This window comes from Paenibacillus amylolyticus (genome assembly GCF_001570725.1).
In the GTDB taxonomy this organism is placed as follows: Bacteria; Bacillota; Bacilli; order Paenibacillales; family Paenibacillaceae; genus Paenibacillus; species Paenibacillus amylolyticus_A.
In genome coordinates this window covers 1094195-1151865 of sequence record NZ_BCNV01000001.1, presented here as the reverse complement: position 1 = coordinate 1151865, position 57671 = coordinate 1094195, and the positions used below count along the sequence as shown (strand labels likewise).

General features: G+C 46.4%; 52 protein-coding genes (1 of these 52 cut by a window edge). 5 read left to right on the top strand and 47 right to left on the bottom strand.

Annotation, left to right across the window (positions count from 1 at the left end; genetic code table 11):
• The 5 genes from topA to PAHA3_RS05290 all read right to left on the bottom strand — a co-directional run.
• On the bottom strand, nt 1-1559 hold the 5' portion of the coding sequence (gene topA / locus PAHA3_RS05310) for a type I DNA topoisomerase (protein ID WP_062833784.1). 541 nt of this gene lie to the left of the window's left edge; 1559 of the gene's 2100 nt are visible here — the first part of the coding sequence; its start codon is at nt 1557-1559; its stop codon lies beyond the left edge, outside the window.
• A 117-nt stretch (nt 1560-1676) separates the two neighbouring features.
• The gene (dprA, locus tag PAHA3_RS05305) at nt 1677-2807 is read right to left on the bottom strand and encodes a DNA-processing protein DprA (protein ID WP_062833783.1); all 1131 of its coding nucleotides are present in this window, start codon (nt 2805-2807) and stop codon (nt 1677-1679) included.
• A 244-nt stretch (nt 2808-3051) separates the two neighbouring features.
• Nucleotides 3052-3981, bottom strand: a complete 930-nt coding sequence (sucD, locus tag PAHA3_RS05300; protein ID WP_036609382.1) for a succinate--CoA ligase subunit alpha — start codon at nt 3979-3981, stop codon at nt 3052-3054.
• Between the two features lie 63 nt (nt 3982-4044).
• Nucleotides 4045-5205, bottom strand: coding sequence for an ADP-forming succinate--CoA ligase subunit beta (gene sucC, locus PAHA3_RS05295; protein WP_062833782.1), 1161 nt, complete (start codon nt 5203-5205; stop codon nt 4045-4047).
• A 243-nt stretch (nt 5206-5448) separates the two neighbouring features.
• Nucleotides 5449-5904: a MarR family winged helix-turn-helix transcriptional regulator gene (locus PAHA3_RS05290; RefSeq protein ID WP_062833781.1), complete on the bottom strand. Its 456-nt coding sequence runs from the start codon at nt 5902-5904 to the stop codon at nt 5449-5451.
• 480 nt (nt 5905-6384) lie between these two features.
• Here PAHA3_RS05290 and PAHA3_RS05285 point away from each other — a divergent pair, with 480 nt between their 5' ends.
• Nucleotides 6385-7995: a YifB family Mg chelatase-like AAA ATPase gene (locus PAHA3_RS05285; RefSeq protein WP_062833780.1), complete on the top strand. Its 1611-nt coding sequence runs from the start codon at nt 6385-6387 to the stop codon at nt 7993-7995.
• A gap of 231 nt (nt 7996-8226) precedes the next feature.
• Here the strand turns inward: PAHA3_RS05285 and PAHA3_RS05280 are convergent, their stop codons facing one another.
• The 10 genes from PAHA3_RS05280 to rplS all read right to left on the bottom strand — a co-directional run bounded on the left by PAHA3_RS05280 (nt 8227) and on the right by rplS (nt 16964).
• Nucleotides 8227-8778, bottom strand: a complete 552-nt coding sequence (locus PAHA3_RS05280) for a nitroreductase family protein (protein ID WP_062833779.1) — start codon at nt 8776-8778, stop codon at nt 8227-8229.
• A 283-nt stretch (nt 8779-9061) separates the two neighbouring features.
• Nucleotides 9062-10198, bottom strand: a complete 1137-nt coding sequence (locus PAHA3_RS05275) for a carboxypeptidase-like regulatory domain-containing protein (RefSeq protein WP_167350846.1) — start codon at nt 10196-10198, stop codon at nt 9062-9064.
• 118 nt (nt 10199-10316) lie between these two features.
• Entirely contained in the window at nt 10317-10478 is a 162-nt protein-coding gene (locus PAHA3_RS30115; RefSeq protein ID WP_139331839.1) for a paeninodin family lasso peptide, read from the bottom strand.
• Nucleotides 10479-10797: 319 nt separating this feature from the next.
• Entirely contained in the window at nt 10798-11196 is a 399-nt protein-coding gene (locus PAHA3_RS05270; protein ID WP_062833777.1) for a YraN family protein, read from the bottom strand.
• Nucleotides 11190-11501: an EscU/YscU/HrcU family type III secretion system export apparatus switch protein gene (locus PAHA3_RS05265; protein ID WP_062833776.1), complete on the bottom strand. Its 312-nt coding sequence runs from the start codon at nt 11499-11501 to the stop codon at nt 11190-11192. Before PAHA3_RS05265 ends, PAHA3_RS05270 begins: the two co-directional genes overlap by 7 nt.
• The gene (locus PAHA3_RS05260; protein WP_062833775.1) at nt 11498-13555 is read right to left on the bottom strand and encodes a hypothetical protein; all 2058 of its coding nucleotides are present in this window, start codon (nt 13553-13555) and stop codon (nt 11498-11500) included. The genes PAHA3_RS05265 and PAHA3_RS05260 overlap by 4 nt, the downstream gene beginning before the upstream one ends.
• Before the next feature lie 30 nt (nt 13556-13585).
• On the bottom strand, nt 13586-14287 hold the full coding sequence (locus PAHA3_RS05255; RefSeq protein ID WP_153028177.1) for a ribonuclease HII: 702 nt from the start codon (nt 14285-14287) through the stop codon (nt 13586-13588).
• Nucleotides 14288-14750: 463 nt separating this feature from the next.
• Nucleotides 14751-15614, bottom strand: coding sequence for a ribosome biogenesis GTPase YlqF (ylqF, locus tag PAHA3_RS05250; RefSeq protein WP_062833774.1), 864 nt, complete (start codon nt 15612-15614; stop codon nt 14751-14753).
• Nucleotides 15615-15644: 30 nt separating this feature from the next.
• A complete protein-coding gene (gene lepB, locus PAHA3_RS05245) occupies nt 15645-16265 on the bottom strand; it encodes a signal peptidase I (protein ID WP_062833773.1) in 621 nt (206 codons plus the stop codon).
• A gap of 357 nt (nt 16266-16622) precedes the next feature.
• Entirely contained in the window at nt 16623-16964 is a 342-nt protein-coding gene (gene rplS, locus PAHA3_RS05240) for a 50S ribosomal protein L19 (protein ID WP_024630190.1), read from the bottom strand.
• A gap of 347 nt (nt 16965-17311) precedes the next feature.
• Between rplS and PAHA3_RS05235 the strand changes: the two genes are divergently transcribed.
• Nucleotides 17312-18277, top strand: coding sequence for a polysaccharide deacetylase family protein (locus PAHA3_RS05235; protein WP_062833772.1), 966 nt, complete (start codon nt 17312-17314; stop codon nt 18275-18277).
• 9 nt (nt 18278-18286) lie between these two features.
• Here the strand turns inward: PAHA3_RS05235 and PAHA3_RS05230 are convergent, their stop codons facing one another.
• The 21 genes from PAHA3_RS05230 to PAHA3_RS05130 all read right to left on the bottom strand — a co-directional run bounded on the left by PAHA3_RS05230 (nt 18287) and on the right by PAHA3_RS05130 (nt 38462).
• Nucleotides 18287-19528, bottom strand: coding sequence for a hypothetical protein (locus PAHA3_RS05230; RefSeq protein ID WP_062833771.1), 1242 nt, complete (start codon nt 19526-19528; stop codon nt 18287-18289).
• 156 nt (nt 19529-19684) lie between these two features.
• The gene (locus tag PAHA3_RS05225; RefSeq protein ID WP_062833770.1) at nt 19685-20059 is read right to left on the bottom strand and encodes a VOC family protein; all 375 of its coding nucleotides are present in this window, start codon (nt 20057-20059) and stop codon (nt 19685-19687) included.
• A gap of 185 nt (nt 20060-20244) precedes the next feature.
• Nucleotides 20245-21012, bottom strand: coding sequence for a tRNA (guanosine(37)-N1)-methyltransferase TrmD (gene trmD, locus PAHA3_RS05220; protein WP_062833769.1), 768 nt, complete (start codon nt 21010-21012; stop codon nt 20245-20247).
• A 1-nt stretch (nt 21013) separates the two neighbouring features.
• A complete protein-coding gene (gene rimM, locus PAHA3_RS05215) occupies nt 21014-21526 on the bottom strand; it encodes a ribosome maturation factor RimM (RefSeq protein WP_062833768.1) in 513 nt (170 codons plus the stop codon).
• 301 nt (nt 21527-21827) lie between these two features.
• On the bottom strand, nt 21828-22058 hold the full coding sequence (locus PAHA3_RS05210) for a KH domain-containing protein (RefSeq protein WP_017689218.1): 231 nt from the start codon (nt 22056-22058) through the stop codon (nt 21828-21830).
• 23 nt (nt 22059-22081) lie between these two features.
• On the bottom strand, nt 22082-22354 hold the full coding sequence (gene rpsP, locus PAHA3_RS05205) for a 30S ribosomal protein S16 (RefSeq protein ID WP_017689219.1): 273 nt from the start codon (nt 22352-22354) through the stop codon (nt 22082-22084).
• A 52-nt stretch (nt 22355-22406) separates the two neighbouring features.
• On the bottom strand, nt 22407-23783 hold the full coding sequence (gene ffh, locus PAHA3_RS05200; protein ID WP_062833767.1) for a signal recognition particle protein: 1377 nt from the start codon (nt 23781-23783) through the stop codon (nt 22407-22409).
• A gap of 63 nt (nt 23784-23846) precedes the next feature.
• Entirely contained in the window at nt 23847-24197 is a 351-nt protein-coding gene (gene ylxM, locus PAHA3_RS05195) for a YlxM family DNA-binding protein (protein WP_017689221.1), read from the bottom strand.
• 261 nt (nt 24198-24458) lie between these two features.
• Nucleotides 24459-25106, bottom strand: coding sequence for a PAQR family membrane homeostasis protein TrhA (trhA, locus tag PAHA3_RS05190; RefSeq protein ID WP_062833766.1), 648 nt, complete (start codon nt 25104-25106; stop codon nt 24459-24461).
• 142 nt (nt 25107-25248) lie between these two features.
• Complete coding sequence (ftsY, locus tag PAHA3_RS05185) at nt 25249-26262, bottom strand: signal recognition particle-docking protein FtsY (RefSeq protein WP_062833765.1); 1014 nt, start codon at nt 26260-26262, stop codon at nt 25249-25251.
• A gap of 108 nt (nt 26263-26370) precedes the next feature.
• Nucleotides 26371-29940, bottom strand: a complete 3570-nt coding sequence (gene smc, locus PAHA3_RS05180) for a chromosome segregation protein SMC (protein WP_062833764.1) — start codon at nt 29938-29940, stop codon at nt 26371-26373.
• 411 nt (nt 29941-30351) lie between these two features.
• Nucleotides 30352-31056, bottom strand: coding sequence for a ribonuclease III (gene rnc, locus PAHA3_RS05175; RefSeq protein WP_036670338.1), 705 nt, complete (start codon nt 31054-31056; stop codon nt 30352-30354).
• 13 nt (nt 31057-31069) lie between these two features.
• Nucleotides 31070-32308 (bottom strand): beta-ketoacyl-ACP synthase II, encoded by a 1239-nt coding sequence (gene fabF, locus PAHA3_RS05170; RefSeq protein WP_062833763.1) that lies wholly within the window; start codon nt 32306-32308, stop codon nt 31070-31072.
• Nucleotides 32309-32488: 180 nt separating this feature from the next.
• Nucleotides 32489-32722: an acyl carrier protein gene (gene acpP / locus PAHA3_RS05165; protein WP_024630176.1), complete on the bottom strand. Its 234-nt coding sequence runs from the start codon at nt 32720-32722 to the stop codon at nt 32489-32491.
• 152 nt (nt 32723-32874) lie between these two features.
• Nucleotides 32875-33624 carry a 3-oxoacyl-[acyl-carrier-protein] reductase gene (gene fabG, locus PAHA3_RS05160; RefSeq protein ID WP_017689228.1) on the bottom strand — a complete coding sequence of 250 codons (750 nt, stop codon included), beginning with the start codon at nt 33622-33624 and terminating at the stop codon, nt 32875-32877.
• Nucleotides 33625-33835: 211 nt separating this feature from the next.
• Nucleotides 33836-34777: an ACP S-malonyltransferase gene (fabD, locus tag PAHA3_RS05155; protein ID WP_062833762.1), complete on the bottom strand. Its 942-nt coding sequence runs from the start codon at nt 34775-34777 to the stop codon at nt 33836-33838.
• 25 nt (nt 34778-34802) lie between these two features.
• Entirely contained in the window at nt 34803-35792 is a 990-nt protein-coding gene (locus PAHA3_RS05150) for a beta-ketoacyl-ACP synthase III (RefSeq protein WP_062833761.1), read from the bottom strand.
• Between the two features lie 8 nt (nt 35793-35800).
• Nucleotides 35801-36796, bottom strand: a complete 996-nt coding sequence (gene plsX, locus PAHA3_RS05145) for a phosphate acyltransferase PlsX (protein ID WP_017689231.1) — start codon at nt 36794-36796, stop codon at nt 35801-35803.
• Nucleotides 36793-37341 (bottom strand): transcription factor FapR, encoded by a 549-nt coding sequence (fapR, locus tag PAHA3_RS05140; RefSeq protein ID WP_062833760.1) that lies wholly within the window; start codon nt 37339-37341, stop codon nt 36793-36795. The genes plsX and fapR overlap by 4 nt, the downstream gene beginning before the upstream one ends.
• Before the next feature lie 373 nt (nt 37342-37714).
• The gene (gene rpmF, locus PAHA3_RS05135; RefSeq protein WP_017689233.1) at nt 37715-37888 is read right to left on the bottom strand and encodes a 50S ribosomal protein L32; all 174 of its coding nucleotides are present in this window, start codon (nt 37886-37888) and stop codon (nt 37715-37717) included.
• A gap of 67 nt (nt 37889-37955) precedes the next feature.
• A complete protein-coding gene (locus tag PAHA3_RS05130; RefSeq protein WP_062833759.1) occupies nt 37956-38462 on the bottom strand; it encodes a YceD family protein in 507 nt (168 codons plus the stop codon).
• Nucleotides 38463-38925: 463 nt separating this feature from the next.
• Here PAHA3_RS05130 and hmpA point away from each other — a divergent pair, with 463 nt between their 5' ends.
• Both hmpA and PAHA3_RS05120 read left to right on the top strand, forming a co-directional pair.
• On the top strand, nt 38926-40161 hold the full coding sequence (gene hmpA / locus PAHA3_RS05125) for an NO-inducible flavohemoprotein (protein ID WP_062833758.1): 1236 nt from the start codon (nt 38926-38928) through the stop codon (nt 40159-40161).
• 287 nt (nt 40162-40448) lie between these two features.
• Nucleotides 40449-41681 (top strand): nucleotidyltransferase, encoded by a 1233-nt coding sequence (locus PAHA3_RS05120; protein WP_062833757.1) that lies wholly within the window; start codon nt 40449-40451, stop codon nt 41679-41681.
• Nucleotides 41682-42030: 349 nt separating this feature from the next.
• On the opposite strand, the gene PAHA3_RS05115 is transcribed toward PAHA3_RS05120, so the two are convergent.
• Nucleotides 42031-43071, bottom strand: coding sequence for a SepM family pheromone-processing serine protease (locus PAHA3_RS05115; protein WP_062833756.1), 1041 nt, complete (start codon nt 43069-43071; stop codon nt 42031-42033).
• A gap of 321 nt (nt 43072-43392) precedes the next feature.
• On the opposite strand from PAHA3_RS05115, the gene PAHA3_RS05110 reads away from it, so the two are divergent.
• Entirely contained in the window at nt 43393-44730 is a 1338-nt protein-coding gene (locus tag PAHA3_RS05110) for a nucleoside recognition domain-containing protein (protein WP_062833755.1), read from the top strand.
• Here the strand turns inward: PAHA3_RS05110 and coaD are convergent.
• From coaD to PAHA3_RS05055, 10 genes are all read right to left on the bottom strand, one after another.
• Entirely contained in the window at nt 44708-45214 is a 507-nt protein-coding gene (gene coaD / locus PAHA3_RS05105; protein ID WP_085981453.1) for a pantetheine-phosphate adenylyltransferase, read from the bottom strand. The genes PAHA3_RS05110 and coaD overlap by 23 nt on opposite strands.
• Nucleotide 45215: 1 nt before the next feature.
• The gene (gene rsmD, locus PAHA3_RS05100; protein WP_036609474.1) at nt 45216-45824 is read right to left on the bottom strand and encodes a 16S rRNA (guanine(966)-N(2))-methyltransferase RsmD; all 609 of its coding nucleotides are present in this window, start codon (nt 45822-45824) and stop codon (nt 45216-45218) included.
• A gap of 300 nt (nt 45825-46124) precedes the next feature.
• A complete protein-coding gene (locus tag PAHA3_RS05095) occupies nt 46125-46559 on the bottom strand; it encodes a hypothetical protein (RefSeq protein WP_062833754.1) in 435 nt (144 codons plus the stop codon).
• Nucleotides 46560-47032: 473 nt separating this feature from the next.
• Entirely contained in the window at nt 47033-47338 is a 306-nt protein-coding gene (locus PAHA3_RS05085; RefSeq protein WP_062833752.1) for a hypothetical protein, read from the bottom strand.
• 153 nt (nt 47339-47491) lie between these two features.
• Nucleotides 47492-50539, bottom strand: coding sequence for a glycoside hydrolase family 2 TIM barrel-domain containing protein (locus PAHA3_RS05080; protein ID WP_062833751.1), 3048 nt, complete (start codon nt 50537-50539; stop codon nt 47492-47494).
• Nucleotides 50540-50697: 158 nt separating this feature from the next.
• Entirely contained in the window at nt 50698-51528 is an 831-nt protein-coding gene (locus PAHA3_RS05075) for a carbohydrate ABC transporter permease (RefSeq protein WP_062833750.1), read from the bottom strand.
• Nucleotides 51521-52411, bottom strand: coding sequence for a carbohydrate ABC transporter permease (locus PAHA3_RS05070; protein WP_062835980.1), 891 nt, complete (start codon nt 52409-52411; stop codon nt 51521-51523). Before PAHA3_RS05070 ends, PAHA3_RS05075 begins: the two co-directional genes overlap by 8 nt.
• 141 nt (nt 52412-52552) lie before the next feature.
• Nucleotides 52553-53836, bottom strand: a complete 1284-nt coding sequence (locus PAHA3_RS05065; RefSeq protein ID WP_235599472.1) for an extracellular solute-binding protein — start codon at nt 53834-53836, stop codon at nt 52553-52555.
• Nucleotides 53837-54186: 350 nt separating this feature from the next.
• The gene (locus PAHA3_RS05060) at nt 54187-55956 is read right to left on the bottom strand and encodes a cache domain-containing sensor histidine kinase (protein ID WP_062833749.1); all 1770 of its coding nucleotides are present in this window, start codon (nt 55954-55956) and stop codon (nt 54187-54189) included.
• Nucleotides 55957-55974: 18 nt separating this feature from the next.
• Complete coding sequence (locus PAHA3_RS05055) at nt 55975-57522, bottom strand: response regulator transcription factor (RefSeq protein WP_062833748.1); 1548 nt, start codon at nt 57520-57522, stop codon at nt 55975-55977.
• Nucleotides 57523-57671 lie beyond the last annotated feature (149 nt).

The window sequence follows — 57671 nt, the reverse complement described above, 5'->3', positions numbered from 1 at the left end:
TCCGGGAAAAACTCTTCCATCTGTTCGATGACCAGTTCGCCAAGCTCCGTTGGCATGAATTTCTTTTCTTCTATTGCAACATATCCGCGCTTCTGAATGGTCTCCAGTGTTGGCGCATATGTACTCGGACGCCCTATTCCCAATTCCTCAAGCGTCTTAACCAACCTGGCCTCCGTATATCGTGGTGGTGGTTGTGTAAAATGCTGTTTTGGCTCAATCTCCTGCTTCTCAAGCACATCTCCACTTTTCAACGGAGGCAGCAGACGATCCTCTTCGGTTGTACCATCGTCATTTCCTTCAACATACACCTTCATGAAACCTTGGAATCGCACCTTCGAACCTGCTGCACGGAAAATCGTATCCCCCGCAGCAATATCTACAGAGAGTGTATCCAGGATAGCCGAAGACATCTGGCTCGCTACAAAACGTTCCCAAACCAGTTTATACAACCGGAACTGATCACGACTCATAAATGACTTGATTGAATCGGGATCACGCAGAATGGAAGTTGGACGAATCGCTTCATGCGCATCCTGAGCATTAGCTGCTTTTTTGGAATAATTTCGTGGTGTTTCTGGTGCAAATGGCTCCCCATACTTACCAACGATATATTCTTTGGCTTCTTCTTGTGCAGATGCCGCAATCCGTGTGGAGTCCGTACGCATATACGTGATGAGACCTACTGTGCCTTCTTTTCCAAGGTCTACACCTTCATATAGTTGTTGGGCGACCGACATCGTCTTGGAAGCTCTGAAATTCAATTTACGCGCCGCTTCCTGTTGCAAAGAACTCGTGGTAAACGGGGCGGAAGGGTTCCGACTCCGTTCCTTCTCTTTGACTTCCTTGATCGTAAAGTCTGCACCTTCGATCTGTTTCAGGATGGCTTGCACTTCCGCTTCACTGCCCAGCTCTGTTTTGGCCCCGTTCAGTTTATGAAACTTGGCTTCAAACGGATTGCCGTCTGCTGTCAGTTTGGCGGTAATGCTCCAATATTCTTCCGGCTCAAAATCATCAATTTCATTTTCACGATCTAAAATGATTTTAACAGCCACGGACTGAACCCGGCCTGCGGACAAACCTTTTTTAACTTTTTTCCATAATAATGGACTAATTTTATATCCAACGAGCCGGTCCAGAATACGTCTTGCCTGCTGCGCGTTAACCAAATCCATATTGATTTTACGTGGCGTTTTGAACGCATCTTTGACCGCCTGTTTTGTAATTTCATTAAATACAACCCGGCAATCTGCCGTATCGTCCAGTTCAAGGGCATGGGCCAAATGCCATGCAATAGCCTCGCCTTCGCGATCCGGGTCAGCTGCGAGATACACTTTTTTCACTTTCTTTCGTGCATCCTTCAGTTCTTTCAAAATTGAACCTTTGCCGCGGATCGTAATATATTTCGGATTAAAATCATTCTCCACCTCAACGCCGATCTGACTCTTTGGCAAATCGCGAACATGTCCCATCGAAGCTTTCACGATGAACTTGCTGCCTAAATATTTGCCTATCGTCTTCGCCTTTGAGGGCGACTCCACGATTACGAGTGCATCCGCCATAGGTTCATCCTCCTCTCAGTCATGAAACTGTCATGTAACTGTTTCTGTAAGCTTATGCATAGGTTAATAACTTCAGCTAATTATATATTTCCACACGCTACATAGGTTGTAGCATCGTCATACCCTCGCATATTTGGTGCCTGGTAATTGGCTAATCTGCTTTTTTATGATTAAAGATAACAGAACTGAATGCAAATGTCCAAAATCCCAACCTAGCTGTTCAACCAGTTGATCCAACGATTGCTCCTCCTGTTCTAACAGATAAATCACACGTTGTTCATCTGGAGAGAGCTTAACCTCAGCGAATATTCCTTGCCCGGAAGGCTCAGGTGTTTCTGCCGAACGTCCTCTATTGTAAGGAAGTTGTTCTGCATTTGGCAAGTCCAAACGATACTCTTCCAAAACATCTGCTGCACATGTGACCAATTTGGCCCCTTGACGAATAAGATTGTGAGCGCCCCGACTCTTTGGCGATGTGATGGGTCCAGGAACTGCAAATACATCCCTACCTGCTTCAAGAGCAGCATCTGCTGTGATGAGTGAACCACTGCGAATGTCAGCCTCAACGACCAATGTCCCCAGCGTCAGACCGGCAATGATTCGATTCCGTTCCGGAAATAATCCTTGACGCGCTCTCGTACCTGGTGGATATTCCGACAAAAGCAGCCCCGTCTCCGCGATTCGCTCGGCAAGACTTGTATTTTCGGGTGGATATATATTATCAATTCCGGTTCCGAATACGGCAATCGTTTTTCCTTTAGCACGTAATACGGCCTCATGACATACGCTATCAATACCGCGGGCAAGCCCGCTTACGATCGTTAGTCCTGCATTGCATAATTGTTCTGCCAGCTTCTCACCAACTTTGCGGCCATACACGGTTGGCATACGAGTTCCGACCATCGCAATGGATGGGTTGTGTAGCAAACTTATATCCCCTCGACCATACATTACCCAGGGAGGCTGAACGGTTTCCTTCATTAATATAGGATAATTCTGATCCAGATAAGTAATAACCTCTATCCCTTTATTGTAAACGCGTTCTCTTTTACGCTCAATCCAGTCGATATTCAATTGACTAGCCAAACGGGCAGCCTGATCTTTGCGCAAGCCTGCACTAGTCCAGTCACCTTCCTCATAATCCAAAAGATCGGACCATTGATGTTGTCCCAGCATCAGTTTTGAGATTGTTTTCTTGCCAATACCCTCCATCTCATGCAACCCAAACAAGATCCATCGTTCTTCCATACCACAAACCTCCCGAAGCGGGAAGAGAATCTTCCCTCATATTGTGTGTTATGTGATCACGGAATGCAAGCGTTTACGCAGATGAGGAGTAACTTCTCTCCCTTTTCCCGTAAAAAAACGCAAAAAAGCAACCCTTCGCCCTGTTTAAGGACAAAAGGTTGCTTACCTTTTCCGTATCCATAATAGTCGGTCTAGCAGAAATAAATCATTTCCGAGCCGTTTCTTCTATTATAACGAAAAAGAATTAATGTGTCGTGCACAAATTCAAAATACCGCGTTCCTCAAGTACACTCACCAAAGTTGAGCCCATCTCAGCAGGCGTTGGTGCTACTTTGATACCGCAAGATTCCAGCTTCGCAATCTTCTCTTTGGCTGTACCTTTACCACCAGAGATAATAGCGCCAGCATGACCCATCCGTTTGCCTGGAGGCGCTGTTACGCCACCGATAAAGCCAACAACCGGTTTGGTCATGTTTTCACGTACCCAATCTGCCGCATCCTCTTCAGCTGTACCACCAATCTCACCAATCATGATGACCGCATGAGTCTGTGGATCTTCATTGAACCGTTTCAGGATATCAATGAACTCAGAGCCTTTTACAGGGTCTCCCCCGATTCCTACAGCAGAAGATTGTCCGATGCCACGCGTCGTCAGTTGATGAACGGCTTCATACGTGAGTGTTCCGCTACGGGAAACAACGCCAACGTGGCCTGCCATGTGGATATAACCAGGCATGATACCGATTTTACATTCGCCCGGTGTAATAACACCTGGACAGTTCGGTCCGATCAGGACGGTATTTTTACCTTCCATGAAGCGGTCAACTTTGATCATGTCAAGAACCGGAATACCTTCTGTAATACAGATCACAAGGTCCAGCTCTGCGTCAACAGCTTCCATAATGGAATCTGCCGCAAATGCCGGAGGAACGTAAATGACGCTCGCTGTTGCGCCTGTAGCTTCCTTCGCTTCCTGCACAGTGTTGAACACCGGCAGACTGGCTACTGTACCGTCTTCCAGCGTGATATCCACATTCGTTCCGCCTTTACCCGGTGTAACTCCGCCTACCATCTGGGTTCCGTAGTCCAATGCGCCCTTCGTGTGGAACATTCCCGTTGAACCCGTAATGCCTTGCGTAATGACTTTTGTATTTTTATCGATCAAAATACTCACGTTGCTTCACATCCTTACGGTTATTTTTCAATTCCCGGACAGCTCCGGTACTAAGGAATGAACTTATTTTACGAGGGCAACAATTTTCTGTGCACCATCGGCCATGGAATCGGCAGGAACAATATTCAGGCCAGATTCGCCCAGAATACGTTTGCCAAGCTCCACGTTAGTTCCTTCAAGACGAACAACCAGCGGTTTGGTCAGGCCAAGTTGCTTCGCCGCTTCAACAACACCATTGGCGATAACATCACAGCGCATGATGCCACCGAAGATGTTAACAAAGATTCCAGCTACTTTGGCATCGGACAAAATGATCTTAAATGCTTCAGTCACCTTCTCCGTTGTTGCACCGCCCCCAACGTCAAGGAAGTTGGCGGGGTCTCCACCGTAGTATTTAATAATGTCCATCGTCGCCATCGCAAGTCCCGCACCATTGACCATACAGCCGATGTTGCCATCAAGTGCTATGTAGCTGAGGTCGTATTTGGAAGCTTCGATTTCTTTTTCATCCTCTTCATCCAGGTCACGCAGTTCCAAAATATCTTTGTGACGGAACAGGGCGTTGGAGTCAAAGTTTAATTTCGCATCCAGCGCGATAACGTTTCCATCTCCGGTAACAACGAGAGGATTGATCTCGGCAATAGAGCAATCTTTTTCGACAAAAGCTGTGTACAACGCGAGCATGAACTTAACGGCTTTGTTCACCAGTTCATTCGGAATCTGGATGCTGTAAGCCAGTTTACGCGCCTGGAACACTTGCAATCCAATAGCTGGATCAATGATTTCTTTGAAAATTTTCTCAGGTGTAGCTTCAGCTACTTCTTCAATCTCAGTACCGCCTTCTTCGGAAGCCATCATAACTACACGGCCTGTGGCACGGTCCACAACAACACCCACATAATACTCTTTGCGGATATCGCATCCTTCTTCAATCAAAAGACGTTTTACTTCTTTACCTTCTGGTCCAGTCTGGTGTGTCACCAATACTTTACCCAGAATTTCGGAAGCATAGGCACGAACTTCATCCGTGCTCTTCGCCACTTTTACACCGCCGGCTTTACCCCGGCCACCTGCGTGAATTTGCGCTTTAACAACAGTCACCGGACTGCCCAATGCCTCTGCGGCCGCAACCGCTTCATCGACTGTATAAGCAACCTTTCCGTTTGGAACGGTGACTCCATACTGTTTCAGTACTTCTTTTCCTTGATATTCATGGATATTCATTCTCGAATCCTCCTATCAACGTGACTGCAACAAGGCGGGTTGGTAGACTAACAAAAGACAAATGTTGACTATTTTCACTTAAACCCAATTCATTGTAACACGTTTTTAAAACGCTTTCCTTAAAAAAGTAATGCTTAATAGACAGTATTTTGATATGAGTATGATCCCATATTGTGAATGTTTGGGTATATATGGAAAAAACCCCGGCTAAAAGCCAAGGTTTCCTCGATACAAAGTTACATTTTATTTTTTGGTTGCGTTCATGTTGGTTTCGTGGACTTTTTCCAGTAATCCTTTGAACTGACCCAGCAAAGCTTCAAACTCCGTGCTGTTCAAACACGCGTCTCCCTGAATGGATGCAGGTATGGACAATGCCTTATTTCGAAGCTCACGGCCGGAGCCGGTTAGTGTAATTAATACTTTTCGTTCATCCTGAGCCGAGCGTTCGCGATTAATAAGTCCTGCCGACTGCAAACGTTTGAGAAGTGGTGTCAACGTTCCCGAGTCGAGATATAGCGCCTCCCCGATCTCCTTAACCGTACATTCCTCACGTTCCCACAATACCATCAACACCAAGTACTGGGAATACGTTACGCCGAGCACCTCCAGATAAGGCTGGTACATCTTCGTAATCTCACGTGAACAAGCATATATGGCAAAGCATAATTGGTTATCCAGCTTCAAACTGTCCGTCTGCATATGTCTTTCTCACCTGCCTATTGTGCATTCTATTCCTTATTACAAAGGAACTATAAATCTATCTTATCACAAATTAGAAAAAAAACAGAATAATTGAGCACAAATGATTTTACCTTTCAATTTAATTATGTTAAATTAGATTGTGTAAAATATAAATATGGATAGATGACCCACAGTCCATACTCATGATTTAACAACAATGATAGAAGAGCCCCTCGAACAGATTCACCCTTTCTAGAGCCGAATTTGATAACTATAATGCACGTTCATACTTAAAGCATTTTCACCAATGCTATCTAAAAATTTCTATCCAGAAACAAAATCCAGGGATCAGGAATGATGACTACAGCGATGATAATGACAGGTTGACTCCATGATTCCTTTTATATAAAATGCTTAGTAGAAGCTGAGGAAGCACCTTAATTCGTAGACTGGCCCGTGTTATGCGGAGTCAAGAATCGAGTGAGGTGTTTCTTTGTTATGTACGGAAAATTGCACAGTGCGTGTTTGTACGGAATTGATGGCGTTCTGATCGAGGTGGAAACCGATTTATCCAATGGTCTGCCACAGACGTCCATCATCGGGTTACCAGATTCAGCCATTCGTGAGGCCGTTGAACGTGTTCGTGCAGCAATTAAAAACTGTGGATATCAGTATCCGTTACAGCGGATTACAATCAATCTGGCCCCCGCTGATCTGCGCAAGGAAGGATCTTCCTTTGATCTTGCCATTGCTATTGGTTTACTTATGACAAGCGGTCAGCTAGTACTCCCTCCACAGGAACGGACATTAGTGGTTGGCGAACTGGCATTGGACGGTTCGATCAGGTCCGTGCCCGGCATTTTATCCATGGTGGATCTGGCCAAACGACAGGGCTTTACGTCCGTGCTCCTCCCTTTGGATAACGTGGAGGAAGCGTCGTTGATTCGAGGTATTCAAGTGTTTGGCATTCGCCATTTGCAAGATATCACCCCGGAAAACTTAGATCAATCTGCGAGTTCGGTTGGAGTGCCAATTAAAGCCAATGCTGGACCGGTCGTGTTAAAAAATTATTCTCACCTCGCTACTCCTATAACAGATAAGACTCAAAGGGTGGCCGACAGAAGGCCTAGACAAACGTCATTATACGCAGATGACTATAGCGATGTTCTGGGGCAGCATCATGTAAAACGCGCGCTTATGATTGCTGCAGCAGGCATGCATAACATATTGCTCGTTGGACCGCCAGGCACGGGCAAAACGATGTTAATCAAACGTCTGCCTTCCATCCTTCCTCCGTTGTCAGAAGATGAAGCATTGGAAGTCACCAAAGTATTAAGTGCCGCAGGCAAGTTGAAAGAAACGCCTCAAGGCCTGATTGCAGACAGACCTTTTCGCTCCCCACATCACACGATATCCACCTCCGGCCTGATTGGAGGCGGTGGTATCCCGAAACCGGGTGAAGTGAGCCTAGCCCACCGGGGTATATTGTTTCTGGATGAATTACCTGAATTCCAGCGCCAAGTGCTGGAGGTACTAAGGCAGCCGTTAGAGGATCGCACAGTAACGATTAGCCGGGCGCGTGCAGCATTCACATTTCCCGCCCAGTTTATGCTCGCATGTTCCATGAACCCCTGTCCCTGCGGATATTTGTCCGCTCATTCGGAGGAGCAGCGCTGTATATGCAGTCCGGCTCGTGTCGCCGCGTACCGAGCCAAAATTTCAGGACCATTGCTGGATCGTATCGATCTTCAGGTCGAGGTTCCTCCACCAGGCGAGTGGCGTAAATCAGCTGCTTCCCCTTCCTCTGAAGAAATGCAGGCAAAAGTGATCCACGCTCATCAAATTCAGGCTACACGTTATGCACAAAGTTCGGTTCGTTGGAATAGTCAGCTTTCGGGTACGCTTTTGCGACGAACGATCCATCTCCCCCAAGAAGCAGAGCAACTGTTAGAGCAAACGCTGCAAACGTTGAACTTGAGCATGCGTGCACATGATCGCATTATCAAGATGGCACAGACGATTGCCGATCTGGACCATGATGGTGAAATTATGACGGCTCATGTGGCTGAAGCCATACAGTATCGTCAACTCGATCTTAATTTATTTTGAGAAGCGTATGGAGGAAAGAACAGAACGTTTTACCCAAAAACAGTGAAATGGGCATGAACCTGTAGACAACGGAGGAAGATCGAGAAGGATTTCTTATGCAGGGCTACAATGCGGATATACCAACATGACAAAAAACGTACAAGCCCTATTTTTTCATGAAGAAAGGGACTTGTACGTTAATTTTCTAGAACTGATAGGGACTTGGCTGTAGCTACGTATTACAATAGTTCATTATTCAAAAAGAGTCAGTTTGTCCTTGGCTGGTGTACGTTCTTTGGCAGAAGGAATAACATCAGGATATCCCATATAGATCATACCTATAATCTTCTCACCCGCCTCTATGCCAAGAGGTTTGCGGAATTTGGGAGCGTACAGGAATGGCTTGGTCACCCAGAACGTACCAATGTCTTCACTCCAGGCTGCAAGCATAAAGTTCTGAACTAACGCACTGACCGCAGCGAAGTCTTCATCCCAAATATTCTGTCTTGGATCTTCCTCCAGTACAACAAGCATAACGGCTGGGACTTGCGTAATATTGGCTGAGAATTTGTTGTCTTCTCCCATTTCTGCATCGATGGCCTCAGCCAGCTTTTTGCGCCCATTTCCGGTAAACAACAAAAATCTCCAAGGTTCACGCAATTTATGATTAGGAGCCCAAACTGCCGTATCCAGCAACTCTATGATTTGCTGTGTAGGGACAGCTTCTTTCTTAAACTTTTTCACCGTGCGACGGTTTTGAATCGCATTTCTGACTTCATTTGTTGTTTTGGTAGCTTTACTCATCGGCCGTACCTCCCTGTTTATAATTATGATCTGTAACCGTAACGATGGTTTACGGTCTGGTACAATTCGTTTATGACAAATCAAAAGATTAAAACGCCAGATTACATTCTTGATTATACACCCTTCTGTTCATGAGATTCAAAGGGATGGCAGAGGTCATTACCGTAAGGTCATTAGGAACAGAAAAGACGACTGTTGAATCTTGATTCACCACGAGGGATCATCAAGTCAGAGCCGTCTTTTATTCTCATGTTATACATTCACATATCATATCAACGAGTAATCAATCGTAACTCTCCCCTTCAAACGTGCCATTCCCTTCAAATGTGCCATTAACAAAATCCATTTTGTTGTACTTCTCCTGGTTACCTGCAACATCTGTACTATAGTACTCTACCACCTTGACATCAGGGGCATAAAACTTGACGGGTCCTTCATAGTTCTTCCATTCTCCCCCATTGATTCGATATTGCGTTGTTTTTACGCCCGAACCTTTGACTTCGTCTGTTGCCTGTAGTCTGAATGTAAATCCTTTGATGTATAGCTTCCCATTAACTGTATCTGTTATAGGAACTAATCTGTATTTGGTTACAGGCGGCGTAATGTCTGCATCTTTCTTAAGTACGATATTAAACGTATTATGATCTCCTTGTACGAGGGTAACACTTTGGCTCGATTTTAAGTATCCGGTTGCCTCTCCCGTTATTGTTCTGATTCCTGTTGGCACGCGCTTAATAAAATAATTGCCTTTAGTATCTGTTGTTGCCGAACCTCCGGCATTAACTTTAGCCCCACTTATCGGATTACCCGCTTCATCAACAACCTTTCCTCGTACGTGTGCTGCTTCAGTCAAAACAACATCCAATCTTAAGGTTCCCCCCTCACGTACACCCAAGCGATCCTGTTCATATAACATATAATCATCGGCATCTACCCATATTGCAGTGTTCGGATTATAGGCGTAATCAATTCCTGTAACCGCATATCGACCTTGCTGATCAGTTTTCACTATACGATCCAAGACACTTGTTACTTTTATGCGCGCATCTGGAACAGGTCTGCCTGCCTGATCTTTGACTGTTCCCACAATCGTGGAAGGTTCATAAATACGAAAATCTAACTGTATTTGTTCTCCACCGGACAATCCGTAGGAGCCATAGTGTCTGTACGTCACATAACCCTCTGCTTCAACTACAAAAGTAATGTCCGTATTGTCTTCAACGGACTCTATAATACGATACCGTCCATTCCCATCCGTCTTCACGCTTTTCTCTGACGTATCCCCACGATAATTAAGCCAATACTTGACAGTAGCGTCCTTGACAGGTAATCCCTGACGATCAATCACTTTTCCTGATACACTTGCCTGGCTAGACGGATCGGCTGCATAAGAAACTCCGGAATACATGATTCCAAACAAAATGAAACATAAAGATAGTGTACTTAGTCGAATTATCCGTTTGATACTTTTATGCATTATCTCACTACACCTCACTATTTATTTTTATGGATCAAACATTCCTCTTTAGCCTCTTTAATTAACTGACCATAAGTTCAAGCTTCCAGAATTCTCCGTCCCAAACATATTGCCAAATCCCCTGTCCACCGTTCATGGTCTCACTGATATCCAGCACTTCCATCCGAGGGCACTCCCATACTTGTTTTACTGTGTTGTTCGAAGTATTCTGAAGCTCTTTCATACATCCCACCAACCTCTCTTTAAATTTCAACTTTCTTATTTTATTACAAATGATACATTTTGTATCTATAAATTTCTGAAATACAATGTTTTTATCATCCTGCTCTATCCTCTGTTTTGTGATTTCATAGTTAAATCAAAAAAAGCCGCAGCTCCTGTATGAAGAGGAACTACGGCTTTAGCATAATAACTAATTTCAAAACTAAAACAAATGCAATTATAACACATAATTAAACTTGTACTTTGAAATAACCTATGGATCCACATTAAAATGATACATTACGTATCTTTAATTACGACAACGACTTTGAGTGTAATGCTCAAAAAGCATTAATAATATGATTCACAGAGACCGTCTCTCCTGCTCGGTCAAGCATTACCGCAATTACATCAAAGCGGATCTGATGGTCTATCTCTCCTGTCATTTGCAAATAAACGGATGCGGTTGAACGCACCTGCTGCATTTTACGCATATCGACCGATTCCTGAGGTGTACCATACTGAGCGGCTCCACTTCTGCTTCTTACTTCTACAAAGACAATCAGGCCCTCACTGGAAGCAATGATATCAATCTCACCGCTACGGCAACGCCAGTTCTGTCTAATGATTCGATAGTCGTTCTCTCGCAACCAGTGACAAGCAGCTTCTTCGCCTAATCGTCCCTTCTGCTGTCGTGTAAGCCTCAGTTCCGACTCCTTGCCTGATCTATGTTCTACCATGACTCGTCTTCCTCACGTCCTGAAGCCAGTCGATCTGCACGATAGACATACGTTAGAACCTCTGCTACCAATTGATATAATTCTGCCGGAATTTGTTCATCCAGATCCAATTTGGAGAGCACTTCCACGAGTGCTGCATCCTCCTGAACAGCCACCCCGTTTTCCTTGGCTTTGTCCAGAATGGCTTCTGCCACTTTGCCGCGGCCCTTGGCTACAACAACGGGCGCTTCGCTCTCTCCAGGAACATATTTTAGGGCAACCGCTTTTTTGGAGAGCAGATCCGGTTGCGGCGACTCATCCTTCATACTTTCAAGTCCACCCCTTTGTAACGTTCAGGACTATAGTCCGAGGCCGTCATTTTCCGCTCCGCGCCCGGCTCCTGGCCCGCAGGCCACGGTTCCGTCTTGAAAGTTAGCAATTGATAGCCCAGCTTATCCAATGCCTGATGGATTACGTCTCGTCCACTCTCCAGGAGTGGTCCCATCCCTTCGCGATCATTCAATACACGCAGACTGACAATATTGTTAACCACATGTACATCTACCAGTGTAGGCCCAAGACTTTTCATATCCAGATCGAACCATAGACGACAGTTGGACGCATCCAATTCTCCGCGAGGTCCACGACGAGATTGAATTTGAACGGAAGCTGTTTCTTCCCCATCTGGTCCGGTAATCGGAATAAACCAATGCATCTGTGCAAATGTAGCGCTGCGATCTGTCGTCAGCAATAACTGCTGACCTGTCAGATATTGCACCGCTTGTCCGGCGGCATCCTTGAGCGCCGCCGGTGCACCGTCGCTGCTGGCAAGCTGCAGCAGCAGACCCTTCAGCGTGTCCGCATTTGCCGGACTCGCCGCATCCCCCACGCGCGGCTGCGCTGCCGCGCCGTGAACGGCCTGCTGCTCGTGCTCCGCACCGAGCAGCTTCAGCACGCGCCCCACCCACGGGTCCCCCCCGTGGGTGACAGGCGCGGGCACTGCCGCAGCTCCCGCAGGTGCTGCGGCACCACCGCCAGCCGGCGGCGCATCAGCGCCGGCTGGCAACGGCTGCGGCACGCCTCCGGCAGCCGCAGCCGCCTGGCCGCCCTGCGATGCAGGGGCGGCCCGTGCTGCCGCACCAGGCTGTGCCGGTGCGGCAGTGGACGCGCTGCGCAGGGCGTCCAGCAGCGCCAGCAGCTTGGGCGCCAGCTGCGCTGCCGTAGGCGCTGCTGGCGCCGCCTGGCCTGCTGCGGACGGAGTCCCCGCAGCAGCAGGCGTTTCAGCGCGGCCGTCAGTCCGACCGGCCGCGCCTGCTTCAGACTGGCCTGCATTTACACGGCCAGCCACAGATTCTGCTGCCGCCCCTGGTATACCCGGGCGGCTCCCAGCTTGGCCCGCGTCAGCCCCGCGCGGGCCCTCTCCAGGTATTCCGGTTCCAGACGGAATACCTCCGCCTCCTTTGCCAGCCGTTTCAATATTGCCGGCAATTGCCTTCGTCGCGGCTTCAGCATTTCCTGCTCCTCCGCCGGTCTGCAGGTTTCCTTTCACCGCATTAGCTGCATCCTCTGCCCCGCCATCCGTCATAGATATAGCTCCTGCCAATGCCGCTTGTCCTTGTTGCGTCGACAAAACAGGAGTTCCTGTTCCAGCTACCTGACGGCCATTACCTGATGTAGCCAACCCTTCTTCCATCTGCGCTGCATTCGGCAATACAGGCACACCAGCCACAACAGTTGGTTTCATGGCAGCCGATTGTTCTCCAGGCAATGCCGGTTTACCTGTTGTTTGAGTCAACATCGTTTCCAACTGATCAGCCAACCCGCTTAACAACTGATGCAGAGGGGGGCCAAACACCGTCTGATGTAATCCTTTTACCGTTTCCGCCGTAACCGGGAGACCACGCTGAAAAGCAATTCCCGTCGCCTGCACCCATTCTTCCACAGGTACCTGTGCAGGTTTGGCTGTCATCATATTTTGGACCATAGCCACATTATCCTTCGTTAGCGGCAATCCGCTACGCTGCATGGCAAGTAACAGTTCCCGATTTCCTTTCGTATCCGGCAGTCCTACATCCTTAAGCAGGTTGTTCAGCGAAGCTTGTGGCAGCTCAGCAAGTGTTCCCGCCATAGGTTTCATTACCGTTATGCCATTTTCACCTGGAGGCTGTACTTGAAGCAACGTGGTCTCACCCGGACGGAGTGGAGTCTCCAACTTGGCGCGCACCTGCACACCTTGAATCTGCAGAACCGCTTCTCCCCCATCATCGGATACACTAACGACGGAGCCACGAACCACCTGACCTTCCTTTAATTCAAGCGGTTTGGCATTGCCGGGCTTACTATCTCCCATTAACCCCTTAATCATGGAACCGATATTCAAATCTCTCCCCCTCCTTCCTTCAAGCCTCTGTTAAAACAACGATTGCTGCTCTCCAAGCAGATTGCCCAGAAAACTGCGCCGATGCATCGGGGTTGCCCCCAACGCCATAATTTGCTCCCGATGAACTTTTGTTGCATATCCTTTATGTATCGACAAACCATATTCCGGATATAACGTATCCCATTCTTCCTTACACAGCCGATCTCGCGTTACCTTGGCGATGATAGATGCCGCTGCGATCGATTGACTATTGGCGTCACCTTTAATAATGGACAGTTGAGGTACATTCAGATCCACCTTCTCGGCATCCACCAGCATATAATCTGGAAGTTCTCCCAATGCTTCAACAGCACGTTTCATCGCGAGTCTCGCAGCCTGCTTGATATTAAGGCGGTCAATCGTTTCTGCATCCGCATACCCGATTCCTACCGCCAGCGCCTTTTCCATAATGACGTCATATAGTGCATCACGTTTTTTCTCCGTCAATTTCTTGGAGTCATTCACACCTTCCAGAATGAGATCCTTCGGTAAAATAACCGCCGCTGCGACAACATCCCCAAACAAGCATCCCCGTCCTACCTCATCAATACCAGCTATACGTTCAAATCCACTCTCCCAATACTCCCGCTCGTAGAGCAATAGATCTCGAGGTTCACTGGCTTCTTTTTTCTTCCTCGGTCCAACCGGGGTATCCAGTAGATTCAACCCGATCTCTTCATTATTTTCACCCATAACACTCATCTCCTCTACCCACGCTTCTTCTGCATGCGTATCACTTACAACTTTTTATAATATAGACGTAGATTCTCTGTCTTTGTTCTGTACAACCTGTATCTCTTAGCAAAACTTTTCCTTGAGGTTTACAACAATAAAGATAGTGATGTCTTCATTTATCGGTATTTGATGGTTTAAATTGAATATATCAGACCTCGTCTAATCTAAATTGCACCACCATTTATCATAGCACGATTTTGACACACCTGATATATAGGTCAGGCAATTCCATTAAGCGTACTCTTCTTCAATCCTCTTCCATTTTTATCGTTTTTAACGCCATTTCCGTTTCTACTTCCGAGTTTTGATACAAAAAAAAACGACCGCTCCCGGTAATCCGGTAACGGCCGCTTCTTTCGGCACGTGTATATATGAAATGAACAGATGAGGATGGTGATCTTCATCGTGTAGAGTCCATTTTTTAATAAGGAGCTTCCATGGAGAAACGTCCCATTTTACCCGCTCGCAGTTCTCGCAGAAATGCTCGCGATGCCTTTTCCAGATCAATACGTCCACCGCTTACAACACAACCACGGACACGACCCACTTGTTCCATAATCGCAATAACACTGTCTGAATCATCTGCATCCTTGGAAAACTCCTGAAGTCCGTATCTCTCTTCCAGAGCGTCCCAGTAATAACGCATCAGGTAGCTGATTCCAAAAAAGGCGATATCCTCTGCATTCAGAATTTCCTCTTTGATCGCACCTGTTACGGCAAGACGATAACCTACATTCTGATCTTCGAACTTGGGCCAAAGAATACCTGGAGTATCCAATAGCTCCATTTCTTTGCCTACCTTGATCCACTGTTGCCCCTTCGTGACACCAGGACGATCTCCTGTTAACGCAATACTCCGTCCAGCCAGTCGGTTAATCAGGGTTGATTTACCAACATTCGGAATACCCACAATCAATCCACGAACCGCACGAGGGTTAATTCCTTTGGCAATTTGACGATCAATTTTTTCTTTCAGAAGAAGCTTCGCCTGTACTGGAATGTCTTTAACATTGGTGCCTGTCGAGGCATCCACAGGAAAGGCGGTAATTCCTTCTTTTTTGAAATATTCGATCCACTCTTGCGTCACTTTAGCATCTGCCAAATCCGATTTGTTCAACAAAATCATCCGGGGTTTGTCCAGCAATATTTCGTCAATCATCGGATTACGGCTGGAGACAGGCAGACGGGCATCCAATAGTTCGATGACCACGTCGATGAGCTTTAACTTATCCTGAATCTGGCGTCTGGCTCGAGTCATATGACCTGGAAACCATTGTATCGTCACCTTGTCTTCACCTCATTATTTGCTTCAATTTCAGTGGTTGATCCACTTAATCTCACCGATCGGCCAGAAAATCACATCTGCACGACCAATAATATCTTCCAACGAAACATAACCGATCATACGGCTGTCTGTACTATTTGGACGGTTGTCTCCCATAACAAACACATGACCTGCCGGCACTTTGCCATCAGGGAACTGCTCATTCGGGAAATCCTTCACATTATATGTTCCACCATTCGCTTCAGCAGCATCAATGGCTCCTTGAATATACGTTTCATCAACCTTTTTACCGTTAACCATCACGGTATCGTCCTGAACCTCCACCGTATCACCTTCTACAGCAATAACACGTTTAATGAAATCTCGACCTTCGGTTGGTACGTGGAAGACGATAACCTCACCGCGCTTCGGTTCTCTGATATCATATAAGATTTCGTTGACGATCACCCGTTCACCCGTTTCAAAGTTAGGCTGCATGGACGGTCCGTCCACAACAAACGGTTTGAAGAGCAACCACCGAATCAGAATGACGAGAACTAATGCGATAACGATGGCTTTAAGCCATTCAACAATTTCATTTTTAGCTTTTTTGGATCGACTGTCTTTTTCTTCGGCAGGATTTCCCCGGTCATGTTGAACTTCTTGTTCCATTCAAGATCTTCCTCTCTTCACAGTACATGTTTATAGCAGTACACACATCCAGCATTCTGCATCGTTCCAATAACTCAATGGATGGATACAAAACATTTACATCAGTTATGTAATCTTTCACCAAGCATTACAGTACATTTAATCCACAATTCAAATGCCTTCAAGAGGTTGTTCAAAAAGTCGGTACTGAAACCGGTCTTTTGAACACACACTTCAATAACTGATTTTACAAGCCTCCCGGACTATTCCCTGCATGTGTTGCCATACCATTTTACTCGGAAGTGTACCTCCGGTTCAACTTTTCCCGGACAAAAACGAAAAGGGCTTGTCTCCAAGCCCTTCCCGGTATCCGTTATATTAACGAATTTCTTTAATTCTCGCTGCTTTACCGCGTAGTTCACGAAGATAATAAAGCTTCGCACGACGCACTTTACCACGGCGAGCCACTTCGATTCTATCGATTTTAGGGGAATGAAGCGGGAAAGCTCTTTCCACACCTACACCGTAAGAAATTTTACGAACTGTAAAAGTCTCACTGATTCCACCACCACGGCGTTTAATCACAACACCTTCGAACAATTGGATACGCTCACGAGTTCCCTCGATTACCTTAACGTGCACTTTCAAAGTGTCACCAGGACGAAAACTCGGAATATCCTTACGAAGTTGTTCTTGTGTAATCGCTTGAACGATATTCATCTATGACTCCCTCCTTCCGTACAGGCGTTCATACTTCTTCCAGAGATCACCTTGTCTCCTTCATTATCCATAGAGGACCGCCGTATTCCACATAACAGACTTATTGTATCACGCAGCATATCAAAACACAAGACAAATTAAACAAAATGCCTATTGTTCAATCTGCCGCTTTGAAACTCATCCATCACATGTAGACTTCATTCTTAAATACATTCTCCCACATGACAGTTTATGAACACTCTCTTCGGCATGCCAACCTGATACAGGAAAAAATAATGTAACCTCCCGTACAGAAATATCGTCTATGATATAACTTAATGACACTTCAAAGGAGAACCCAAAGACTCATGAAATATTGGAAAAAGATCACGCTTGCTGTACTCGCCATGCTCACATGCTCCATTACACTGTATGCATATGCCGTAACTCATCCGACGAATGCCATGTCACACAAAGCCTGTACCTCCTGGGATATGGTCAAAGGCAAAGCATTCCAGCTATCACATACTGACTTCTCTAGCCAACCTACGCTGGATCGTTCTGCCTTCAAGATTGAACAAGGTACCGCTACAGAAGTGCCTGTACTGATGTATCATTACATAGAGCCCAAACTGAACAATCACGAAACAGGTAATAAATCCATCATTAATCTGGAGGATTTCGAGCAAAATATGAAATACCTGCACGATGAAGGCTACCGTACGATTACACTGGATCAGCTCGAACAATATGTCAACGGGAAGATCTCCTTACCACAAAAGTCCATTGTAATTACCTTTGATGATGGTTACCAGAACAATTATACGTTAGCTTACCCTGTGCTTCAAAAATATAATTTCCACGCCTCGCTGTTTGTCATAGGCAGTAAAATTCAGGAGCAACCTTCGGAATTTGATCCCGCCATTAACAGTTTCATCTCCAAGCCAGAGATGCAGGCGGCAACTGACGTATTTGAATTCAACAGCCATACCTATAACCTGCATCACAAGGGATTTATCCGCTGTGGCAACAGTGTTCCTGTCGGTCTGGACACTAGTCTTCTGGATGATGATATCCAGCAAATGAAGCAAACCGGAATAGACACACCTTATCTGGCCTATCCTTTTGGCTATACCAGTACACAGATGATCTACAAGTTACAGCAACATGGATATCGTATGGCCTTTACCGTAAAGTCTGGATTTGTGCATCCAGGAGATCCTCCCATGAAGCTACCTCGCTTGACGGTCACGACCGGTACTGACCTGGCGTCCTTGCTTCAGCCCGAATCCAGTCCGCAGAACGGATTAGCTGCATCGCGGAATGACCAATGAAACCTAGATTTAAACTTCACCGCCGGGATACAGAGTCGAGCTATACAGCCTTTTAAGCTGTGGCTTGGCTCTTTTTGCATCAGTAAGTGATAATGTCATCGGAGAGCTGGAATACATCACTGCTTCTTGTGCGTCATAGATGATGATCTGTTCTTTCCCCGTCTGAACCAGGTCTGCATGCACCACATATCCCTCTTTCGGGAATTGAGTAACCGTTTTCATGTCTCCATCTACCAAAGAAGGCAACACATCTCCACCTCGGCGATACGCCAAAATATAATCAAGTCCACCTTCATCCCAGTTACATACAGGCTCTATAATCGTTAACCATCCACGAGTCGTGCGATTTTCTTTCCATATTTCTTTTCCGTCACGATCCAGCATGAACATTCCATCCTTACCGTTCTCATCCCCCCGGATAATCCGGTCCAAGCCTGCAATCTGTAACCCTTCCATTCCAGTACAAAAATGGCCCAGCGCAATATGCTGTGATTCAATCGAATCTTCATAACGCCATTTCTCATTACCATAGCGGTCCATCATGACCGTGACGCTGCCACCAATAACAACCTCGACTTGCCCATCACCGTCAACATCTCCAAACCAAATACAGTCGGCATGATCATCCAGATTCTTACAAGACCATAACAACGTCCCATCATGATCCAGCATGTCATATCCGGCCATCACTTCATCCTTACCGTCTCCATCAATATCATATACCCATGGAAAATGCCCCGGATTCCCTTCATGCTTCCATAACAAATTAAATTCATGGTCGAGTGCCCATAACGTCTTATAGCGGTCTTTCAGTATAATGTCCATTTTCTGCTGCTTACCCGTCAGGTTGGCGAGAATAATGCAATCATGTGCTTCATTACCTGGCAGATCATGTGTTTCTTTGATCTCTCCAGTCTCGCCATTCAACACGAGAAATTGTTTGTCCATGACACACAATATTTCATTATTTCCGTCACCATCCCAATCTGCGATCTGAGCGGGATAGTCTGAGCCTGGACCGCCTGCATTCGGATCAGGTGTTCCCACCTGCCATAGTAATGTTCCTTCCAGATCAAACGCAGTCAAGCAGCAGACCTGATGCGGAACATACCGATCGTCTATGCCCCCATCTGCCTGTACCAGCAATATCTCAAGTCTGCCGTCCCCATTCAGATCTCCCAAAAGCATTTTGCACCGTTCTCCGGCCTGGCTAATATCTACTTTGGCGATTTCATAAGGCTGATGTTTCATAACCTTCCTCCTCAGCGTATCTTTGTTATTCAAATCCAGCTGAGTTCACCATAAAGAAAACCCCTTATTTTTACAACCCTATTATGTGGTCATGCAAAAATGTTCAAAGCTGCAAGAAAGTACTCACGTCAACAAGAACCGTTTTAAACGAATGATTCATACCCACTCTAAGAACTCAAGACGATTGCCAAAAGGATCATTTATATAGAATCGTCGTACACCTTCATCTAGCCTTGCTTCGTCATCGACAATATGAATATGGTTATGATTTAGATGATCACGCAACTGATCCAAATGTTGTACATGAAAGGCCGGATGAGCTTTTGTAGCGGGAATGAAATCTTTTTGTACACCAATATGCACTTGGTGTCTGCCACAATCGAACCATACACCACCCCGTTTTCTTAGAGCTTCAGGTTTGGGAATCTCGGTCCATCCCAATACATTATTGAAAAAATGACGCGCCTCCGCCTCACAACCTTCTGGTGCTGCGAGCTGAATATGATCAAGACCAATAATATTGTAAGTCATTCATACACCCCCTCCTGTTTCAATTAATGAAACTTAGTTTTAAAATATATCTATATTTTATAGGATGGACCAATCGAAATCCAGCTCTCTTCTTACAATATAAATAAAAAAAGCCAACCTGTGGTATCAAGGTTAGCTTTTCGAACTCTAAAAAAAGATATATTTACGTGTTCATACGATGCATATTACTCAATGTTATTTTCACGGTTTGAGCGTATCTTTTTCAACCAAATTCGCTCTTTGTCCGTCAAGTCGGCCGTTTCCAACATCTCTGGTCTACGCTCTAGCGTACGAAGCAAAGATTGTTCTCTACGCCACGCCTCAATGTTCAGGTGATGTCCTGACAACAGCATATCCGGCACTTTCATGCCCCTAAACTCGGGTGGGCGTGTGTAATGTGGATATTCCAGGAGTCCGGTGCTGAATGAATCGGTTACTGCGCTTGTCTCATTGCCAAGCACACCGGGGATAAGACGTACGATGCTGTCAATCGCAACCATAGCAGGCAACTCCCCACCCGTGAGTACGTAATCACCAATGGATAGTTCATCCGTCACGAGAAATTCGCGGATTCGCTCATCGTAACCTTCATAATGTCCGCATATAAAAATCAGATGATCTTCCTGTACAAGTTCTTCTGCTTTTTTCTGTGTAAACGTCTCACCTTGCGGACACATTAAAATGATACGTGGAGCTTTCATCGTTGCCGCGGCTTCTCCGCGTTGCTCCAGCACATCTTCAACAGCAGCAAAGATCGGATCTGGTTTCAGCACCATGCCTCCACCCCCACCGTAAGGAGCATCATCGACCGTATTGTGCTTATTGGTCGCATAATTACGGAAGTTGGTTGCACCGAGGGACACCAGCCCCTTCGTTTGGGCTTTACCCAAAATGCTTGCTCCGAATACGCCGTCAAACATCTCCGGGAATAATGTTAATACATCCACTTTCATGTTACAGCAGTCCTTCCATCAGATGAATCTTCACTTGCTGCTGTTCGATGTCCACATCAAGTACTACATCATCAATAACAGGAATCAGTACTTCTTTGCCTGCTGGCGTTTTGACAACCCATACATCATTGGCACCTGGAGTCAAAATTTCAGAGATGGTTCCAAGCGTTTCACCCTCTTCAGTGATGACAGAACACCCAACGATTTGATGGAAGTAGTATTCACCTTCCTCCAGTTCAGCCAGGTTCTCTTTCAACACTTTGGCCATGCCGCCTTTAAACTTCTCGACTTCATTAATATTGCCATACTCTTTCAGACGAAGAATATACATATTCTTATGCAAACGTGAAGATTCCACGTTGACCATGACTGGATGATTATCTGGTGTAAAGAAAAACAACTCTGCATTTTTCGCGAAACGCACTTCCGGGAAATCAGTTAAAGGCATGATTCTTACCTCGCCGCGAATTCCATGCGTATTGACGATTTTACCTACATTCATAAACTCTGCCATATTTCCTCCTATGAAATTAAATCAAACTAAACAGCTACTTCGACTCTCGTATGATCGTTCCGGCGACGGTTCGTTCTTTCGATCGCTGTTACCCCCTCATTTTTCAAACTTACTTTAAAAGGTGAAAATGAGGTGATAAAGGCGAACGCTAACGCTTCTCCAGAATCGATCCCGTCCCCTGCACTGCTACGAAGTCACTCATACCCAAAAATATTTTAATTCAATATCTAATCCAACATATTAAGTTCAGCATGCACGAAAAGGGGCTAGGACATGCATCCTAACCCCCTTTCGTATATCTTTAAGATATGATATCAACGGTAACCCGTTTATCCATCTTAACTGCTGCTGATGTGACGACCGTGCGAAGAGATTTTGCGATTCGTCCCTGTTTACCAATTACCTTCCCAACATCGTCGGGATGAACAGTTAACTCATAAACGACAAGCCGGTCTTTCTCAACCGTCCGAACCGTCACATCTTCCGGATGATCGACCAAAGCCTTAGCAATTATGCTTACTAATTCTTCCATAGATGACCCTCCGAATCAGCACTTTATTTAGATAATTTAGACTCGTGGAACTTCTTCATCACGCCCGCTTTGCTAAGCAAGTTGCGGACAGTGTCAGATGCTTGTGCACCGTTTTGAAGCCATGCCAATGCTTTATCTTCATCGATCTTAACAACAGCCGGTTGTTCAACCGGGTTGTAGTAACCGATCTCCTCGATAAAACGACCGTCACGTGGGGAACGGGAATCCGATACCACTACGCGGTAGAAAGGAGCTTTGTGAGCACCCATACGTTTCAGACGAATACGAACTGCCATTTGAAAATTCACCTCCTTCAATGAAATCTGTATATGATTTAGCTTCGCTTAATTAACGGAAAGGAAACTTCATTCCTTTACCCATACCTTTAAGCTGCTTCATAGCTTTATTTTTACCGCCTTTAGGTCCCATCATATCCGAGAACTGTTTCATCATGCGGCGCATCTCATCAAACTGCTTGATCAGACGATTTACTTCAGCCAGAGATGTTCCGCTACCCGTAGCAATACGCTTCCGGCGGCTATGGTTGATCATGTCCGGGTTTCGTTTCTCTTCGGTCGTCATAGAGTAGACGATCGCTTCGATCCGGCCCATCTGTTTATCATCAACCTTCAAGTCTTTGGCTTGTTTCATCTTGCCCATGCCAGGAATCATATCCATGATCTGATCGATTGGTCCCAACTTTTTCACTTGATCCATCTGCTCCAGGAAATCTTCAAACGTGAATTCTGCATTACGCATCTTCCGTTCCATTTCCTTGGCTTTATCGGTATCAATGTTTAATTGAGCTTTCTCAATCAGAGATAACATATCACCCATACCGAGAATCCGTGAAGCCATACGTTCCGGATGGAACGGCTCCAAAGCGTCAAGTTTCTCTCCAAGGGAAGCAAACTTGATTGGACAACCCGTAACTGCTTTGACGGAAAGTGCGGCACCACCACGAGTGTCGCCATCCAGCTTCGTCAAGACAACCCCGGTCAGATTAAGTTGCTGATTAAAGTGTTCTGCTACGTTAACCGCATCCTGACCTGTCATACTGTCTACGACAAGCAGTACTTCATCCGGATTCACTACGCTGTGAATCTGGCGAAGCTCTTCCATCAGCTCTTCATCGACATGCAGACGTCCAGCCGTATCGATAATGACATAGTCATTACCGTTATCTTTGGCATGTTGAAGACCTTGACGTGCTATCTCAACAGGGCTTGTCTGATCTCCCAGTGTGAATACCGGCGCTTTGATCTGCTCGCCGAGTACTTGCAACTGTTTGATCGCTGCCGGACGATAAATATCCCCTGCAACAAGCAATGGTCTGCTGTTTTGCTTTTGCAGCATTTTAGCCAGTTTACCCGATGTGGTTGTTTTACCAGCACCCTGCAAACCAACCATCATCAGCACCGTAGGCGGTTTGTTCGCTTTAGCCAGTTTCGCTTGGCTTCCGCCCATCAAATCCGTCAATTCCTTGTTAACGATGTCGATGATGACCATTCCTGGCGTGAAGCTCTCCATCACTTCTTTGCCAACAGCCTTCTCTTTCACCTTGGCGATGAATTCCTTGACCACTTTGAAGTTTACATCCGCTTCGAGCAATGCCAGACGTACCTCGCGCATAGCTTCGGCTACATCCTCATCAGACACCTTGCCTTTGCCGCGCAGCTTGCTGAACACATTCTGTAATCGGGTCGTTAATCCTTCAAATGCCATGATCCCACCTCCTTAAGCTTTAATACTGTTTTCCAGACCGATACGTTCCGCTCAACCAAAGTTTCATTCACTAAGCTGAGCAACGATATCGTGTATTTGTTTGTTGTTATCAATGGAGACGCCTGCGCGTTCCAATGCATTTTGCAAATCTTCAAGATTGCGATTACGCCGTTCATGCTTTTCCAGCAAGCCCAGCTTGCTTTCGTAATTTTCCAGCACTTGTTCGGCACGCTTGATATGCTCGTATACCGCCTGGCGGCTGATCTCAAACTCGGCTGCAATTTCACCAAGTGAAAAATCGTCATGAAAGTAATACTTTAGAAAAGTCTGCTGTTTCTCGGTAAGTAACAATTCATAAAAAGCAAACAGCAAGTTAATCCGGTTTGTCTTCTCAAGCCGGTTTTCTTGACTCACATCGGGGCACTCCCTTCGTCAAGGAAAAACACTTTACACTCTTGCAACGTTCCTAATAATACCTAAAACAAATCAGGTTGTCAAGCAAAAATACTTGTCACAATAAAAACAGCTCTAATGACGTCCCATTTCGCTGCTAAACAGGTAGTTTCTACCCTTTTTCATAACAAGCAATCCCGATCTGTACCTCCACGCTCCACCTCTATGTAGAAGAAAAACGAATGCGTCTCAACCAATGGAGATGCATCCGTTTATGGTGTTCTAGCGAAGTGGTGTCAGGTACAGCAGTACCATGAAGAAATGAAGAATACTGCCTGCTAGCACAAAGAGATGCCAAATCGCATGGTGATAAGGAAATCCACGCCACACATAAAATAGCGTCCCCAGTGTATACATCAGACCTCCAGCAACCAGCAACACGATTCCGCCAGTAGGAATGGCAGCCATAAGCGGTTGCCAGGCAATAACGATGAGCCAGCCCATCGCGATATAGAAAATGGTAGACATGAATAGAAACTTTTTCGTAAAGAACGCCTTAAAAATCACGCCGAACAATGCGATTCCCCAGATTATACCAAACAGGGTCCATCCAAGTGTGCCGCGAACTGCAATAAACAAAAGCGGAGTATATGATCCCGCAATGAACAAATAAATGGATGAATGGTCGAAAATCTCGAATAAATCTTTCACTTTTCCATCTTTCCATGCATGTACGAGTGTTGAGCTCGTATAGAGCAGCAGCATGGTGATCCCGTAGATCGTGAAACTGACCACATGCCAAGCCGTGCCTTTGATACTTGAAAATACAATTAATAGCACCAGTGCAGCTACACTGAGTGCAGCGCCGATTCCATGTGTCACCGCATTGGCGACTTCTTCACGGCGTGAATAGGTATAAGTATTGGCCATTTCAACCGTCCTTTCTAACCCTACAGCATTGCCTTCTATATTCCCATTATACACGTATTGCCAGTGACTTTACACGTGACACTTATCACGTATATCACTGGCAATACGGCTAACGCTACTCATTTATTCCATTTATTAAGATCTAGGAATTAGCTTCCTCTTCTTCAGCACCTTCAGGTGACTGTTCCTGGATCAATCCGGCAAACAAGGCATGCACGAATTGCTCCGAATCGAACGGCTGCAGATCGTCAATCTTCTCACCCAGTCCCACGAGTTTCACTGGCAGGTCCAGTTCCTGACGGATCGCAACAACGATCCCACCCTTAGCTGTTCCATCCAGTTTTGTCAGTACCAGACCAGTCACGCCGCTTTTCTCACCGAAAAGTTTAGCCTGATTCAAGGCATTTTGACCTGTTGTTGCATCGAGTACCATCAGTACTTCATGCGGAGCTTCCGGAATTTCACGCTGAATGACACGATAGATCTTGTTAAGCTCGTCCATCAGGTTCGATTTATTTTGCAGACGACCTGCTGTATCACAGAGGAGAACATCTGCGCCCCGTTGTTTTGCTGCCTGTACCGCATCATACATAACAGCTGCTGGATCAGAACCGGACTGCTGCTTGATCACATCGACACCGGCACGTTGTCCCCATACTTCCAGCTGTTCGATAGCTCCCGCACGGAACGTATCTCCGGCTGCCATGATGACTTTTTTACCTTGCTGTTTAAAGCGATGAGCCAGCTTGCCAATCGTTGTTGTTTTACCAACACCGTTAACGCCAACGAACAGAATGACGGTAATACCATCCGGGTTCATTTTCAGTTCGTTATTCTGTTCACCACGAAGAAGATCCGTCAGTTTCTCGGACAATAAAGGCTGCAGTTCAGCCGCGTCCTCAATTTTACGTTTTTTCACCTCAACGCGCAGGTCTTCGATCAGGTTCATGACCGTATTCACGCCAACGTCTGCTCCAATCAGAATCTCTTCCAATTCTTCATAGAACTCTTCATCAATTTTTTTGCGGCGGATAACGAGATCCGACACTTTTTCCACAAGCCCTTTACGTGTCTTTTCCAATCCATCCTTGAACTGTTTGGTGACCGACTCCGTTTTGCTTGCAATGCTGTCTCTCAGCTTCTTAAAAAAACTCATAAAGCCCCTCCATCGTGTACATAATCTAAGCGCATTTGCAAAAATGCTCAATCTAAATGATTTTCAATGATTACAATGAGTTCATGTGTCTCGCAGGTTTGGATCAGATCAGGCAATTACAGCTTCCTCATCTTCCAGTTTAACCGAAACAAGCTTGGATACGCCGCCCTCTTCCATGGTAACACCGTACAATACATCCGCTTCTTCCATTGTACCTTTACGATGGGTAACAACGATGAACTGAGTTTGTTCGGAGAACTCACGCAAGTACTGGGCAAAACGTACCACGTTGGCTTCGTCCAACGCTGCCTCAACTTCATCCAGCACGCAGAATGGTACAGGTTTGACATGCAGGATGGCAAATAACAGAGCCATCGCCGTCAAAGCCCGCTCCCCACCAGATAACAGTTGCAGGTTTTGCAGTTTCTTGCCTGGTGGCTGGGCCACAATATCTATTCCCGTTTCAAGCAAGCGCTCCGGGTCCATCAGAACAAGGTCAGCACGTCCCCCGCCAAACAGCTTAGTAAACACGGTACCGAACTCACGGCGGATCGCATCAAACGTGATCTTGAATCGCTTCGCCATCTCGTCTTCCATTTCCCGAATAACCTGATACAACGTTGTTTTAGCTTCCACCAGGTCATTCTTCTGTTCACTCAGGAACTCATAACGCTCATTGACCCGCTGGAACTCCTCAATCGCTCCCAGGTTAACCTCACCCAGGGCGGATATGCTGCGCTTGAGCTTCTGTACCTCTGCCTGTGTATGCTCCACATCTTCCGGTACAGGATAACGCTCTTTGGCGAGCTCATAGCCCAGTTCGTATTCATCCGTCAGCTTCCGCAGTATATTTTCCAACTCAACATCCAGCCGGTTCACGGAAATTTCCGTCTGTCGCATCTGCTCTTCCACCGCTTTCAACTGCATGCGCTGTTCCTTCGTTTCGCTCTCGGCAAGCTCAAGCTTCTTCGACAACTCACTTCGGGCAGCACGTTTGAAGTCCAACTCCTGGGAAGCTTCCGCTTTTTTCAGCTTGTACTGGTTCAGATCTTCAATCTGCTTGACACTCTCGGTCTGTGTTTTCTTGAGATCTGCTTCCATCGAAGCCAGCAACGTGCGATTCTGACGAAGATCTTTCACCAGCGACTCCACTTCCCGCTCCAGACGCCGCAATTGTTCCCCATTGGAGAATCGCTCCTGATCGAGCTTACCTTCGCGCACTTTCAATTCGGTGAGTTGGCTCTGCAATTCCTCCTTCGCGGATTCATTGGCTTTCCGAGCAAACTCAGCTGCATGAATGGCACGATGCGTTGCTTTTTCTTCCTCTTCAAGCTGCTCTAACTTCTTCACAGCAACGATGCGAGCTGTATCCAGCTCTTTGATCTCTTCGGTGAACCCGCTCTTCTCCTGACCTGCAACAGCAACCTGTTCAAGCACATGTCGAAGCTCATGCTCTACCTGCTTCATTTCCATCGAAGCCTGCTGTTCTGCATTTCGGGTATCGTCACCGGACTGACGAAGTTCGTCCAGTTTGTCCTGACACTGCTCCAGTTGAACTTTTACATCATCCACACTGCGATGCAGCTTCACGATCTGATTTTCGGTATCCAAAATATCCTGGTCGAGCTGGTCCAGCTGCCGTTTACGACTGAGCAGACTCACATTTTTCTTATGCTGGCTACCACCGGTCATGGAACCACCCGCATTAACCACGTCGCCTTCAAGCGTCACGACCCGGAAACGATACTGGCATCGAGCCGCAATTTTATTCGCGACCTCCAGCGTTTCGGCAATGATAACATTACCGAGCAGGCTACCAATGATCGAAGCATACTTGGATTCGAATTGTACGAGATCAGCACCGATCCCCACAAAGCCCTCCATGCCTTCGATCATGGAACGTTCAGCCGCTCCAATGGCACGTGGACGAATGACATCCAGAGGCAGGAACGTTGCCCGGCCCAATTGACGTTGCTTCAGAAAAGCAATCGCCTGTCTTGAAACTGATTCATTTTCCATGACCACATGTTGCAAAGATGCGCCCATCGCTGTCTCTACTGCAAGTTCGATCTTCTCAGGAACTTTAACGAGTTCAGCCACAGCTCCATGAACACCGTTTAGTGTGCCTTTGCGTGAAGCCTTGAGAACCTCCTTGACACCCAGCATAAATCCGTCAAAATCATCCTGCATCTCTTTCATCGTATCGCGGCGGGAGACCTGAGCTTCACGTTTCTGTTCCCATTTACGGACTGTGCCCCGACTTTCTTCCAACAGCTTCTGCAGCGACTGGAGTCGTTCACTTTCCGTAATGTAGCCACCACGTAGATCACTGATTTCTTTGCCCAAGCGAACAACTTTTTTCTCAATGTCCGCTTTGCGACTCTCCAGTGTTTCCTTCTGATCTTCCCATTTGCCCGATTCCTCAACCGCGCGATTCATTCTGCGCTCCAGCGTTTCTTTCTGCTGGTCCACGTAACGAATTTCATTTCGTGTCTGGGCCATCTGATTCATTAGCTCCAGCAAGTTGCCTTTGAGGCTTTCCTCTTGCTGCTGGCTAATGCCACCTGTGACACCGATGAGTTTGGCCTCTTCCTGCGACAACTGATTTCTCACATCATTCAGTTCATGCTCAAGCTTGCCAAACTTCTCACGCAGTGCAAGGAGCTCGGTTTCCCGTTGGGAATGTCTCTCTTCACTGGCGGCAAGCGTTACTTTGAGCTGCTCCTGATTCGTTTGAAGATGGTGCGAGCGTTCTTTGAGCAGTTCCCCAAGCCCTTCACTTTTCTCCGTCGCTTCACTGAATTGTAATAATGCGGATTGCAGTTGCTCTGTCTCTGTTTCCAGGATACGCAGCGCATTCCTATCATTTTCCAGCTTGGCATCATGCGTAGAGACAATGGCGGCCAGTCCAACCTCTTCCTGTTTTAGCGATTGCAGCCTTTCGTTCGCCTTACTCCAGGAAGCATGAATCTGTTCGATCTGGTACACATACATCGAGATCTCCTGCGATTTGAGCTGTGAACGAAGTTCCTTATAGTGGATGGCTTTCTCCGATTGTTCCTTAAGCGGTCCAATCTGATCTTCCAACTCGGTCACGAGATCATGAATCCGCAGCAAATTCTGCTCTGTCTCATCCAGTTTGCGCGTAGCATCCCGCTTGCGGGATTTATATTTAACGATACCTGAAGCCTCTTCAAAAATGCCCCTGCGATCCTCTGAACGGGTACTCAGAATCTCTTCGATTCGCCCCTGTCCAATAATCGAGTAGGCCTCTTTACCAATGCCGGTATCCATAAACAACTCCGTGATATCCTTCAAACGACAAGATTGTTTGTTGATAAAATACTCACTATCTCCACTGCGATGTACACGACGAGTTACCGTCACTTCACCGAAATCCAATGCAAGTGCGTGATCCTCGTTATCGAGCGTTAGCGAAACTTCGCCGAAATTAACAGCCTTCCGTGCGTCACTGCCTGCAAAAATGATATCTTCCATCTTGCCACCACGCAGCGACTTGGCACTTTGTTCCCCCAGAACCCAGCGGATTCCGTCCGATATATTACTCTTACCACTTCCGTTCGGACCTACAACAGCCGTAATGCCACGAACGAATTCCATCTCCGTTTTGTCGGCGAATGACTTGAATCCACCCAATTCAATCCGTTTTAAAAACATAGGGTTTCTCGTCACCTCCTCTTGCAAATTTCAAGTATTGCATTCCAGCGCCTAAATGAATTGAACCATTGCTATTACACATGATCACTCCAATTGCAGTACCATACTCCGATCGCTCTTATCCCCAGATTTTCTTTATTCCCTTATCCAAGGGAAAAATCCGTTGATAAATGCGGAGCATATGCTTCCGATGTAGCTTTCTTTCAGAAAGCTTTTAGCTTCGCTTCTTCAGATTGGTTCTGCACTCTTCATTTTGTGTAAAATAAGATTCAACATATTTAGTTAACGATCAGGCTAACTCCCCCTGAACCTCTTTACAAAAAAAAGAGCAAAAAGCAGTCCGGCCGATTACTTCCGCCGGGGCGGACCCGCGGGCTGCTCTTTGCTCTTCGTTTGTCTATGCGCTATCGGTTAAGCTCCGGCTTCCGGAAGCTTCAAACGATCAAGTGCTGCAGATGCAGCCTGTTGTTCCGCTTCCTTTTTGGAACGCCCTGTACCTCTGCCAAGCCGTTCTTGACCCATATGGACCTCCGAGACAAACTCACGTTCATGGGCAGGTCCCCGTTCCTCAACGATACGGTATTCCAAAGCTCCCATATTGTGATGCTGAGTAAGTTCCTGCAGTTCCGTTTTGTAATCACTCATTTGCAGCTTGCTGCCCAGAACGATTAATGGGAAGACATGCTGGTCAAGAAATGTCCGAACAGGCGCAAGCCCCTGATCCAGATACAATGCACCAATGAAAGATTCAAACACATCTGCCAGCAAAGCCGGCCGTGTCCGGCCTCCAGTTAGTTCCTCACCTTTACCAAGAAGTACATACTGCCCAAAACCCAACGCTTCAGCAAATTTGACGAGGGAAGGCTCACAGACAATGGATGCCCGCAGCTTAGTTAATTCACCTTCCGGACGGTTAGGATACAAATGATACAAGTATTCCGATACAGTCAGTTCCAGCACGGCATCGCCCAGAAACTCCAGACGCTCATTGTCCTGATGCTGACTGAACCGGTGTTCGTTTACATAAGAAGCATGGGTAAACGCTTGTTTTAAAAGCTGCCTGTTGTCAAATTTGATTTGAAGTTTGTGTTGTAACTGCTTCAGATCTTCACTCAAACGAACTAGCCCCTTATGCTTCAAATTTTTTGAGAATAATGGTGGCATTGTGACCGCCGAATCCAAATGAATTGGACATGGCAATATTGACCTTAGTTTGACGTGGAACATTTGGTACATAGTCCAGATCACATTCTGGGTCCTGATTTTCCAGGTTAATCGTTGGAGCCAGTGTCTGATGTGTCAGTGACAATCCGCAGATGACTGCTTCTACACCACCAGCAGCGCCAAGCATGTGGCCTGTCATGGATTTAGTGGAACTCACCGCGAGCTTGTACGCATGATCGCCAAACGCCTTTTTGATCGCAAGTGTTTCGGATCTGTCGCCTACAGGCGTCGAAGTTCCGTGTGCATTGATGTAATCCACTTCTTCAGGCTCAATGCCCGCATTGCGAAGTGCCATCTTCATGCAACGTGCTGCTCCGTCCGGATCTGGTTCTGTCATGTGATGTGCATCGCCAGTCAGACCATAACCAATCACTTCACCATAAATACGTGCACCACGTTTTTGAGCATGTTCCAGGGATTCCAGAATCAGAACGCCCGCGCCTTCGCCCATAACAAAACCATCACGTTCTGTATCAAAAGGACGACTTGATTTCGCAGGATCATCATTACGTGTAGACATTGCGCGCATCGCACAGAACCCTGCAAGACCTGTTGGTCTGATTGTTGCTTCCGCACCACCACAGATCATGGCATCTGCATCACCATTGGCAATTAGCTTGAAGGAATCTCCGATGGAGTGTGTACCTGTTGCACAAGCGGTAACAACGTTAATGTTCGGACCTTTGGCACCAAGAGAAATCGACATTTGACCTGAAGCCATGTTCGAGATCATCATGGGAATGAAGAATGGACTTACACGTTTTGGACCTTTTTGCAGCAATGCATTATGTTGGTCCTCCCAAGTACCCAATCCACCAATACCTGATCCGATGGATACACCGAAACGCTCTGCATCAATGTTCTCGTTAATTTTCAGACCACTGTCTTCAACGGCTTTGAAGCCGGCTGCCACAGCGAACTGAACAAAACGGTCCATTTTGCGAGCATCCTTGCGATCCATGTATTCTTCCGGGTTGAAATCCTTGATCTCGGCTGCAATCTGTGTCGTATATTCACTCACATCAAACGCCTCAATCTGAGAGATTCCGGACTTTCCTGCCATTAAACTGCCCCAGAACGTTTCCAAATCTTTTCCGAGCGATGTCATTACGCCCATTCCGGTAATTACTACTCTTTGTTTCAAACCGACTCACCTCTATATCGACTGCATTACGCAAGTATTTTGTGGGAATATCCGCAAACAGGCATATATTCAACCAAGATCAGAAGACCTGCTTGAGTAGAGCTGCTTGCGGAATGAGAAAAACCAATGAATGATGAGAAGTCCCGCCTGTTCGAAAACATGTGCGGGACTAAAATGACTTTAGGTATGAGATTGTATGTAGTTTACAACTTCACCTACGGTCGTGATTTTTTCTGCATCTTCATCAGAGATTTCCAAATCAAATTCATCTTCCAATTCCATGACCAATTCCACTACATCCAAAGAATCAGCACCCAAATCTTCTTTGAAAGATGCTTCAAGTGTAACTTCAGCTTCGTCTGCGCCCAAGCGGTCGACGACGATGCGTTTTACACGCTCCAATACATCGGACATCCGGTTCACCTCCTTCTTTGGTATTATACGAGAATCGCAGGCAAAATGCCATAGAAGACATATGCGGCTCCCGGCCGGGGAACCCGGCCTTTTTCCGGCATTTCGGATCGTCCAGCGCCTGTTCCCCGACTATTGTTCAAGTCCGGGAAGAATTACATGTACATGCCACCATCGACATGCAGCGTCTGCCCTGTCATATAAGATGAAGCCTGTGAAGCCAGGAACGTGACTACACCGGCGATTTCATCCGGCTGACCCAAACGGGACAACGGAATACCACTCAGCATACCGTCCACCAGCTCCTGAGACAACTCTTTTGTCATATCCGTCTCAATGAAACCTGGTGCAACACAGTTGACTGTGATTCCGCGAGAAGCCAGTTCACGAGCGGATGCCTTCGTCAAACCAATGACTCCTGCTTTGGCAGCAACATAGTTCGCTTGTCCAGCATTGCCAAGCACACCTACAACCGAGGAGATATTGATAATTCTTCCCGACCGTTGTTTCATCATTGGACGTGTAACCGCCTTAAGGCAGTTAAACACACCTTTGAGATTGGTTTCAATAACCTGATCGAATTCTTCCTCTTTCATACGCATGATCAAATTATCACGGGTAATCCCAGCATTGTTCACCAGAATATCAACGTTGCCCCATGCTTCGAGTGTAGCTTTGACCATTTGTTCAGCTTCATCCATCAGGCCAACATTGGCTTGAAGTGTAATCGCCTTGACTCCTTTGGCACGGATTGCTTCCGCCACTTCCTCAGCTGCCGCTTGACTGCCCGCATAATTCACGGCCACGTTCGCTCCAGCCTCAGCCAGTGCCAGTGCAATACTGCGCCCAATTCCCCGGGATGCCCCGGTAACGAGTGCATTTTTACCTTCTAATGGTTTAGACATAATCATTCCTCCTTTCCCCAAATCTATATCAGTTCAACCAAAGAATGTTTACACTTGCCACTCCGATGACAGAATAAACTTCCGATCGCTGTTATCCCCAGATTTTTTTGATTCCCTTTTCTAAAGGGAAAATCCGGTGATAAAGGCGAACGCTCCGCTTCTTCAGTTTTTTTCTGTCCTCTCCGTTCTCGTGTAAAAAGTTTAGTTTAACTCATATAACTCCTTCTAATTCACTTGCCGTTGCTTCGAGCGTTTCAAGACTGTTCACATTGTAGAGTTTAACGGTTTTATCTGTTTTTTTAATCAAACCGGTCAATACACTGCCTGACCCAATCTCGATGAACGTATCCACGCCTTGCTCAATAAGCCATGTCACACTGTCTTCCCATAATACAGGAGAATAGACCTGAGCTGTTAACAAATCCTGAACTTGTCCATTCTCTGCAGGTCTTGCCGTCACATTAGCGACTACAGGAACCGTTGCCGGTGAGAACGTGACGGTTTTCAGTTTCTCTTCCAGCTTCTCAGCTGCACCCTTCATCAATGAAGAGTGGAACGGGCCGCTTACTTCCAATGCAATGGCGCGTTTACCGCCAGCTTCTTTCACTCGCTCCGCGACTGCAGCTACGCCTTCCTTTACACCAGAAACAACGATTTGTCCTGGACAATTAATGTTGGCAAGTTCAACCGCATGACCACTTTCAGATACGTCACGGCAAAGCACCCCCAGCGCTTCCCGATCCGCACCCAACACAGCAGCCATAGCTCCTTGTCCACCCGGAACTGCCTGTTCCATATACTGACCACGAGCCCGTACAATGCTCACTGCATCAGCAAACGATAGAACGCCAGCTGCCACCAGTGCACTGTATTCTCCCAGACTGTGTCCAGCCGTATAATCAGGCTGAATTCCTTTTTCTTTGAAAGCTTCAAGCAAGGCAATACTTGCTGTCAACAGAGCCGGTTGTGTATTTGATGTCTGTTTCAACTCGGTCTCCGGTCCTTCAAATACAAGATTACTCAGCGAGAAACCCAATGTTTCATCCGCTGTACGAAAAATCTCGGTTGCCGCAGGCACGGACTCATACGCGTCCTTCGCCATGCCTACAGCCTGTGATCCCTGTCCGGGAAATACAAATGCTATTTTACCCATCTCATTCATCTCCCAGCTCTCTAGTTTACCAAACGAGTACGGATGCACCCCATGTCAAACCGCCACCGAATCCAACCATCAGAACAGTATCTCCGGCTTTCATGCGACCTTCCTCGGCAGCTTCTACCAGAGCAAGTGGAATGGAAGCAGCAGATGTGTTTGCATACTTATCCACGTTGACTACAACCTTCTCTTCAGGAAGTTCAAGTCGTTGCATCGCAGATTGGATGATCCGAATATTTGCTTGGTGAGGAACAAACAGATCCACATCCGTGCGCTCCATACCAGCCTTGCGCAATACTTCGATGGTAGCCATTCCCATGACACGTACCGCAAACTTGAACACTTCACGACCGTTCATATAGATGTAATGCTTTTTATTTTCAACGGTCTCTACAGTAGCAGGCAAACGAGAACCGCCGCCTTCCATCTGAAGAAGACTGCCGCCAGCACCTTCGGCACCAAGATCGAATGCTTTAAATCCACGGCCTTCCGGAACTTCACCAACGACCACCGCGCCTGCTCCGTCACCAAAGAGGACACATGTGTTACGGTCTGTATAATCCGTAATACGAGACAAGCAGTCCGCACCAATAACAAGTGCATTGTTGTACATGCCGCTTTGGATGAAACTCGTAGCACTCGCCAAACCATATACAAATCCGGAACAAGCAGCCGACAAATCGAATGCCGCCGCACCTTTTGCACCCAGTTTGTCCTGCAAGATGCAGGCTGTCGATGGGAACGAAGAATCCGGGGTAATCGTTGCAACAATAATCAGATCAAGATCACTGCCTGTCATGCCTGCAGATTCAAGGGCTTTAATAGCCGCTTCATACGCCAGATCGGAAGTTGCCTGATCGGGTGCAGCAATATGACGTTCTTTGATCCCTGTACGACTGACGATCCACTCGTCATTAGTGTCGACCATTTTTTCCAGGTCGCTATTCGTCAAAATTTTCTCAGGCACATATTTCCCTGTACCAATAATCCCTACTGGGCGCAAATTATTCATGTCGTCACTCACTTCCCGCTAATTTCCTTAGATATGCTCTCTACCAACTGATTCTGCACTGCAATTCGAGCTTGGCGTACAGCATTTTTGATGGCATTGCCATCAGCAGATCCATGACTTTTCACAACCAGCCTACTCAAACCAAGGAGCGGCGCTCCGCCATGCTCCGTATAATCCAGCTTACGTTTCAACCCACGCAGTTCAGGCATCAGTACAGCCGCAGCCAGTTTACTTTTGAGGGAAGATGAGAATTGTTCCTTAAGCAAGGCGAAAATGGCCCCTGCTGTGCCTTCCAGCGATTTCAGCAGTATATTCCCTGCAAAACCGTCACATACAAGCACATCACAAGCACCGGTCAGCACATCACGTGCTTCTACATTACCAACAAAGCGAATTGGGAGTTGCTCCAGTAAGGGATACGCATGTTTGGTCAACTCATTACCCTTGCCTGGTTCTGTTCCTACATTGAGCAATCCCACTCTTGGGGATTCTATGCCCTGTACTTTCTGCCGATACAAACTGCCCATCAGGCCATATTGTGCAAGATGCTCCGGTTTGGCATCCATATTCGCTCCGAGATCAAGGGCAAGTACACCCACATCATCAATCGTTGGAATCATCGGCGCAAGTGCCGGACGTTCAATGCCTTCCATACGACCTACAACAAGCAAACCCGCTGTCATCAACGCTCCAGTATTGCCCGCCGAGATCATCGCGTCCGCTTCGCCTTCTTTCAACATCCGGCCAGCTACCACCATGGAGGCATCTTTCTTGCGACGTACTGCTTTAACGGGTTCATCATCCGATCCAATAACTTCCGAAGCATGCCGGACCGTCAGATTGGCAGGTCTCACACCTGACTGACTCAAAAGAGGTTCCAGCTTGGCTTCATCGCCGATCAGGACGATCTGTGTATCCGCCCATTCCGTAGCTGCGGCAATCGCACCTTCTACCGTGGATGCAGGTGCATTGTCGCCTCCCATGGCATCAATGACGATTTTCATTCCAAATGACCTCCTTCTCCGCTGTCTTCTCCACCTGAATGGTAGATTACAAAGTTGCCTTGAAACACCATCTCTTCACCTACATAGGTGAATACTTCCACTTTGGCTTTGCCCTTTTGACCCGGAATCGATCTCACATAAGCCTTAGCAATACATTTTTCTCCCAAATGAACCGAACGGACAAAACGAATGTCTGCTGATGCGGTCAACGCGATCTCGTCATTAATAATCGCTACAGCCAAGGAGTTGGCCTGTGCAAAGACATAGTGTCCACGTGCAATGCCTGTTCTGGAAAATACGTGTTCTTCCTTAATCTCAAACAAGGAAATACCGCTCTTGTCCAGCTGCAAATCCACAATATCACCGATAATCTCATGCAGGGGCAGCGAGCGTACCTGATCATACGAGCGTTCTGCCATCAGTTTCATCCGTTCCCGAAGTTCGGGTATTCCAAGTTCCAACCTGTCAAGACGAATCGTCTGAATACTCACCTTCAATTGGCGCGTAAGTTCCTGATCCGTCACAAACGGGTTTTCTTCTATCATTTTGGTTAACTGCTGTTGCCTCTGTCTCTTCGGTACACGTTCGATGCCTGACACCCCCCGCTGTATCGTTTACGGAACCGTCCCATCCGGCCAGTTCAACCATTCGTTCCTGTTGCTTCTATAGTTGCATCCCTGGTCACCAGGGTCGTTCTCAAACGGATCATGGTTCATCTATATGTAACGTCAAATCTTAGAACCTGGTACTAAACTATATTATATCTCATCCCGTGTCAAAAAGAAAGGCTGGCCTAACAAAAACAATCCACTCTTGCAGAGCACAGATTTCATGCGTGCTAACGCACTCTACCGATACCCTCTAACCCCAAAAAAAGTAGCACCTCATCGAAATGAAGTGCTACTTAATGTCCAACTATTATTGAGAGATGATCTCTCTTGCTTTGTACGTTCCGCACACTTTGCACACGTGGTGACTAAGTTTAAGTTCGCCACATTGTTCACATTTCACCATGCCCGGTACAGCCAATTTAAAGTGAGTGCGACGTTTGTCGCGACGCGTCTTGGACGTTCTCCGTTGAGGTACTGCCATTATTCCCACCTCCTTATCAAAATCAACCTTTGCAGGTAGTCTTAAAATGTTCGATTTTCAATCATGCTCATTTAAAAAAATCCTTGAGCCCTGCAAGCCGCGGATCGATAACCTGGTTATCACAACCGCAGTCACCTTCGTTCAGCTCATGGCCACACTTGGGGCATAACCCTTTGCATGTATCGCTGCATAGCGGTATAAACGGAAGATCCAGCAGAAAAACTTCCTCGGCATAACCCTTCAGATCAACGCTATCTCCATCCACATAGAGCGTATCATCGTCTTCGTGTACATCCTCTGGCTGTTTTCCCTGCTTGAATTGCTCATGAAAATCAATATGAAAATGTTCATTGATCGGCTTAAGACAACGGGAGCACAACATGTCCACTCCTATAGTCAGCTTGCCATGAACATCCACAACGTCACCTTCTCTGAATGCTGCAGATAAGTCCGCAGTCAGCGGGGTAACGGCTGTGATATCTTGTCGGTTAGAAACCAGTTCCTTGATATCCCACTCTTCGTTAAACTTCAGGGGGCCATCACTGGTAGCCACTTTGCGAAATGGCATTAACATTTCCATCACTCCAAACGAAACCAATTTCATAGTTCGTATCAAACGTATCACGACAGTTATACAGCTCAAGCCTGCTTTTGTAAAGCAATAAATCCTGACTGTATGTATTCTGACGCTTCACCGTTAAAAGTATTATGAAATTGACTTAACAAACAAAAATCATTATACCGATTTTTCAAGACGTTTGTCAACACTTTTAACTTTACACCCTATTTTAAAACGAATGGCCCAGAACCGTTTACTCCATCTGGTCTATTATAGACTCACTTCAAGATAAACTACAAGTCGTCATTTTAGTTGTTGCTCCTTGCAAACAGCGGTCACATTTCGTTAACGTTTAGTGTGATCTATATCACACAGACCCACTTGCCCCCTATCTATACTTGCTATAAACCGAAGCACGATCAGCTCCATGACCGATTGTTTATCCAACTATTTCATATTATATCGGGAGGGAAAATGTATGTTAAGCGAGCACACCATTAGAGTCATTAAGTCTACAGTACCTGTACTTGAAGTCCACGGGGAAGCGATCACACGCCATTTCTATGAAACGATGTTTACGGCTCATCCGGAACTTCTAAATATTTTTAATCACGCAAATCAGAAACAGGGACGACAGCAAGCCGCCCTCGCCAATATGGTATACACCGCTGCCCTGCATATCGATCATCTGTCCTCCATCCTGCCTGCCGTCCGGCAAGTTGCACATAAACATCGCAGCCTGGGTATCGTTCCTGAGCAATATGCGATTGTCGGCACCTATCTGCTACAAGCCATCAAAGATGTGCTTGGAGACGCGGCAACGGATGAAATCATCACGGCGTGGGGCGAAGCCTACAATGTCATTGCAGACGCCTTTATCGGGATCGAACAGGACATGTATACGGAAGCGGAAAACCAGACGGGTGGCTGGGAAGGATTTCGTACCTTCAAAGTTGCCAAGAAAGTGCAGGAAAGTGAAATCATCACGTCCTTTTACCTCGTTCCAGACGACGGTCAGCCTATCGCCAGCTATAAACCCGGACAATACATTAGTATCAAAATCCAGCCAGAGGCACAGTCATTTACCCAGATTCGTCAGTATAGCCTTTCAGATACCCCGGGTAAACCCTACTATCGCATTTCCGTTAAGCGTGAGCTAGGTGGATTAGAGCGCCCTGATGGAGTCATATCCACGTATCTCCACGACCACATTGAAGAAGGTAGTCAAGTGGAACTATCCGCTCCTGCTGGCGACTTCACGCTGGATGCAGAGGATAAACGTCCTGTTGTGTTACTTAGTGGGGGTGTTGGCTTAACGCCCATGATCAGTATGTTAAATACGCTGGTTCAGTTGAACGAAAACCGTGCAATTACTTTTTTACATGCAAGTCCCAATGGTCAATCTCACGCGTTCCGTGATCACGTGAACAATCTGGCCGAACATAATCAGAGCGTTAAAGCTTATTATTGTTATACTCAACCTGCTGTATCGGATCGTGAAAATGAGTATTTTCATAAGGAAGGTTATATGGATGCGGTCTGGCTTCGCCAAGTGATTGAGGAACTGGATGCCACCTATTATCTGTGCGGACCCGTTTCGTTCATGCGGTCAGTGTATACGGAGCTTCTGGCGCTTGGAGTTGCAGCAGACAACATTCATTATGAATTTTTTGGGCCGAAAGCTAGTCTTTCTCCCGCGTCGGAGAGTGTCTAGGCGTTCTGAGCTTATAAGATGTGATTGGGCTAACTTCCTAATGTATAAGTGTATAGGTAAGTGTCCTATCATGCTGAATTATTAAGATGAAGTTATAAAGAGGTCATTCTCCAATTATCCAAAATATGCAATAGATTTACAGGCACAGTCTGACATCCGTTGATGTCGGATTTGTGCTTTTTTCTTGTCTGAATTGGTGCATAATTTGATCTAATACATGACATCCCCTATGATGGAATGGATGTTATACATAATCGGATATCCAATCGAAAGGAGTACCTCTAACCATGAAAGCCGTAGGCGTCATTGTTGAATATAACCCTTTGCACAATGGGCACGTCTATCATTTGCAGGAAGCTCGGCGGCTAAGCGGCGCAGACGCCGTTGTTGCCGTTATGAGCGGCCCTTTTCTCCAGCGTGGCGAGCCCGCCATCGTAGGTAAAAGGGCGCGCACCGAGATGGCGCTGCACGCAGGCGCCGATCTGGTGCTTGAACTGCCGGTGGCGTACGCAGTACAACCGGCAGAGTGGTTTGCCTTTGGTGCGGTATCGCTGCTGCACCGCACCGGCGTTGTGGACTCGCTATGCTTCGGCAGCGAGTCTGGCGACCTGGACAGCCTGCAGCGCATTGCGCGCGTGCTGGCTGTAGAGCCCGCAGGGATGCGCGAGGACATCGCGCGCCGCCTGCGGGAAGGCGCCAACTACCCCGCCGCGTACGCAGGCGCGGCGGCAGCGCTGGCGCCCGGCGGCGTCGATGCTCACGACGCCGCTGCACTGCTGGAGCAGCCCAACAATTCGCTTGGGCTGCACTACCTAATCGCGCTGCAACGACTTGGCAGCGCGATCCAGCCCTTTACGGCGGCGCGTACCGGTGCCGCGTATCATGAGGCGACGCCCGGGCCGGGGGCGATCGCCAGTGCCACAGCCGTCCGCCGCCTGCTGATGGCGGACGGCCCCGATGCCGCCGCGCCATACGTGCCGGCGGCGACCCTTGCCATTCTTCATCGCGAATGGCAGGAAGGGCGCGCTCCCATACACTGGGAGCGCTTTGCACAGCCGCTGTTGCACCTTGCGGCCACCCGCCGTGCCTCCGAGCTGGAACGCATCGCCGAAGTCACGGAAGGCCTGGAACACCGGCTGAGCCGTACACTCGCTCAGCTCCCGGAGCCTTCAGTCGAATCACTCCTGGATGCACTGAAGACCAAACGTTACACACGCACAAAGCTTCAGCGTATGCTTGCCCACTTGCTCCTGAATCACACCAAAGCCGAGTGTTCCCCAGAGCAATTGGCTGCCGGACCCGGATATCTCCGCGTCCTTGGATTTAATACTCAAGGGCAAAGCCTGCTTAAACAGATGAAGAAGACCGCGTCACTGCCTGTTGTGCTGAAACCGTCGACGTTCACCCACAATCAGCTGGAACTGGATATCCAAGCTCAGGTTGCGTATGGGCTCTCTTGCGAGCATAGGGATACACGCAGGATGTTCAGTGACTACTATGAGTCGCCTGTGAGAGTGTAATCTGCTTTTGATCAAAAGGCTTAATCTCATATAGAGCTTTTAATTCCCATCATTTAGGGATCATTGATTCTTAAATATTCGACACTCAATTGTACAAGTAAAAAAATCCCCTTGCTGCGCGCCGCTCAGGCACCTCGCAACAAGGGGATTTCCTTATTCACTTCTCTTGTTATCTTAATTCTTTTAGTTATTTTAATAACTTTGAGTCTTGTGGGTCTAGTGAGTCTGTTAATCTTTCTTTAATCTCTTGATCACACTTCATTCCACTGTAATCAATTATTCCGATTTCATCCGTTCTTTATCCATCCGGTTCAACGTTGGCTCGATCTCTTCCCGCCCGTTTAAAATCCTATGATTTTACAGACAAGGTTTTCAAATAAGCCAACGCGTCATCCACCGTGCTCACAGGCACAAGTTTCATTTTGGTGCCAATTTGTTCAGCCTTGGCTTCCGCTTCCTTGTAATTATCCTTCGGCACAAAGAAGAATTCCGCTTCTTTCCGGTCAGCGGCTACAATCTTGTGCACTACACCACCAATGGCACCCACCACACCGTCCTTGGTAATGGTACCTGTACCCGCAATTCGATGACCTTTCGTCAGATCTCCAGGTGTTAACTGGTTATAGATCTCCAACGTAAACATCAATCCGGCAGACGGACCACCAACCTGGGTATCGGTGAAAGAGATCTGTTTGTCCGGATCTTCCGCTTTCACCTTCTGAACCGCACCAATCATTACGCCGAGTCCCGGTCGGGTTTCACCCGTTTTACTGTCTTTGACCTGAATCAGCTTCACGTCCCGGCTAATGGTCTCTCCACCACGTTCCAGTTGCATTTCGACCGTATCTCCGACCTTTTTATCTTTTAACTGGGCAGAAAGGACCGTATTATCCGGCGTAGCTGTCCCGTTCACTCCCAGAATAATATCGCCCGGAGCAATGTCTCCTTCCGGTTTTGGGTCTTCGGACAGTCCAAATACAAAGATATGTTCAGGTACAATGGAGTACGAAACGCCAGCCTGCTCATATGCAGCCTCCATTGCGGAGGATTGCGAGTCACTCATGAACCATACCTGTTCAGCAGAGTATTCCGCTTCGCTTTTGCCGCGCAGTCGGTCTTCCTTTTTATCCACTTGGGCATTTTGATTGAACAGAGAGGTTCCTAGCAAAAACACATTGGCATACGTTGCCGACACAGTCGTCATCATAAATACACCGCGTTCATCCCGGTCTCCACCCTTAACGGTTACCATTGGTTTTACTTCATCTGCACTGCCAGGCATATATATGATATATGGCGTTGGCATGTACACGGCAACATAGACGACCAGAGCCACCACGATCACAAAGATCGAAGCTCTGAATCCGCCAGATTTCCGAATCCGATTCATCGCATGAGCCTCCGTTCTTTGTATCTCTATATAAGCTGAACTCTACACAAATTAGTGATCGCAATACCACCTTTTGAATACTTCCATTCTCCGGTTAGGTTTCGCACTCTCTCACTCTTTGTCATGCAAATACTCAGCTCATCTTGTTTAATATTTATTTCAAGTCTAACACTCTGGTCCCTGTGCATACAATGGTACAGGCCGGATAGGCCGCTGTATACCATAGCCTGTCCGGTCAAGGCCGAACCGCCCTCGGGCGTCATTCGGCCGTCCATAACGATTCAGATGCCGAATTGGCGCTATTTGATATGAGGTGAAACGATGACAATACAGAGCGAGGTTAGAGATTCTGGCCCGTTACGAACGATACTTCTGAGTACTGGCGCTTTAGCACTGGTCATTGCCGTAGTTGCTTCCCCAAAAGAAGCATTTGATGCCTCTATTCAAGGTCTGGATATATGGTGGAAAATCATCTTCCCTGCCATGCTTCCGTTCCTGATGTTATCCCAAATGCTCACTGCGTTTGGCTTCACCCACGCGATGGGTGCCTTGCTCGGACCACTAATGCAACGCTGGTTCAGACTTCCAGGCAGTGCTGGGCTCGCTATCGCTGTTGGCATGTGCGGCGGATTCCCTGCAGGAGCAGATGCGGTATCCCGTTTATTTCAGGATAGACAAATTACCGCCAAGCAGGCGGTTATCCTTGCAGCAGCAGCTCATTTTGCTAATCCAATGATGATCATCCTGGTCGTTGGTGCTGCTTTTCTTCACCAGCCTGCTGCCGGATATTTCCTCTTAGTGGTTCACTGGATCAGCGGCTGGATTGCTGCCATTTTTGCCGTGCGTCTCTTGCCTGCACCGGGTAACCAGAAAGATCGGGTTGGTTCGACAGCCCTCCAAGCGGATAACAGTTCTCTTGGTTCTCTGGCTGCAAGTCCTGCAAGTTCCACAAGTCGCTCATCTCTCCCCCACCACTCTAACATCAAACGACGCAGTACATGGTCTGATATGATGATTGCAGCCAGGGAAGCCCATAGTCGTGATGGAAGAGGGTTTGGCAAACTGTTAGGTGACACCGTATCCCAGGCTGTGCAGACTTTGATGATGACCGGAGGATACATGATCGGTTTTGCCGTATTTATCCGGCTACTCTCCCTTTATGTGACTCCTGGTTCTTCTGCTGCGCTGTGGCCAGCCTTTTTGGAGCTTCATTTGGGCACCTACCATTTGAGCCAAACTTCGCTTACACCTGCCCTGCTGATGTCCCTGCTTGCAGCTGTTTTGGGATGGGGCGGTCTATGCTCCCATCTGCAAGTCTCTGCTGTCCTGAAAGCAACTGGACCCGACAGCAAATCCATGTTGTATTTTGCCGGAGTTCGTCTGATTCATGGGATCATCGCCTTTTTTATCAGCCTGTTCCTCTGGTTGCCGTTCAGCCGATATAGCACACAAGCCTGGACCACATTACAGACGAATGCAGACCAGGACCTGTCAACACCATTCAGTTGGCTCTTCATACATAATCCAGGCAACACATACACGATTAACGCCATATGGAGCGCCTTCCCTGCTGCCTGCATGGGTCTAGCGTTACTTCTTGCAATTATGATTAGTCTATCAGGTCTTACCCTCTGGTTTAACCGCCGGTTTTCTCGCTGATTTTCTGACGGAGCGCAGCTTCCACTTCAGGTGATACAAGATCTGTTACATCTCCATGATAATGAGCGATTTCTTTGACGATGCTGGAACTTAAATAGGAATACTTTGGATTCGTCATCATAAATATCGTTTCCGCATCCGGATTCAACTTGCTGTTGGTCGATGCCAATTGCAGTTCGTATTCAAAATCAGTTACCGAGCGTATACCACGAACGATAACCTGTGCTTCCTTTTGACGGACATAATTGGCCGTCAGATCGCGGAAACTGTCCACCTCCACATTCGGTAGATGGCGGGTTACTTCCGTGATCAGTTCCTTGCGTTCCTCCACTGTAAAGAGCGGATTTTTACTCATATTGTTCAACACAGCCACAATGACGCGATCAAATTGCTTCGACGCTCTGGCGATAATATCGAGATGCCCCATCGTTACGGGATCAAAACTTCCAGGATATACGGCGATCCGTTCCTGTCGATGTATCATTTCAGTCATGAGGAGCCTCCTCTTCCGGTGTAATGGATTCTCCATCTTCAACTGCTTCAGGCGCATAATAATAGATGGATACTGCCGTCTCCCCATACAAAGCCTTGCGCGTTTGTTCAAACGGGCCGAATTGCTCAGGGTAATCATGTTTGGATTCATATTCAAGCACGATGGTTGCTTCGGGTTCCAGAAGTTCCAGTTCGTGCATGGTCAGCATCAACTCGTGCCCGTTCTTCATGCGATACGGCGGGTCGAGAAACACCAGATCGAACGTTGTGCCTCGCTTGGCGAGTGCCTTCAATGCACGACCTGCATCATTACGGTATACAGCCGCCTGGTCTTCCAGCTTGGTCGCCTTCAGATTCATGCGGATCACTTCAATACTTTTCGATTCCAAATCAACAAAAACAGCCTTGTCCATGCCGCGGCTCAGCGCCTCAATACCGAGACCCCCACTGCCTGCAAACAGATCCAATGCTGTGCCGCCCTCAAAATAAGGACCAACCATGCTAAATAACGCTTCCTTCACCTTGTCGGTGGTCGGTCGCGTGCCTGTGCCAGGAACAGCCTTCAGCGGCCTGCCTTTCGCACTCCCAGATACCACTCTCACTGACGAGTCACCTTTTCTCTATGTAAGTTTATTGATACGGCTATCGTACCACACTCGGGTTCAGTTTGAAAAATGTTCGGTCTTCATTTGCCTTGGAAAATTGTTGACGAATTGTTGACGCATATGTATAAAAAGGAAACAATCGGGCGATTCTATAATTATCGACATCACAAGTGTCGTAGACAACCGCGGAGAAGACTTACGTTTCCCCATAAGCTCTTCGTCCGGTTTCTCCTCTCCCATGAAAAAGAAGCTCTCGAAAGAGGGCTTCTTTTTGTTGTTTATGTTTAATTTATTATGTTAGTTATATTTTTCTTCAAATTCACTTATTTCAGCTTCCTCTTCAGTCTGCAACCATCCGATCTCCCTCAGCCATATGCCCATATCTGCAATAAATTCATTCGCGTTAAGATGTTCAATTTTGTATTTCTGGAGCTTCTCACTCAAAAAATCATAAAACTCATGGCTTAACACATACCGTTGTCTGCTTTTGCTTAATGTCTTATACCGATCCTCGCTGACCACCAGATCAAAATAGATGACATTCTCCTTCTTCACATGCCTGACCGTGGACCTTCTATCGTATTCTTCAGGAAGACACCTGAAAACAAAGAATAGTTCAATATCAACTATTTGATATTTGCTTTCTGCTTGATCAAACACAGACTGCAACTCATCTGAAAGATTGGCAACCTGCGTTAAACCTGAAGTGTCAGTTGATCGGCCCAGAATCATCACTAAACTCCTCCTTGTTCATTTTCAACATTCGTAATGAAACTAAAAAAGGCTGACTAGTGATATAATCCCCGTCAACCTTTCCTATGTTCGTCCTTCTTGTGCCTTGCCCCAACTTAGGAAGACTATACTAATTCATCTCTCTATGTTTCCGATTAGACCTTCGCAAATTGATCAATGGAATGATAAGTAAAACAACCGGCAAGAGAAGATTTATTGAACCATTCTTAATCATCATGAAGGTAATAAACAGCACGGCGAGCCAAGTCATAATCTCCATCATTTCATATTTGGTTAACGTAAGCTTAAATGCTTTTCTCGAAATGAAACGAATCAAGAAATAAGCGATCAAGCTATAGAACAGGATCATTCCCAAAATTGCAACAGTGATTATGAGGTACATATCCACCAAAAAATCTCACCCGACCCTTATGTCATTTCCTTAATTTTACCATATAAGCAATAGGGTGTCTTCACTTCTCTTCAACAACAATCGTTGCATTATAAATCACGACACGTTTCCCATTGAGATCGAATAATACTTTATTCCCGTATTCCGTATCTTCCACGTCAATTTTGCCATCATAGGTTTGAATCAATTCACCATTATTACTGTACACTTTAACGACCCGCTCCAGGCCGCCCGAGTTATTGGATCTCATCGTTTTGAGTGCACGTTCACCCGAAGCCGTATTGAAATACCATATGAAACATCCAACAATGATGCCCAGAAAGACCAACACCGTCACCCATATACCTGTCTTTGCTTTTCTACTCATCTTGAACCCCCTCTTATGTCTCCTGTCTTGTACATTACGTGGCCGGGGAGAGAACGGTTTCATAGATCACATCCCAAGCTAATCATGGACATAACAAAACAGAGGCCTCCAACAAGCGAAGGCCTCTGTTCTTTATTGCAAATAATTTTTTATTTACAGTGCACGAATGACAAATTCGAATGTCAGTTCGCCGTCTGAAGGGATCAGGTATTCCGGATGAACTGGAGCACCCCAGCTATCATCACCGCCGACACCCATTTGTTTACCTGCTACAGTCACGACCGTATAGTGCACAGGTGGCAATTCGTACGCATGTTGTGCGTTCTCCAGCTCAAATGCCGTATATGGTGAAACATTCAACTCAACCGGGGTTCCGGATGCTTCAATTTTGAAGCCACGTCCCGCGTTGTCTGTCAATTTGGCCCAACGTACGCCTGTACGGTTGCCCGATTCCTGTGGTACCAGATATGGAGCTACAGTATCAGCTACCTTGTTACCATGGATGCCCAGACGTGCGCCAAATGCGCGGTCTGCATAGTTTTCTTCGGGACCCATCGCGAGCCATTCCACGTTTTCGAAGTCAGGTGACGTTCTGAAGGACAATGCATGGATTGGCAGATTCGGCAATCCAGCTGTACCTTTGTACGCATTATGCACACGCACGCTTCCATCTGCATGTACAGTATAGACCACTTTTACTTGTACATCCGCCGAAATGTTGAGCTTGTACGTGAACTCGATCCGGTATTGATCCGGTTTCTGTTCCGCTTTCCACTCCACAGAACGTGGCATCAGGCTCGCTGCATACCAAGCACCCAGTTCGAAGCCCATCGCCATACCTTTGTCATTATCCGTCATTGCACGCCAGAAGAGCGGTGCAGGTGGTACAGCAATGGTCTCACGACCGGACAATTTCAGGGAAACCAGTGTACCAAACTGTTTGGAGAACAGCGCATGCGTTTTGCCAGCACGAACTCCGATGTTAACGTCACCTTCGATAACTTGTACATCACTTACAAGGTTCAAGTCCACTTCAACTGCATCATTAACCTGATCCTGTGTGAAAATAAACTGTCCAAATGCCACTTCTTCGCCTTTGTCAGCCCACAGTGTAGCAGCTTTCAACACAAGTGCAGTGTTTACAGCGTACTCGCCGTCTGCCAAAGAGGCTGCATCCAACGGAAGCTTCACTACCGTCTCGCTTTGCGCATCCACGTTGACTTCCAATGTTCCGCGTAGCACTTCATGCCCCTCGCGCTCCAGGCTGTATACCAGTTCCAGCGCAGATGTATCTGCGAACAGATTACCGTTCACGATTTTAACGCCTTCACGATCCGGGAACAGCTTGATGTTCTGATACAGGAATTTGACCTCCTGCATTTTCGCAGTTACTTTACGATCAGCATGAACGATACCGTTGCCACAGAACGAATAGTCTGATGGACGATCACCGAAATCTCCGCCATAAGCGAGGAACTCTTTGCCGTAACGATCTTTTTTGTAAATGGATTGGTCGATGTAATCCCAGATGAATCCACCTTGATACATCGGGTATTTGTCTTCCAACTCCGTATATTTGTGCATACCACCAATAGAGTTACCCATAGCGTGCATATACTCACAGCTAATATAAGGCTTGGTCGGATTTGCATTCAGGAATTCCTCAATGTCCGCCGGTTTGGCATACATGCGGGTCTCCATATCACTTGTCTCATCGAAACGACGATCATGGAACACACCTTCGTAATGCACCAGACGTGTTGGATCAGCCGATTTAAAGTATTGGGATACTTTATAAATCACTTCACCACCATGAGATTCGTTACCACAAGACCAGATCAGAATGGACGGATGGTTTTTGTCACGTTCCACCATGGATACAGCGCGGTCCATAACGATATCATGCCATTCCGGTTTGTCACCTGGGATAACCCAAGAAGGCTCAACGGCGCCAAGCTTCTGCCAAGATCCGTGTGTCTCCAGGTTCATCTCGTCAATAACATACAATCCATATTCATCACACAGCTCATACCACAGACTTTGGTTTGGATAGTGTGAAGTACGTACAGCATTCATATTATTCTGTTTGATCGTACGAACATCCCAAAGCATGTCTTCCTTCGTAACTGCACGTCCACGACGCGGGTTGAACTCATGGCGATTCACACCTTTGAATACGATACGTTTACCGTTGATATGCATCACTTTATCAATCATTTCAAATGTACGGAAACCAACGGCTTGAGGAACAACCTCAACCAGTGCACCCGCAGCATCATATACACGAATATAGAGACGGTACAAGTATGGAATCTCTGCGCTCCACAGGTTCACTGTACCAATATCTTCACGAAGACTTACTTGTCCATCATTAACTTTGGATTCAAACGTCTTAACGGTATTGCCTTCACGATCACGAAGTTCAGCCTCTACCCGCGATCCAGCAACGGCTTTTCCTTCCAGCTTCAGATCCAATTGCAATGTACCGTTCGTGTATGACTTGTCCAGATCAGTGCGAACATGAACATCACGAACGTGTGCAGTTGGGACCGTATACAGATACACATCTCTGAAAATGCCGGAGAAACGCCAGAAATCCTGATCTTCCAGCCAGCTGCCCGTGCTGCGTTGATAGACCTCAACCGCGAGTTTGTTCTCTCCATCCTGAAGGAATGGCGTTAGGTCAAAATCAGACGGCGTGAAGCTGTCCTCCCCATATCCTACGAATTGTCCGTTAAGCCATACATAGAATGCAGACTCTACTCCTTGGAAAGAAATATATACCGGGTTCGACTCCCAGCCTGTTGGCAGGTGGAAAGTACGAATGTAACTTCCAACCGGATTTTTATCCTGTGGCAGTGCTGGCGGACGAATCTCGTTCAAGCCGTCCCAAGGATATTGTGTATTTACATATTGAATCTGTCCGTATCCTTGCAGTTGGATGTGTCCCGGAACTTCAATATCATCCCAGCCTTCACTGGAGAAATCGGATGTATAGAAAAACTCAGAACGGCTATCTGGACGAATCGCATAGTTGAATTTCCACGTACCATTCAGATCATAACGCATGGACATCGCGCCTGAACCTACAGCCTCGTCCATCGTTTGGTAATAACGGTGATCGGAATAGGCATGAAGACGGTTCACCTCAAATACACTTACGTCTCCCAACCAGTTGATATCTGCCTTTGTTGCTTTCATCGGCTCTCTCTCCCTTTAAAACGTTATAGTTTGACTTATTCAAGGTTTACTCTGGATTTCCTTTTTGCTTTACATACACAAAAAAGACAGAGGTACGCCATAACAGCGCCCTCTCTTCTTTCCTGCACCCCTCATTTGCACGGATTATGCTGTTTTCATTACTTCACGGAACCTACCATACCTGCAACAAAATGTTTCTGCATGATGAAGAAAACGATTGCTGTAGGTAGTGTTGCAATCACGATTGCTGTCATGATTACTCCGTAATCCGGAGAATAACCAGCACCCAGATTTGAGATCAACAGTGGAATCGTTTGTTGGTCAGGTGTTTGCAATACAATGAGTGGCCACAGATAGTTGTTCCAGCTACTCATGAATGTAATGATTGCTGCCGCTGCATATGTTGTTTTCATGGTTGGCATGTAGATCTTCAAGAAGATGCCGAGTTCACTCAACCCATCAATACGTCCAGCTTCCAGCAAGTCTTTCGGAAACATTTTGGTGTTTTGACGGAAGAAAAAGATTAGGAACGCTGTTGCGATGGTCGGCAAGATCACTGCTGCCATCGTGTTGATTCCGATAACCGGTGCAACTCCCGAGATTGTTGCAAACATACGATACAGTGGTACCATGATCGCTGCAAACGGAATCATCATGGATAACAACAGGATATTAAACACGACATCACGGGACTTCGTGCGATATACCTCGAAGCCATAACCTGCCATGGAACCAATAAACAGTGCCAAGACAGTGGAGATTACAGAGATAATCGCCGAGTTTCCGAGAGCCTGTACCAGATTTGTCGAATCAATCAGTTTGTTGAAGTTATCAATAAAAGCTGAACCGGGCAGCAGTCTACCCTTTGTTACATCGACTGATGCATTTGTTGAACTGACCAGCATCCAGAAGAAAGGGAAAATGGATACAAAGGCGACGATGGATAGGAACACATACGTGAAAATCCGTTTTGCTTTAGCTTTAGCCATTTTTATTATCACCTGCCACTTTAAACTGGATGATGGACAATACAATAATCAAGATTACGATGGAATATGACACTGTTGCTGCATAACCGAAGTCCGGTGAATATTTGAACGAAAGGTTGTAGATGTATTGTGAAATCGACATGGTCGCATTACCTGGACCACCTTTGGTAATATTCATAATCTCATCGAAGATTTGCAATGTACCAATCGTTGATGTGATGGACGTGAAGAGGATAATCGGCTTAAGCAAAGGTACTGTGATTTTGAAGAATTGTGTAAAAGCATTCGCTCCGTCAATTCTTGCAGCTTCATAGATCGATTGATCGATGTTTTGCAGGGATGACAGATAGAAAATCATGTTATATCCGGTCCAACGCCAAGTAACGGCGATTATGATCGTAATTTTAGCCCAGAACGGGTCTGTGATCCATTGAATTGGATCGCCAATAATGTGCAAGCCCATCAAGAATTGATTCACCATTCCATCTGGTGCGAACAAATATTTGAATACAACAGAGTACGCTACCAATGAAGTTACACAAGGCAAGAAAATCGCTGTACGGAAGAAGCTCCGGAAGCGTAGTGTGCTGTCATTCAGCAATACGGAAATAAACAAACCGAGAATAATCATTACAGGCACTTGAATAATCAAGTAGATAAATGTATTCGATAATGCTGTACGGAACGTTGTATCAACTAACAATCTTTTGTAGTTAGAAAGGCCCGTAAATTCAAGATTGGCTCCTACACCAGACTTGAACGATAAGAGCAGCGCTTGAATCATCGGGTAAAAGTAAAATGCAACAATCCCGACAACAGCCAGCAAAACAAAAGCCCATCCAGTCAAATTATTTTTCTTTTGGAGACTGTCTCCTGTATTCATGGCTTTCACAGTATGGCTCCTCTCTCTCCATGGAACATGGGTAGAACCCACGGAGCCTCTCGCCATATCCGGTTCGACTTGCGCCGGACATGGGAGACGGCTCCGATGTTTCCTAGGGTTCTATAAGTTACCTTGGGTATCTTAGTTTAATTGTGCTTCAGCTTGTTTTTGTGCATCAGCCAGAACGTCATCGATTGATTTACCGTTCAGGAATGCTTGCATTTCTACAACCAGAATATCTTCAATGGCATATGTGTTGATACCATAGTTTACGCTTGGAATTTCTTTCGTCCAATTCGCAAAGTCTGTGAAGATTTTTTGTCCGCCGAAGTACTCGTCTGCTTTGGCATACGCGTCACCATCAACTGCTGGTTTGTACGTACCGATTGCACCGATGTTGTTCAACAGATCTTGATACAATTGTTTGTCAGAACCAAATGTTTTTGCTACAAAATCAGCTGCTTGATCTGCACCAGGAACGTTGTTCATCACATACCAAGAGCTACCACCCAAGTTGGATGCGTGAACAGAGTTTGATTGACCAGCCATTTTCGGAATTGGAGCCACAGCCCATTTACCGGATTGGGAAGCTTCTTGACGTACAGATGGTGAGAACCAGTTACCTGTAGGAATTGTTGCTACGCTACCGTTATTGGCGTTGGCAACGAATTGACTCCAGTCAGAGTGCAATTTAACAATATTGGCATCCATCATCGCTTTGTATGTGATGAAAGCTTCTTTCAGTGCAGCGTTAGTAGCAATGTCAGGTGTTTTACCATCTTCTGCAGAATACCATTTACCTGCAGTTTGGATCATCATACGAATCAAACCAAGGTCATTCGGGTCAAGAGAAAGAAGCTCTTTACCTGTTTTAGCTTTTACGTCTTTACCAATTTGGATGTAGTCATCCCAAGTGATGTCTTGCAGGTCAGCAGCTTTGTAGCCTGCTTCTTCGAGCAAGTCTGTTCTGTAGTACAAGCCAGCAACGCCGGAGTCAAATGGTACTCCGTATTGTTTGCCATCAAATGCTGTTGGTCCGAGTTTGTAATCTGCAAAATCGGAAGCCGTGATACTGGAAGACAGATCTTTGAACGCATCAGGATATGCATTCAAGAAGCTTTGTGAACGATAGTCTTCAATCAGAACTACGTTTGGAAGACCGCTTGCAGTTCCGGAGTTAAGACCCGTGTTCAGTTTCTGGATGATATCAGCTTGAGCGTATTCAATGATGTTAATTTTTACATCAGGATTTGCTTTTTGGTATGCTTCTTTTGCTGTTTCCATTGCAGCAACGTTAAAAGCTTTGTCCCAAGCCCAGACCGTAATTTCGTTTGTTTTTTCGTCACCACCACTAGCGGAATTACCTCCACCACCGGATGAACATGCAGACAACAGCAATACTGTAACGAGCATCAATACCCACATTTTTTTCAAAACATTCAACTCCCCTTCAACCTCTTTGTGTGTAATTTGTTTACGTTTTCTGAAAGCGGTTGCTTTCGATGTATTCATCTTATCATTCCCATATCTCCATTCGTTAGTAATAATTTTGTACGGATTTGTCTTCTTATTGCCACAATGAAAACCTTTACAGAAACCGTTTGCATTAAATTTGGTTTTTTGTAATTTCTTTTGATTTTGTAATTTCTTGATCTTGAAATAGTACAAATATGTATTTTCACTTTACCTCTGACACGTGAAATCCCCCGTCTCTGTAGAAATACAGAAGCGAGGGATCTCATTTTCGGGTGTATTTAGTTGGATTAGATTTCAACTCAACTCGTGATTAATGGTAGTGTTACGGTCACTCTCGTTCCTTCACCGACATTGCTCATGATGGTGACACCGTAAGGTGAACCATATAAAAGCTCAATGCGATCATGCACATTGCGAATGCCGATGCCGCTGAAGAGTTGACGATTGTTTTTCGGATTAGGCAATGTTTCTCCCATAACGAGTCCTTCAATTCCGTCACCATTGTCCATGATCTCACAGATGAGCGATTCCCCGGCTCTGGAAACCATGACATGAATCGTACCCGTTTCTTTTTTGATAAATCCATGGAAAAAAGCATTCTCGATAAACGGCTGAATCACCAGCTTCGGTACATGGTAGTGAGTACAATCCGGAGCAACATAGAAGGCTGCTTTAATCCGGCCACCGTACCTGACGTGATTAATGAAGACATAATTTTTCAAATTCTCAACTTCTTGTTCGACTGTAACGGTCTGACTCACATCACTAATCGTATTTTGCAGCAATCCAATTAATGCGTTAATCGTCTCTGCTGCCCTGTCCTTGTTGCCTTGTTGCACCAGAACTTTGACAGAAGCAAGGGTATTGTACAAGAAGTGAGGATTAATCTGACTCTGTAATGCCGCAAGCTCTGCATTACGTTGTTCATGCTGTGTCTGCACTAACTGATCCACATAATCGTGCAATTCATCAAGCATGTAATTGTATGCATGACCCAGCTGCCTGCTCTCGTAGCTTCCGCTCACCGGGATATAGTTGTCCAGATCACTTTTCGTAATGTTGGACATCTGCTTCACAAGTCTGCGCAATGACTTGGTAATCTGGCTGGTGATGAGAAACACGAGAATGAGTGCCCCCACAACAATAGCTGCACAGATCAAGGCAACTGTCTTCATGTCGATGAGTTGACCCATCGCCAGATCCTTATCCACTACATTGACAATGTAAAACCGATAGAACGGTAAATACTCGGATAGAACGACGCTATCCTGATCCATCACACGAGCATTGATGCTTCTCGGAGACGTTTTATTCATTTCTCGAGCATATGACAGCAAATCCAGCTGAGTTGTCCCGATCCAGTCTTCACGATTCGAAGAAACAATCTCACCTTTTTCGTTCATAATGACCACGTCATTGCCTCGACTTGTAAAGCTGGTGTAGAACTGCCGGAACGCATCCTCTCTCATGGTGACATAAAGCGTACCATATATTCGGCTGCGGGCTCGATCTGTCAACGCCTTCGTGGCAGAGATCATCTGCTGACTTCCGACACTTTCATCGTTTTGGTAATCATCAAAGATCAGACGACTGGGCGTCTCAGCGGCTTCCATCGTGATCGGCTCCTGTTTCAATTCATCCACTGACATCTGAAGGTGAGCACGATTGGTGGAATAGCTGCGTCCATTAATCCCGATAATCGTTATCCCGACTTCGTAGGATTCTGTTATGGATTGAATCCGATCCATCGTTTCCCTCATATTATAGAAGGATTTTGCCATACTGAGGGAATCGGCATCTCCTTCGGACAGGAACCCTCGAATCGCTCCACTTTGCGTCACATTGTTGGATACGGCAGCAATGGCGTCATTAAAGGATTCAAAATTCGTCTTGATCTGATTAAGCACCTTAGAGTTTGTGATACTGAACGTCTCGGTAAACAGATTAGTAGACATGTGAATGGTCGTCCATAGTATGAGTGCAGAGACGAGAACAATACTGACGACCATAACCAGAAACAACTTGGGAAATAATCCGAGACGAGATAATTGGTTCATCCATTTCTTCATGATCTTATCCTTCTGACTTTATGCCCAGAATTTGCGCCGGTATCGGCTTGGTGATAGTCCGGTGAATTTTTTGAACACTTTGCAAAAGTAACTATGATCGGAATAACCGACCATACTGCTAATCTCCGAAATTGTTACATCATCGGATCGGAGCAGTTCCTCCGCTTTTTCAATCCGAATTTTATTCAGGTATTCATTGAATCCTTCTTTTTTGTGAGATGAGAAATAACTGGATAAGTACGATGGATTAAAATGAAAGTGTTTGGCTACTTCAACAAGCCCAAGCGGCTGGTCAAAGTGCTCATGCATGTAATCCAGCAGCATCTTCATATTCGGATCACTTCGTTTTCCACCCGCACCAACAGTGCACTCCTGAACTTCCGTCATAAACTGATCAAGCACAGTCATCACTTCATTTAGACTCGTAGCCCCGTCCACATTTTTAAAATACGTATATTTGCTCTCTTCAAGCCCTGCAGACTGAACGTCCATATCCGCAAGGGTAATCGTTACGTTGAAGATCAGGTTACCTAGAAATGACTTGATCTCAAACACATCGGCAATATAATCCCGACCAAGTATTGTCGCATGATCCTGCAAGTACTCTCTTGCCGCTTCGACCCGGTTACGCTTCACATGTTGCAAAAACATATTCACATTGAACTGGTAACCTGCCGGATGCATCGGTGGAAGTTCACCATACACAAGGATCGGTCGATCCTTATAATAGAAGCGATATTCCATTAGCTTGATCAGGCGTTCACGGTATACGATACCCATCTGTTCAAATGAAGTAAAGCTGTCACTAAGCACCCATCCAGGGTTGCCTTGTCCCGCTGCATTTTCACTAGCCAGCTGTTTAATGCGTTCAACCATCCATTCATCTCGCGCAGGATCGACATTAAGAAGCATGACAGGCAGTGCGCCCTCTGCCGGAACTATTGCACATTCCACTTCAGGCAGATCACTGCGGAGCCTGGATTCAATTTCTTCCTGATCCAGTTTTAGTGGATTCCCTTCAGCATCCATTGGTTTGTACACTAGCAAGCGAAAGGATTCGTGTGGAAAGGTGTCTCGAATCATCGGCATTTCGCTATCCTCGTCCAAAGTAAATCCGGACAGCATCTTCTCCATCAGTTGACCAAGTCTCCAGCCATCGTGTGACGGCTCAAACTGTAACTCTGGAATTTTACCCGCTGTCCGTTGAAGGACCTGCAATAATTCATTCGTATCCAGCTTCGGTTTCAATATATAATCCGCTGCCCCGTGCTGGAGCGTTGAACGAACATATTCAAATTCACTGAAGCTGCTAAGTACAATCACTTCAATCTGCGGATTACTGGCTTTTAGTGTACGGACAAAAGTCTCGCCATCCATGACAGGCATGACAATGTCGGTAATCACAATATCCGGTTTTAACAGGCTCACCTGCTGTAATCCTTCTTCACCGTTGGAAGCTTCACCCACAATGATAAATCCTTCAGCTTCCCAGTTCATATGGTGCTTTATACCTTGTCTTACCAGAAACTCATCGTCAACAATCAGCACCTTGCACAACCGGTTCATGATCGCGACCCCCTTGTCTAATCTTTCCTCTATATCTGTACAGGTTATACCAACTATTATATATCGGTTATAAACGCCTTCCAGTGTTAGCGGTTACATTAATTTTAAAATGATTGTACATCTTTTTATATCCTAAAACGATCCTTTAA

Excerpts from the sequence above, each read along its gene's own strand:
- dprA (WP_062833783.1), bottom strand. The coding sequence starts at position 2,807 with ATGGAAGAACGATGGATCTTGTTTGGGTTGCATGAGATGGAGGGTATT.
- sucC (WP_062833782.1), bottom strand. The coding sequence starts at position 5,205 with ATGAATATCCATGAATATCAAGGAAAAGAAGTACTGAAACAGTATGGA.
- PAHA3_RS05290 (WP_062833781.1), bottom strand. The coding sequence starts at position 5,904 with ATGCAGACGGACAGTTTGAAGCTGGATAACCAATTATGCTTTGCCATA.
- PAHA3_RS05285 (WP_062833780.1), top strand. The coding sequence starts at position 6,385 with ATGTACGGAAAATTGCACAGTGCGTGTTTGTACGGAATTGATGGCGTT.
- PAHA3_RS05280 (WP_062833779.1), bottom strand. The coding sequence starts at position 8,778 with ATGAGTAAAGCTACCAAAACAACAAATGAAGTCAGAAATGCGATTCAA.
- PAHA3_RS30115 (WP_139331839.1), bottom strand. The coding sequence starts at position 10,478 with ATGAAAGAGCTTCAGAATACTTCGAACAACACAGTAAAACAAGTATGG.
- PAHA3_RS05270 (WP_062833777.1), bottom strand. The coding sequence starts at position 11,196 with ATGGTAGAACATAGATCAGGCAAGGAGTCGGAACTGAGGCTTACACGA.
- PAHA3_RS05265 (WP_062833776.1), bottom strand. The coding sequence starts at position 11,501 with ATGAAGGATGAGTCGCCGCAACCGGATCTGCTCTCCAAAAAAGCGGTT.
- PAHA3_RS05255 (WP_153028177.1), bottom strand. The coding sequence starts at position 14,287 with ATGGGTGAAAATAATGAAGAGATCGGGTTGAATCTACTGGATACCCCG.
- lepB (WP_062833773.1), bottom strand. The coding sequence starts at position 16,265 with ATGGAACAAGAAGTTCAACATGACCGGGGAAATCCTGCCGAAGAAAAA.
- rplS (WP_024630190.1), bottom strand. The coding sequence starts at position 16,964 with ATGAATATCGTTCAAGCGATTACACAAGAACAACTTCGTAAGGATATT.
- PAHA3_RS05235 (WP_062833772.1), top strand. The coding sequence starts at position 17,312 with ATGAAATATTGGAAAAAGATCACGCTTGCTGTACTCGCCATGCTCACA.
- PAHA3_RS05230 (WP_062833771.1), bottom strand. The coding sequence starts at position 19,528 with ATGAAACATCAGCCTTATGAAATCGCCAAAGTAGATATTAGCCAGGCC.
- PAHA3_RS05225 (WP_062833770.1), bottom strand. The coding sequence starts at position 20,059 with ATGACTTACAATATTATTGGTCTTGATCATATTCAGCTCGCAGCACCA.
- trmD (WP_062833769.1), bottom strand. The coding sequence starts at position 21,012 with ATGAAAGTGGATGTATTAACATTATTCCCGGAGATGTTTGACGGCGTA.
- rimM (WP_062833768.1), bottom strand. The coding sequence starts at position 21,526 with ATGGCAGAGTTTATGAATGTAGGTAAAATCGTCAATACGCATGGAATT.
- PAHA3_RS05210 (WP_017689218.1), bottom strand. The coding sequence starts at position 22,058 with ATGGAAGAATTAGTAAGCATAATTGCTAAGGCTTTGGTCGATCATCCG.
- rpsP (WP_017689219.1), bottom strand. The coding sequence starts at position 22,354 with ATGGCAGTTCGTATTCGTCTGAAACGTATGGGTGCTCACAAAGCTCCT.
- ffh (WP_062833767.1), bottom strand. The coding sequence starts at position 23,783 with ATGGCATTTGAAGGATTAACGACCCGATTACAGAATGTGTTCAGCAAG.
- trhA (WP_062833766.1), bottom strand. The coding sequence starts at position 25,106 with ATGGCCAATACTTATACCTATTCACGCCGTGAAGAAGTCGCCAATGCG.
- ftsY (WP_062833765.1), bottom strand. The coding sequence starts at position 26,262 with ATGAGTTTTTTTAAGAAGCTGAGAGACAGCATTGCAAGCAAAACGGAG.
- smc (WP_062833764.1), bottom strand. The coding sequence starts at position 29,940 with ATGTTTTTAAAACGGATTGAATTGGGTGGATTCAAGTCATTCGCCGAC.
- acpP (WP_024630176.1), bottom strand. The coding sequence starts at position 32,722 with ATGTCCGATGTATTGGAGCGTGTAAAACGCATCGTCGTCGACCGCTTG.
- fabG (WP_017689228.1), bottom strand. The coding sequence starts at position 33,624 with ATGTCTAAACCATTAGAAGGTAAAAATGCACTCGTTACCGGGGCATCC.
- fabD (WP_062833762.1), bottom strand. The coding sequence starts at position 34,777 with ATGGGTAAAATAGCATTTGTATTTCCCGGACAGGGATCACAGGCTGTA.
- PAHA3_RS05150 (WP_062833761.1), bottom strand. The coding sequence starts at position 35,792 with ATGAATAATTTGCGCCCAGTAGGGATTATTGGTACAGGGAAATATGTG.
- plsX (WP_017689231.1), bottom strand. The coding sequence starts at position 36,796 with ATGAAAATCGTCATTGATGCCATGGGAGGCGACAATGCACCTGCATCC.
- fapR (WP_062833760.1), bottom strand. The coding sequence starts at position 37,341 with ATGATAGAAGAAAACCCGTTTGTGACGGATCAGGAACTTACGCGCCAA.
- rpmF (WP_017689233.1), bottom strand. The coding sequence starts at position 37,888 with ATGGCAGTACCTCAACGGAGAACGTCCAAGACGCGTCGCGACAAACGT.
- PAHA3_RS05130 (WP_062833759.1), bottom strand. The coding sequence starts at position 38,462 with ATGTTAATGCCATTTCGCAAAGTGGCTACCAGTGATGGCCCCCTGAAG.
- hmpA (WP_062833758.1), top strand. The coding sequence starts at position 38,926 with ATGTTAAGCGAGCACACCATTAGAGTCATTAAGTCTACAGTACCTGTA.
- PAHA3_RS05120 (WP_062833757.1), top strand. The coding sequence starts at position 40,449 with ATGAAAGCCGTAGGCGTCATTGTTGAATATAACCCTTTGCACAATGGG.
- PAHA3_RS05115 (WP_062833756.1), bottom strand. The coding sequence starts at position 43,071 with ATGAATCGGATTCGGAAATCTGGCGGATTCAGAGCTTCGATCTTTGTG.
- PAHA3_RS05110 (WP_062833755.1), top strand. The coding sequence starts at position 43,393 with ATGACAATACAGAGCGAGGTTAGAGATTCTGGCCCGTTACGAACGATA.
- coaD (WP_085981453.1), bottom strand. The coding sequence starts at position 45,214 with ATGATACATCGACAGGAACGGATCGCCGTATATCCTGGAAGTTTTGAT.
- PAHA3_RS05095 (WP_062833754.1), bottom strand. The coding sequence starts at position 46,559 with ATGATTCTGGGCCGATCAACTGACACTTCAGGTTTAACGCAGGTTGCC.
- PAHA3_RS05085 (WP_062833752.1), bottom strand. The coding sequence starts at position 47,338 with ATGAGTAGAAAAGCAAAGACAGGTATATGGGTGACGGTGTTGGTCTTT.
- PAHA3_RS05080 (WP_062833751.1), bottom strand. The coding sequence starts at position 50,539 with ATGAAAGCAACAAAGGCAGATATCAACTGGTTGGGAGACGTAAGTGTA.
- PAHA3_RS05075 (WP_062833750.1), bottom strand. The coding sequence starts at position 51,528 with ATGGCTAAAGCTAAAGCAAAACGGATTTTCACGTATGTGTTCCTATCC.
- PAHA3_RS05070 (WP_062835980.1), bottom strand. The coding sequence starts at position 52,411 with ATGAATACAGGAGACAGTCTCCAAAAGAAAAATAATTTGACTGGATGG.
- PAHA3_RS05065 (WP_235599472.1), bottom strand. The coding sequence starts at position 53,836 with ATGTGGGTATTGATGCTCGTTACAGTATTGCTGTTGTCTGCATGTTCA.
- PAHA3_RS05060 (WP_062833749.1), bottom strand. The coding sequence starts at position 55,956 with ATGAAGAAATGGATGAACCAATTATCTCGTCTCGGATTATTTCCCAAG.
- PAHA3_RS05055 (WP_062833748.1), bottom strand. The coding sequence starts at position 57,522 with ATGAACCGGTTGTGCAAGGTGCTGATTGTTGACGATGAGTTTCTGGTA.